The sequence below is a fragment of the Paraglaciecola hydrolytica genome, assembly GCF_001565895.1.
In the GTDB taxonomy this organism is placed as follows: Bacteria; Pseudomonadota; Gammaproteobacteria; order Enterobacterales; family Alteromonadaceae; genus Paraglaciecola; species Paraglaciecola hydrolytica.
Genome location: NZ_LSNE01000005.1, coordinates 232,368 through 276,305 on the forward strand (window position 1 = coordinate 232,368; position 43,938 = coordinate 276,305).

At 41.6% G+C, this 43,938-nt stretch carries 40 protein-coding genes and 1 tRNA gene; 22 read left to right on the forward strand and 19 right to left on the reverse strand.

All coding sequences use genetic code 11. The features are described from left to right. The 8 genes from AX660_RS08925 to AX660_RS08960 form a co-directional block, all read left to right on the forward strand. On the forward strand, nt 1-567 hold a 567-nt coding region (locus AX660_RS08925), incomplete at its 5' end, for a FadR/GntR family transcriptional regulator (RefSeq protein WP_068375726.1). 46 nt (nt 568-613) lie between these two features. Continuing rightward, the gene (locus tag AX660_RS08930; protein WP_327082847.1) at nt 614-2,035 is read left to right on the forward strand and encodes a sulfatase-like hydrolase/transferase; all 1,422 of its coding nucleotides are present in this window, start codon (nt 614-616) and stop codon (nt 2,033-2,035) included. A 232-nt stretch (nt 2,036-2,267) separates the two neighbouring features. Then, nucleotides 2,268-3,713 (forward strand): NAD-dependent succinate-semialdehyde dehydrogenase, encoded by a 1,446-nt coding sequence (locus AX660_RS08935; protein WP_068375728.1) that lies wholly within the window; start codon nt 2,268-2,270, stop codon nt 3,711-3,713. Continuing rightward, nucleotides 3,710-4,873 (forward strand): mandelate racemase/muconate lactonizing enzyme family protein, encoded by a 1,164-nt coding sequence (locus AX660_RS08940; protein WP_068375729.1) that lies wholly within the window; start codon nt 3,710-3,712, stop codon nt 4,871-4,873. The genes AX660_RS08935 and AX660_RS08940 overlap by 4 nt, the downstream gene beginning before the upstream one ends. Nucleotides 4,874-4,910: 37 nt before the next feature. Next, a complete protein-coding gene (locus tag AX660_RS08945; RefSeq protein ID WP_068375731.1) occupies nt 4,911-5,888 on the forward strand; it encodes a 2-dehydro-3-deoxygalactonokinase in 978 nt (325 codons plus the stop codon). A 9-nt stretch (nt 5,889-5,897) separates the two neighbouring features. Beyond that, nucleotides 5,898-6,539: a 2-dehydro-3-deoxy-6-phosphogalactonate aldolase gene (locus AX660_RS08950; protein ID WP_068375733.1), complete on the forward strand. Its 642-nt coding sequence runs from the start codon at nt 5,898-5,900 to the stop codon at nt 6,537-6,539. Nucleotides 6,540-6,596: 57 nt separating this feature from the next. Next, entirely contained in the window at nt 6,597-8,168 is a 1,572-nt protein-coding gene (locus AX660_RS08955) for an MFS transporter (protein WP_068375735.1), read from the forward strand. Nucleotides 8,169-8,304: 136 nt separating this feature from the next. Continuing rightward, complete coding sequence (locus AX660_RS08960; RefSeq protein ID WP_068375739.1) at nt 8,305-9,033, forward strand: FadR/GntR family transcriptional regulator; 729 nt, start codon at nt 8,305-8,307, stop codon at nt 9,031-9,033. A 389-nt stretch (nt 9,034-9,422) separates the two neighbouring features. On the opposite strand, the gene AX660_RS08970 is transcribed toward AX660_RS08960, so the two are convergent. From AX660_RS08970 to AX660_RS08995, 6 genes are all read right to left on the reverse strand, one after another. Continuing rightward, nucleotides 9,423-9,499, reverse strand: a tRNA-Val gene (locus AX660_RS08970). A gap of 229 nt (nt 9,500-9,728) precedes the next feature. Continuing rightward, nucleotides 9,729-10,742, reverse strand: coding sequence for a DUF3080 family protein (locus AX660_RS08975; RefSeq protein ID WP_268801371.1), 1,014 nt, complete (start codon nt 10,740-10,742; stop codon nt 9,729-9,731). A 56-nt stretch (nt 10,743-10,798) separates the two neighbouring features. Next, on the reverse strand, nt 10,799-10,999 hold the full coding sequence (locus AX660_RS08980; RefSeq protein WP_068375745.1) for a CPXCG motif-containing cysteine-rich protein: 201 nt from the start codon (nt 10,997-10,999) through the stop codon (nt 10,799-10,801). Between the two features lie 18 nt (nt 11,000-11,017). Continuing rightward, a complete protein-coding gene (locus AX660_RS08985) occupies nt 11,018-11,761 on the reverse strand; it encodes a pteridine reductase (protein ID WP_068375747.1) in 744 nt (247 codons plus the stop codon). A 65-nt stretch (nt 11,762-11,826) separates the two neighbouring features. Next, nucleotides 11,827-12,690, reverse strand: coding sequence for a fructosamine kinase family protein (locus AX660_RS08990; RefSeq protein WP_106404053.1), 864 nt, complete (start codon nt 12,688-12,690; stop codon nt 11,827-11,829). Between the two features lie 92 nt (nt 12,691-12,782). After that, a complete protein-coding gene (locus AX660_RS08995) occupies nt 12,783-13,439 on the reverse strand; it encodes an START domain-containing protein (RefSeq protein ID WP_068375752.1) in 657 nt (218 codons plus the stop codon). A gap of 173 nt (nt 13,440-13,612) precedes the next feature. Here AX660_RS08995 and thrS point away from each other — a divergent pair, with 173 nt between their 5' ends. From thrS to ihfA, 8 genes are all read left to right on the forward strand, one after another. After that, nucleotides 13,613-15,529 carry a threonine--tRNA ligase gene (gene thrS / locus AX660_RS09000; protein WP_068375753.1) on the forward strand — a complete coding sequence of 639 codons (1,917 nt, stop codon included), beginning with the start codon at nt 13,613-13,615 and terminating at the stop codon, nt 15,527-15,529. A gap of 35 nt (nt 15,530-15,564) precedes the next feature. Next, nucleotides 15,565-16,092, forward strand: a complete 528-nt coding sequence (gene infC, locus AX660_RS09005; protein WP_082768823.1) for a translation initiation factor IF-3 — start codon at nt 15,565-15,567, stop codon at nt 16,090-16,092. Between the two features lie 114 nt (nt 16,093-16,206). Continuing rightward, the gene (rpmI, locus tag AX660_RS09010; protein WP_068375755.1) at nt 16,207-16,404 is read left to right on the forward strand and encodes a 50S ribosomal protein L35; all 198 of its coding nucleotides are present in this window, start codon (nt 16,207-16,209) and stop codon (nt 16,402-16,404) included. Between the two features lie 16 nt (nt 16,405-16,420). Beyond that, a complete protein-coding gene (gene rplT / locus AX660_RS09015; protein ID WP_068375759.1) occupies nt 16,421-16,777 on the forward strand; it encodes a 50S ribosomal protein L20 in 357 nt (118 codons plus the stop codon). Between the two features lie 247 nt (nt 16,778-17,024). After that, on the forward strand, nt 17,025-17,993 hold the full coding sequence (locus AX660_RS09020) for a bifunctional helix-turn-helix transcriptional regulator/GNAT family N-acetyltransferase (protein ID WP_068375760.1): 969 nt from the start codon (nt 17,025-17,027) through the stop codon (nt 17,991-17,993). A gap of 220 nt (nt 17,994-18,213) precedes the next feature. Further along, a complete protein-coding gene (pheS, locus tag AX660_RS09025; protein ID WP_068375763.1) occupies nt 18,214-19,194 on the forward strand; it encodes a phenylalanine--tRNA ligase subunit alpha in 981 nt (326 codons plus the stop codon). Between the two features lie 14 nt (nt 19,195-19,208). Continuing rightward, entirely contained in the window at nt 19,209-21,593 is a 2,385-nt protein-coding gene (gene pheT, locus AX660_RS09030) for a phenylalanine--tRNA ligase subunit beta (RefSeq protein WP_068375765.1), read from the forward strand. Nucleotides 21,594-21,597: 4 nt separating this feature from the next. Continuing rightward, a complete protein-coding gene (ihfA, locus tag AX660_RS09035) occupies nt 21,598-21,894 on the forward strand; it encodes an integration host factor subunit alpha (RefSeq protein WP_068375767.1) in 297 nt (98 codons plus the stop codon). 55 nt (nt 21,895-21,949) lie between these two features. On the opposite strand, the gene AX660_RS09040 is transcribed toward ihfA, so the two are convergent. The 4 genes from AX660_RS09040 to AX660_RS09055 all read right to left on the reverse strand — a co-directional run bounded on the left by AX660_RS09040 (nt 21,950) and on the right by AX660_RS09055 (nt 26,201). After that, nucleotides 21,950-23,140, reverse strand: coding sequence for an amino acid aminotransferase (locus AX660_RS09040; protein WP_068375769.1), 1,191 nt, complete (start codon nt 23,138-23,140; stop codon nt 21,950-21,952). An 86-nt stretch (nt 23,141-23,226) separates the two neighbouring features. Next, nucleotides 23,227-23,988, reverse strand: a complete 762-nt coding sequence (locus AX660_RS09045; RefSeq protein WP_068375771.1) for an NRDE family protein — start codon at nt 23,986-23,988, stop codon at nt 23,227-23,229. 9 nt (nt 23,989-23,997) lie between these two features. Further along, entirely contained in the window at nt 23,998-24,954 is a 957-nt protein-coding gene (locus AX660_RS09050) for an FHA domain-containing protein (protein ID WP_068375774.1), read from the reverse strand. Next, nucleotides 24,945-26,201: a S1 family peptidase gene (locus AX660_RS09055; protein ID WP_068375776.1), complete on the reverse strand. Its 1,257-nt coding sequence runs from the start codon at nt 26,199-26,201 to the stop codon at nt 24,945-24,947. The genes AX660_RS09050 and AX660_RS09055 overlap by 10 nt, the downstream gene beginning before the upstream one ends. Before the next feature lie 133 nt (nt 26,202-26,334). Between AX660_RS09055 and AX660_RS09060 the strand changes: the two genes are divergently transcribed. Next, nucleotides 26,335-26,967: a lysophospholipid acyltransferase family protein gene (locus AX660_RS09060; protein WP_068375778.1), complete on the forward strand. Its 633-nt coding sequence runs from the start codon at nt 26,335-26,337 to the stop codon at nt 26,965-26,967. Next, nucleotides 26,964-28,202 carry a cystathionine gamma-synthase family protein gene (locus AX660_RS09065; protein ID WP_068375781.1) on the forward strand — a complete coding sequence of 413 codons (1,239 nt, stop codon included), beginning with the start codon at nt 26,964-26,966 and terminating at the stop codon, nt 28,200-28,202. The genes AX660_RS09060 and AX660_RS09065 overlap by 4 nt, the downstream gene beginning before the upstream one ends. Nucleotides 28,203-28,339: 137 nt before the next feature. Here the strand turns inward: AX660_RS09065 and AX660_RS09070 are convergent, their stop codons facing one another. Together AX660_RS09070 and AX660_RS09075 are read right to left on the reverse strand one after the other, a co-directional pair. Next, entirely contained in the window at nt 28,340-28,732 is a 393-nt protein-coding gene (locus AX660_RS09070) for an OsmC family protein (protein ID WP_068375783.1), read from the reverse strand. Between the two features lie 9 nt (nt 28,733-28,741). Beyond that, nucleotides 28,742-29,584, reverse strand: a complete 843-nt coding sequence (locus AX660_RS09075; protein WP_068375785.1) for a CvfB family protein — start codon at nt 29,582-29,584, stop codon at nt 28,742-28,744. Nucleotides 29,585-29,748: 164 nt separating this feature from the next. Here AX660_RS09075 and AX660_RS09080 point away from each other — a divergent pair, with 164 nt between their 5' ends. Further along, on the forward strand, nt 29,749-30,606 hold the full coding sequence (locus tag AX660_RS09080) for a D-amino acid aminotransferase (protein ID WP_068375788.1): 858 nt from the start codon (nt 29,749-29,751) through the stop codon (nt 30,604-30,606). A gap of 4 nt (nt 30,607-30,610) precedes the next feature. Here the strand turns inward: AX660_RS09080 and cmoB are convergent, their stop codons facing one another. Both cmoB and cmoA read right to left on the reverse strand, forming a co-directional pair. Further along, nucleotides 30,611-31,582, reverse strand: coding sequence for a tRNA 5-methoxyuridine(34)/uridine 5-oxyacetic acid(34) synthase CmoB (cmoB, locus tag AX660_RS09085; RefSeq protein WP_068375791.1), 972 nt, complete (start codon nt 31,580-31,582; stop codon nt 30,611-30,613). A gap of 12 nt (nt 31,583-31,594) precedes the next feature. Next, nucleotides 31,595-32,323 carry a carboxy-S-adenosyl-L-methionine synthase CmoA gene (cmoA, locus tag AX660_RS09090; RefSeq protein WP_068377001.1) on the reverse strand — a complete coding sequence of 243 codons (729 nt, stop codon included), beginning with the start codon at nt 32,321-32,323 and terminating at the stop codon, nt 31,595-31,597. Between the two features lie 219 nt (nt 32,324-32,542). On the opposite strand from cmoA, the gene acs reads away from it, so the two are divergent. Continuing rightward, complete coding sequence (gene acs, locus AX660_RS09095) at nt 32,543-34,486, forward strand: acetate--CoA ligase (protein WP_068375793.1); 1,944 nt, start codon at nt 32,543-32,545, stop codon at nt 34,484-34,486. A gap of 82 nt (nt 34,487-34,568) precedes the next feature. On the opposite strand, the gene fadE is transcribed toward acs, so the two are convergent. From fadE to purM, 4 genes are all read right to left on the reverse strand, one after another. Beyond that, entirely contained in the window at nt 34,569-37,184 is a 2,616-nt protein-coding gene (gene fadE / locus AX660_RS09100; RefSeq protein ID WP_082768824.1) for an acyl-CoA dehydrogenase FadE, read from the reverse strand. 307 nt (nt 37,185-37,491) lie between these two features. Next, nucleotides 37,492-38,277, reverse strand: coding sequence for a DUF3108 domain-containing protein (locus tag AX660_RS09105; RefSeq protein WP_235594703.1), 786 nt, complete (start codon nt 38,275-38,277; stop codon nt 37,492-37,494). Continuing rightward, nucleotides 38,249-38,905, reverse strand: coding sequence for a phosphoribosylglycinamide formyltransferase (purN, locus tag AX660_RS09110; RefSeq protein WP_068375795.1), 657 nt, complete (start codon nt 38,903-38,905; stop codon nt 38,249-38,251). The genes AX660_RS09105 and purN overlap by 29 nt, the downstream gene beginning before the upstream one ends. Further along, entirely contained in the window at nt 38,906-39,943 is a 1,038-nt protein-coding gene (gene purM / locus AX660_RS09115) for a phosphoribosylformylglycinamidine cyclo-ligase (RefSeq protein ID WP_068375797.1), read from the reverse strand. Between the two features lie 334 nt (nt 39,944-40,277). On the opposite strand from purM, the gene AX660_RS09120 reads away from it, so the two are divergent. Further along, the gene (locus tag AX660_RS09120; protein ID WP_068375799.1) at nt 40,278-41,366 is read left to right on the forward strand and encodes a DUF2066 domain-containing protein; all 1,089 of its coding nucleotides are present in this window, start codon (nt 40,278-40,280) and stop codon (nt 41,364-41,366) included. Continuing rightward, on the forward strand, nt 41,354-42,076 hold the full coding sequence (hda, locus tag AX660_RS09125) for a DnaA regulatory inactivator Hda (RefSeq protein WP_235594704.1): 723 nt from the start codon (nt 41,354-41,356) through the stop codon (nt 42,074-42,076). The genes AX660_RS09120 and hda overlap by 13 nt, the downstream gene beginning before the upstream one ends. Nucleotides 42,077-42,079: 3 nt before the next feature. Here the strand turns inward: hda and AX660_RS09130 are convergent. Next, the coding region (locus tag AX660_RS09130; RefSeq protein WP_068375801.1) for a hypothetical protein at nt 42,080-43,938 on the reverse strand (1,859 nt) is incomplete at its 5' end.

Below are 43,938 nucleotides of genomic sequence, written 5' to 3' on the forward strand. Positions count from 1 at the left end.
GCAGTAAAGATTTTAGTAGGCAAAGGTTTGCTAGAAGTCAGACGTGGTATTGGCACTAAGGTGCGTGAGCGAGATCAGTGGTTGTTGCTTGATGACGACGTATTAGCCTGGCATTTATCGGCGCCGCCAGCGCCAGAATTTTTAGCGCAATTAATGGAAATTCGTTTGGCCTTTGAACCCAAAGCGGCGCGTTGGGCAGCCGAAAGGGCAACAGAGCAAGATATGCAAGAAATTCATTTGGCATATCAAGAGATGGTTAAATATGAATATGCTGAAGCCAACGAATTTTCGGTTACGCGCTTTATAAAGGCCGATGCAAAATTTCATCGTGCCATCCTATTGGCGGCCAATAATGAGTTTCTGAAGGCAATGGAGGGGGTGATCTATTCTGCTTTGTTGGTGAGTATCCATATTACTAACAAAGATCCTTTACAGAATGGCACTTCGCTACCCTTTCATTACGACGTTTATAAAGCGATAACTGAACGTAACGGCACCTTAGCGGAGCAACTTACCGACAAACTGTTACGTGATGCCTGTTCTCGTTTACAAAGTCAGTCCAGTTAGTTCAGCCAATATTAATCTGTGTTTCCCTTTTTATGAGGACAAAATCTTGAAAAACTTCCTTGTTAAACCTTTTATAGCTGGTGTGTTGTTGTGCATTACTCACAGCGTGAGTGCCGCATCACAACAGCCGAATATTGTATTTTTGTTTTCAGATGACGCTGGTTACGCTGATTTTGGTTTTCAGGGCAGTAAAACCATGCAAACACCTAACCTAGATCAACTTGCCAACGAAGGCGTGCGCTTTACTCAAGGTTATGTGACAGATTCTACTTGCGGGCCGTCTCGCGCAGGGATCATGACAGGTCGTTATCAGCAAAAGTTTGGTTATGAAGAGATTAACGTGCCCGGTTATATGAGTAAAAACTCAGCCATCGACGGGGCCGAAATGGGTATTCCTTTAAGCGAAGTCACTATGGGTGACTACATGAAATCCTTGGGTTACCGCACCGCGTTTTTCGGTAAGTGGCACTTAGGTGGGACTGATGAATTGCATCCTACCAAGCGTGGTTTTGATGAATTTTATGGTTTTCGAGGTGGTGATCGTAGTTATTGGGCTTATGAAGTAAATGATCCTGAACGCAAATCGGCCATGTTTTATGATAAAAAACTTGAGCAAGGTATGGGGCAATTTGCAGAACATAAAGGTTACTTAACCGACGTATTAGCAGAAAAAGCTAATGAATTTATAGAAAAAGCCCCAGATAAACCGTTTTTTATCTTTTTGTCTTTTAATGCTGTGCATACCCCAATGGAAGCCACACCAGAAGATCTCGCTCAATTTCCGCAATTAAGCGGTAAGCGTAAAGAAGTCGCTGCTATGACGCTAGCACTTGATAGAGCAAGTGGCGCAGTAATGCATAAGCTCAAAGCACTAGGCCTTGAAGAAAACACTATTGTGGTATTTAGCAATGATAATGGCGGCCCTACGGATAAAAATGCCTCGTCTAACTATCCGTTAGCGGGTACCAAGTCTAACTTTTTAGAAGGCGGTATTCGTGTACCTTATTTAATTAAATGGCCGGCTAAATTAAGCCCAGGTACTACTTATGATAAAGCGGTTAGCACCCTCGATTTATTGCCTACTTTCTTTCATGCTGGTGGCGGTAAAAAGACCTTATCTGCCCTAGATGGTGTTGATCTTATTCCTTATTTAACGGGTAAAAACAACAACGATCCTCATGCGAGTATGTATTGGAAAAAAGAAACCCGCGCAGCCATTCGTCAAGGCGATTGGAAGTTATTACGTTATCCCGACCGACCAGCAGAGTTGTATAACTTAGCAAACGATATTGGTGAACAGCATGATCTTGCGGCTGAGCAGCCTGAGCGAGTCAGAAAAATGTTTAAAGACTTTTTTGCTTGGGAAATGACCTTAGAACGCCCTTTGTGGTTACTGAAGCGACAGTATGAAGTTTACGATTTAGACCGTATGGATAAATATCGTGTGCCAAGCAAGCTCGAAAATTAGCTAATTCTAGTTAGCCTAAGGCGCATATTGGGCTGATAGCTCCATGTGCTTTAGGCGACTGTCTGACTCTATATTTGATCCAACAAAGGTCACAAAGTCCACTAAGGTAAATTAGTTAAAATTTACAAATATTTAACCTTTCAAACATATTGTAATATTAAACATCATATGTTTAAATGATTTTACAAATTGCAATATGTTAACAACTCTCCACAGATTAAAAGGGCCGATAATGAATGTTTCAAAACCCATGTATTTTGGTGGTCAACTACATGATGGTGTTGCCCAGCATGAAGTGATCAATCCTGCAACGGGTGAGGTCGCTGGCATTGTTGCGGTGGCTGATGCTGAGTTAGCCGTTAATGCGTTAGAACAGGCACAATTGGCTTTAGATACTTGGTCTACCACCACAGTAACTGAACGGGTTCAGTGGATGAATAAACTCAGGCAAGCCATTATTGCTCACGAACTTCCCTTGCGTGAATGTATCCATCAAGAAATGGGTAAAGCTTGGGCGAGTACCCAAGGCGACTATCAAATGTTAGTTGATAGTTTGGCCTTTTATGCTGAGGAAATAAGTCAGCGCCAAAGTCATAAAATTGACGATATCGAGGGCACTCATAGCCACGAGATTGTGCATGAGCCTGTAGGTGTGGTTGCGGCCTTTTTAGCCTGGAATTTTCCGCTGTTAAATCTCGCTTATAAGTTAGCACCAGCCATGGCAGCAGGCTGTCCTATTGTAGTTAAACCATCGCTAAAAACGCCACTATCGGCCTTGTTAGTAGGTGAGCTTTGCGCGCAAATAGGTTTGCCTGCCGGCGCGGTGAATATCATTTGTGGGCCAGACCAGCTCATTGGTGATGCTATGTCTGCGTCTACTATTCCTGCCTTAATTACCTTAATAGGTTCCACTGAAACCGGTAAACATGTAATGCGGGTAGGAGCCACGTCGATAAAACGTTATTCCATGGAATTGGGTGGTAATGCCCCGGTTTTAGTTTTTGCCGATGCAGATTTAGACCTAGCTGCGAGTGTGGTGTGTGGGCTTAAATTTGAAAATGCCGGACAAATTTGTGTGGCACCTAATCGGGTGTTTGTAGAGCAGTCAGTGGCAGCAGATTTTCTTGCCTTAGTTAAGCAAAAGACTCAAGCGGTCAAGGTAGGTTTTGATAAAAATCAAGCTATCGGCATGGGGCCGGTGATTGATCAAGGCGCTTGGCAACGCATTGATCAGATGGTGCAAGATGCTGTAGCGGATGGCGCCAAATTAGAGATGGGAGGTGCCCGCCCTGCTGAGCTCACCGAGGGCTCTTTTTACTCACCTACCGTTTTAACCAATGTTAAACCTACATCTAGGATTTGTCGGGACGAAGTGTTTGGACCCGTGATCAGCATATTGAATTTTACCGACGAAGCAGAGGTATTAGCTCAGGCTAACGACACTGAAGCCGGTTTATCGTCATTTATTTTTACTCAAAATATAGAAAAAGCACAAAGTATCGCGAACAAATTACGTTTTGGTGAAGTACATATTAATGGCGTTAAATACGCGATTAATTTGCCCCACTGTGGTGTTAAACAATCAGGGGTAGGCGTGGATTGCTCGTCCTATGCACTGGATGAATATTTCACTATAAAACGTGTTTCTCGCGCCTTGTTAACGGAGCGTGCACAATGAAAATTACCGAAATAATCAGTCACGTACTGCAATACGATCTTGAAGAAGAGTTAGGTTACTCACAACAATACTATGCTAAACGCACAGCTCACATCGTTGAAGTACGCACCGACATTGGTATTACGGGCTGGGGAGAATGTTTTGGTGGTGGCAATGTCGCGCTAGCCAACAAAGTGATAGTTGAAAAAGTCATACAACCCATGATTTTGGGCATGAATCCGCTGGATCGTGAAGTGATTTGGCATAAGGTATATAACCTACTGCGCGATCATGGCCAAAAAGGCATGCCCATTCAATCCTTATCAGGTGTGGATATTGCCCTGTGGGATATCGCCGGGAAAATTCATAATGTACCGGTTTATCAATTGTTAGGTGGCGCCTTTAGAGAGCGCATTCCGGTTTATGGTTACGGCATGATGTTGCAACGTGTACCTGATTTAGAAGAACGATTTGAACGGGAAAGTGCCACCATTTTAAGCATGGGCTTTAAAGCCATGAAGATGAAAATCGGTTTAGGTGTAGAAGAAGACATCAGGTTGGTTGAAGCGGTGCGTCGTGGTATTGGCCCCAAAGTACCTTTAATGGTGGATGCTAATCATGCATACACCACTCGTGAAGCCATCCCTCTGGGACGGGAATTAGAGCGTTTAGGCGTGACCTGGTTTGAAGAGCCAGTGGCGCCTGAAGATCATCAAGGTTACCGCGAATTGTGTGAAGCACTCGATCTGTGTATAGCCGGTGGCGAGGCAGAATTTACCGTATGGGGTTTCCGTGACCTCATCAAAAACCGCTGTGTTGATTTATTGCAACCTGAGGTTTGTGCCTTAGGGGGTATTACTCAGTATCAAAAAGTGCTGGCGCTGGCGCAAGCTCACTTTGTGCCTGTCGTTAATCATGTGTGGGGGTCGGCGGTGGCGGTTGGTACTAATCTACATTTATTAGCTGCCTTACCTGACTTTCCTGGTGCTGCTCATCCGGTTCAACCTATGTTGGAATATGACACTACACCTAATTTATTCCGTGAAGAAATATTGCTTGATTCTTTGTGTATTAATGAACAGGTAAAAGCCAATAATGGCACAGTTGCTCTGCCCAAAGGTCCTGGTTTAGGCATTGAACCTGATCGGAAGTTTTTAAAGAAATTTGCGGTTGACTGCTAAGTCAGCTCAGTAACGAATTAAGAGTGACATAAATAAAATGACCAATGCTGCTAAGCCTAGCCTTATATGTGTCGATTGGGGCGGAAGCAATTTTCGCGCTTTTTTACTTGATGATGCAGGTAAGCCCATCGATGTGATCCGCTCAAATCAAGGCATGCTGAGTTTAAGTAAAGAGCAATTTGAGCCTGCTTTATTGACTCAACTGCAACCTTGGTTAACAGAACATTCATTACCCATTGTTATGGCGGGCATGGTGGGCAGTGCACAAGGTTGGCAGGATGCGGGATATGTACCATGTCCAGCGAACTTGAGCAATTTAACGGCCGATATGACTTTTGTGGCGAATGCCAGAGGCTTAAAGATAGCCATTGTGCCGGGTGTTAAAGGTTTATCACACATAGGCCAGATCGAGGTAATGCGCGGTGAAGAAGTGCAAATCATCGGCGCTATTTCACTGTTGCAACAGCAAGCACAAGCCTGTGTCGCTGCGGACAAAACAAGCCTGCTGATGTGTTTACCTGGTACTCATTCTAAATGGGCAAATGTGAACATTGAGCGAGAGCCAAGTATTGTCAGTTTTAGTACTTATATGACGGGTGAATTATTCAATGTACTAGAAGAATTCAGTCTGTTGGGTAAACCCTATAGAGAGCATAAACAAGCAGTTGACAGCCACCTTAGCGCCTTTGATTTAGGCGTGAAAAGTGCTTTCACTCATGCATCCTTATCTCACACCTTATTTAGTGCCAGAACCAATATGTTGAGTGGTAAAATCTCAGCGATCGAAGTTAGAAGCTATTTGTCTGGTTTATTAATCGGCGCCGAAATTGCTGATATGCAAAGACATACGCCCAATCTAAGCGATGTGTGTTTAGTGGGTAGTCAATCCTTATGTGAGCTGTACCAAAGAGCGTGCCACTCGCTAGCCATAAAGGTAAGCATTATCGACAGTGATAGTGCGTCCTGTAGTGGTATGTTGAGTATTGTTAATCAGGCTGGCTTGTGTGTTAACTAGGACGGATAGATGAAAAAACTAAGCTTTAAAAGTTCAATGTCAGCCTTACCTTTAGTGGCCATTTTACGTGGTGTACAAGCCTATGAAGTTATTGCTATTGCTCAGGTGCTCAAGGACGCTGGTTTCAAAATTATAGAAGTGCCGCTTAACTCCCCGAATCCCTATGCCAGCATTAAGTTATTAAATGAGCATTTTGGTGATGAACTTATTATAGGTGCTGGCACCGTGCTCAGTTGTGAGCAAGTCGACTTAGTCAAACAGGCGGGTGGCGAGATTATTATCGCGCCCAATGTGGATACTCAGGTTATTCGTTACGCCAAACAGCTAGGTTTGTATTGTGTGCCTGGCTTTTATACACCCAGTGAAGCTTTTTCGGCTCTGGCTGCTGGAGCTGACGCCATTAAGATGTTTCCCGCTGATACGCTTGGTGCGAAAGGGCTAAAAGCGATGATGGCGGTTATTCCTAAAGATACTCTAGTATTGCCAGTTGGCGGTGTGTCGGCGCAAACAATGGGCGACTTTTTAGCCGCTGGGGCACAAGGTTTTGGTTTAGGTTCAGGTTTATATCAAGCAGGCATGCACAAAGATGAGGTCGCGACACGGGCTAAGGGCTATGTTGAGGCTTATCAAAACGCAATGGAACATGCGTAAATATCGTTACTTGGCAAAGCGCTGAGTTGAATTTATTGGCAGTAACAAGGCACAAAAATGACAACGAATATAAGCAATAAAAATGTCACCTTCTACTCACTCATCGCAGCGTTTGGAGGCTTTGTTTTTGGCCTAGATGCTGCAAATATTTCAGGCGCAATTCGATTTATCAGTTCGCAGTTTGAATTAACTAATACACAAACAGGTACGGTAGCGGGTATCGCCCTTATTGGGGTGATTTGCGCGCTTTTTGTTACCGGAACTTTGTGTGAGAAATTTGGCCGTAAAAAGGTATTAATTGCCATTGCTTTGGCCTATTCATTGTCTTCATTGATTTCTGCCTTTGCCTTAAGTTACGAAATGCTGGTGTTTGGACGTTTTATTGGTGGCGTGGCCTTTGCCTCCATAACGGTTTCAGCCATGTACATTGGAGAAATCGCTCCAGCAGACAAACGTGGTAAATTTGTTTCAGTTAACCAATTGATGATTGCCATTGGTTTATTGCTGGCGTTTATCATTAATTATTTTTTGATCAAGAGCATGGACAGTATCGCTTGGCTAAATAATGAAAACGTGTGGCGTTTTATGTTGGGCGCTGAGCTCGTCGCCAATGCAGTGTGGTTGAGTTTGTTGTTTTTGGTACCGGAATCACCCCGTTGGTTAGTGATGAAAGGTAAAGAGTCAGAAGCAAAATTGGTGTTTAAAAAAATCACCAACGAGGCAAATATCGAACCAACCATCAACGCCATACAAGATAGCCTAATACGTGATGTAAAAGTTAGCTTAGGGTCACAATTAAAAATGCTGTTTAGTCGAAAACTCAGCTTTGTGCTTTGGTTAGCCGTTATTTATGCCATTGTGCAAGGTGCAACGGGTATGAACGCTGTATTGTTTTTTGCCCCTATGGTATTTGAACAAGTCGGTATGAGTGTGCAAGACACCTTTATGCAAACCATAATTATGGGTTTGGTGGGGGTAGTATCAACGGTAATCGCCATCACGTTTGTGGAAAAGTTAGGCCGGCGTTTTTTAACCCTAGGTGGTTTGTTATTGGTGGTTGCGGCTCATGGTGCTACGTGGTGGGGATTTAAACATGCCCATTATGTATTTGATCAAAATGCCATGGTTAACATAGAGCAAAAATTAACGGCACTGCAGATCGACACCACTAAATTACAGCCCCTAACTGGTATTACTTTTGATAGTGACGTTGAACTCAAACGAGAGTTAGCCACCATATTCGACAAAAAAGAATTACCCTTAGTCAGTGGCTTTATTATTACCGAAAGTATTCGAGATATTAATGCCACCTTAGTTTTGTTTGGTATCTTTGCCTTTTTAGCTGCTTTTAATATGTCGATTGGACCCATAATGTGGGTGATTTTCTCAGAGGTATTTCCCAACAAAGTACGCAGTGTAGCTCTTCCTTTTGCTGCATTAGTACAAACGATTTCGTCCTATAGTATCAGTGAGTTTTTCCCTTGGCAGTTGGATAACCTTGGGGTTGCTAATATCTTTTTTATGTACGGTGTTTTAGGTCTAATTGGACTGGTGATAATGGCTAAAATACTACCAGAGACAAAAGGCAAAACCATTGAAGATTTAGAACGACAACTCGTCAGGGTTTAAATTTATCTTTAACACAGCTGTCATTTAATATTTGGCTTGAGATTTGTGCCAGCTTATTGGCTTAATCATATTGTAAATCAGTTATTTAGTAGTATGATAAATCTCATGCTTAACATCCTATGATTGGATTACTGATATGAGTGAATTAGTCTATTACGACTTAAAACGTACTGCCACCATGACACCGAGTATGCCGGTGCAAGTGGCTCGAGAATTAGGTCGACGGATAGTGGCTGGTAGCTATGAGCCAGGTACCTTAATCGACGAAGAAAATACTCTTGCTCAGCGTTATCAGGTGAGTAGGGTGGTTATTCGCGATGCAGTAAAAATATTAGTGGGCAAAGGGTTATTAGACGTGCGCCGTGGTATTGGCACAAAAATCCGCCCCAGAAACCAGTGGTCTATGTTAGATGATGACGTGCTAGCTTGGCATTTATCAGCGCCACCCAATCCAGATTTTTTGAAACAACTAATGGATATTCGTTTAGCCTTTGAACCCAAAGCCGCTCGTTGGGCCGCTGAACGTGCGACAGCAGAAGATATTGTTGAAATAGAACGAGCTTGTGCAGCAATGGAATCCGAAGAAGGTACGGTAGAAAATTTCGTGATTGCTGATGCCGAGTTTCACCGCTCAGTATTACGCGCTGCCCACAATGAATTTCTAAAAGCCATGGAAGGAGTGATTTATTCCGCCTTAATGGTCAGTATCCGTTTGACTAACAAAGATCCTCGTGACAACAAAACATCAGTCCCTTTTCATCGAGCAGTATGTGATGCAATAGTGGCCAGAAACGGTGATCTCGCTGAAGAGTTAACCGCTAATCTATTAAACGATGCGAATAAAAGATTGGAAGGAAAAGTCTAATCTAAATCACACCTTAACTGTTAAATCCATTGGCATTGACCGATTTAAGCGTGAATGCCAATTAAACCTTATTTTAACTTGTTACTTAAAATTTATGCAAGATCTCGCCGTGGCTACAAATCAAAAAAAGTTACTGGAAGCTTACTTTACAAAATTTAGATGTCGCATTGAAGCAGAAAAAGTGAATGTTTTTTAAAGTAATCATACTTGCTCTGTGAGATTAAACTTCATTGTGACGAGTCGTATGGTGGTCATTGTGAGTCACTGCAAAATTACAATGTAATGAAGATATGGTCACACAATGGTCACAAATCTAAATTAATGGCTAAATTAACTTATTTTGAATGAATGAAGAATTGTGTAAGTTGTTGAATCTGAAGAGTAATAGTTGGTACAACCGAGTGGACTCGAACCACCGACCCCTACCATGTCAAGGTAGTGCTCTAACCAACTGAGCTACGGTTGTATTTTGGAAGTTGCCTTAGGAGTAATCCCCCTTAAGCGGCGCGTATAATAACGACGAGCTTAGTTCTCTGCAAGGGCTTTTTAGCTAGATATGGTTTAGTTGCTGAGCAAATAGACGATATTGCCAAATTTACTGGCTTTAGCGCCACTATCTTTCCCAAAAAACAAAAATTGCATGTTTAATAATGGCTGGTTTTAACAGTAAAAACGATTTGTCAAAACTTCTCATGCTATTTATTGGTGTTAATGTGCGCTGAAAGTCCAGGTGCAAGATGGCAGTTTTTAAATATGAGTTGCCATAACTCAATGTGCTGTTGCATGGCGAGTTGATAATTTGCAAAACCTTGTTGATGTTGCTGACTTAGGTAACGTTTAAAAGCCGGTGTCAAGTTTGGATGCTTAAGCAGCAATTCAAAGATGGGTGATAACTTATAGTGGTAATGGTTAACTTGTGAAGCAATGCCTTGAATTTTTTCAATGAAAAACAATTGAAATACATTGCTTAAATATTCTATTTCTTTTTTGCTGTTATTTGTTGGTTTAACGCCACAAAAATCTGCCGCACCATGTTGTTTTAACCATACGGTTGTTTGATTGAGATTTTCAGTTAATAAATTTTGGCTACGCCATAAACGAGCGGGTAGGGCAAACTGCTCTAGTTTATGGAGGTGTTGTTCTAATTCTTTATGGTCAATAATGTCTTGTTGCTGGCTGGCTATTAAAAAGTTAAATGCAGCCAGTGTTTCATGCAAACCATCCTGTGGACCTCCTGCTATCAAACCTTGATTGGTTGACAGTGCTTGCCGAATTTCAGTGCTTTTTTGCAACATATCCGCCCAGATGAGTGGTAGATTTTGTTGTTTAATCTGCAACCATACTTGTAGCTGAGCTTTTAGTTCTGGCTCGTTGGTTTGCTTAATACATTCTTGTAAGCCTTGTATCAGCTGTTTTTCGTAGTGATAACGAATTGAAGGGAGTTGTAGTTTTCCTAGTGAGGTATTGCGTTCAGCAATTAAACTAGCGAAGTGGCAATGTTGCAGTTGATAAAATTCTGTTAGCTTAATGCTGGTTTGCATTGCTATATTGCTTAATTCATTTAATGACGGGTAGGCGGGTAAATAACTGCTGATAAATGGAGGACTGTCGTGTTTTAATACACGAGCCATTCGCTGCTGATAGTCTTGCAGGTCATTGTTTAATGAGCTTAATGGCTGGCAAGCCGCAAGCCAGACAATGTTTAGCACAGCAACCAGATACTGGATTATTTTTTTTATAACAGGGTCTCTTAAAAAACTATATTTTAATATAGTTGCTCGTCGTCGGCACTGACTGACAGTTCTAGTTTGTGAGCTAATACATTAATGTGCATGTTTAAGTGGATTGATTCGCAGCAATTCGCACATTCATCGTAATAATCTTGATCGCCGCCGCTGAAATCAAGCTCTACATGCATAGAATGACCACAATGTGGGCAACTAATAGTGGTATGTTTAATATTCATTTTTCACCTCATATTAATTTACGCTTTAACATTAGAAGCGATGCTTCTACCTCCATCTACCGTGATAACTTGGCCTGTAACGTAATGTGCATTAAGCAAATATTCAATTGCTTGGGCGATGTCTTGCATCGAACCTAATCTTTGCAATGGAATATGTTCTAGTACTTTAGTTTTGTCCTCATCACTTATGGTATTTTCAGGCCATAAAATAGCGCCAGGGGCTATACCATTGACTCTTACATTGGGCGCAAGTTCCTGCGCCAATGACTTGGTCATCATCACTAAGGCTGATTTAGCCATGCAATACAAAGTATGGTTGCTAAGTGGCTGCGCTGCATGAATATCTACCATATTAATGATTACCCCATTGTGTTGCTGCAATGTGGGGTTGCAATACTGGGCTAAAAAAAGTGGAGCTTGCATGTTGCTGCCGACTAAACTGGTCCAGTCATCTTGGGTGATTGAGCCTATGGGGGTAGGGTAAAAAGATGAGGCATTATTGAGCAGTGCATTGAGTTTTCCAAATGCCTTAATGGCCTGCTCAGCGACGTTTTCTATTTCTTTTACGGTATTCAGCGACCCTTGTACTAACTTGACTGAGTCAGCTCGGGCGGCATTCATTTGCTTGGCAAGCTCGCTGGCTTGTTGCTCTGATTGGTTATAGTGCAATACGATATTCCAACCGAGTTGGTGTAAGTATCTGGCGGTAAAAGCGCCAATTCTTTTAGCACTGCCAGTAAGTAAGATGACTTTGGGACTCATAATTAAACTACTTTTGCGTTGTATGTGTTAAGCATATAGCGACCTAGCACTATAAAAAAGGCATTTTATATTTCCATATTTTTTAAAGTAGAACGTGCCGAATCTAAATAACTGCCACCAAATAACAGTGCGTGATTGAGCACATGGTAGAGTTGATAGACAGGTTTACGAAATTCATAAGCATCGTTTAAGGGCCAAGTTTCTTGATAACCTTGGTAAAATTGATCAGGCAAACGATTGAATAACTCTGTCATTGCGAGATCTGTTTCACGATCACCATAGTAAAAAGCCGGATCAAATAATGCAGGTTTGTCTTTGTGAAATCCGCTATTGCCCGACCACAGATCACCATGCAACATACTGGATGGTGGATTATGCCCTGCTAGTAAACGATTAACAGACTCCACAACTTGATCGATGTTATTACTGAGTACATGGCCTTTTTCAGCTAATAGTTGCAGCATAAAACCGATGCGTTGCTCTGCAAAAAAAGTATGCCATTTTTTATGCCATTGATTAACTTGTGGTGACAGGCCGATAAAATTATCTTCCTGCCAACCATACATATCCTGAGTATGGTTTTTGTGTTGATTGGCTAGAGCCTGACCAAATTCATACCAATTGTTATTATTACCAGGCTGTAGTGTAAGAAATTCCAATACTAAAAAGGATTTATCGCTCACAACACCTGAGCAGATTACCTTGGGAACTTTGAATAAGTTGGTTTTTTGCAGATGTTCGAGGCCTTCGATTTCAGCCTTAAAATGTCCAAGATGGGCTATCTCATTTACTTTGACAAAAAAACGCAAGCGGCCATCTGTTATCTTAAAAGCTTTATGGCTTTGTCCTGATGTAATTTCGCGAATGTCATCACAGATAAATTCGCGCTCAATACTTTTTGCAATTTCATCACTAATAAAATGCCACATAAGCACCATCACCTAAAACGTGTTTTCCCTTATTATGGTTGAGCAAATAATTTTGTATGTTCGATTACGTTATTTCAAAGCGACTTATTAGATTAATGAGTAATTTCAGAATGCTGATACATTTCTTCTGTAATAATGCTGCTTAAATTTTTGAAAGTAATAAAGGTCGAGTCTATTAGGACTTTATTTGCTAGCCAAATAGGAATATTGCCTGCGGGGTTACCAGTGCCTTGATAACGTATTTCAATATTACCTTCAGTCATAGGCGTTATCGTCCAGCGTCCTTGGATATCTGTCATACGTACCGTGTTTTTTTCAGTTGGCAAGGTATCACCGGCATCCGTAATATCAATGACGATTTGTTGGTCTTGGAAATGAGTGATTGATTTGGTCAGCATATCTCGCTTGTGCAAAGGCCAAGGGGCAGAAAAAGTACTTTGCACTAGTTTTGTTTGTGGTTCAGGATTGGCGATAATTTTTACTTCTATACAATTGTCTATCCACTGGGGTGCACGTTTTATATCGTTTAACACATTAAGTAGTGCCACAGGAGAAGCTTTGACAGTAGTGACGGCTAAAATTTCTTTATACAGTGATTTTTTTTGTGGATTGCTAATGTCTCGGCTGAAAACTTGTATAGGTTTTTGTGACTTTTCAAGTTGCCACTCTTCACTAAAAGCAAAGGGAGTCGTTAGGTAAGACGTAAGTAAAATGACGATATTGCCCACAATGGTCATTGTGCGTTGCATAGCTTGCCTTATTATTTGTATAATCGCCCACAGGCTCTGATGATAACAGAGCACTTAATTTTAACACCCGATCTGGGTGTTTTTTTATGATGTGCAAAAGAGTTTTTTATTCTTAAAGCATTTTAACTTGCAAGTGGCGCTTGGTAGGCGTCACCACTGCGTAAGGAAATTACATGCCCATAATTACACTTCCCGACGGTAGTCAACGTCAATTCGACAATGCTGTATCTACACTTGATGTTGCCATGGATATAGGTCCAGGTTTAGCCAAAGCAACCATTGCTGGCAAAGTAAACGGCTCATTAGTTGATGCTTGCGATTTAATTACTCAAGACGCCACTCTACAAATTATTACGGCGAAAGATCAAGAAGGCTTGGAGATTATCCGCCATTCTTGCGCACATTTAATTGGGCATGCAATCAAACAACTTTATCCTGATGTGAAAATGGCCATCGGACCTGTCATTGATAATGGCTTTTATTACGACATTGATATGGAACATGCACTCAACGATGCGGATTTAGTCAAAATTGAAAAGCGTATGTTGGAATTGGCGAAGACCAATTACGACGTAGTGAAAAAAGTGGTTAGCTGGCAAGAAGCTCGCGATACCTTCGCTGAACGTGGTGAATTATATAAAATCCAAATATTGGATGAAAATATCCCTAAAGACAGCACACCTGGTTTGTACCACCACGAAGAATATATCGACATGTGTCGTGGTCCACATGTACCTAATATGCGTTTTTGTCAGAACTTCAAATTAATGAAAGTGGCTGGTGCTTATTGGCGTGGTAACAGTGACAACAAAATGTTGCAACGTGTTTACGGTACCGCTTGGGCAGACAAAAAACAGCTGGCCGCTTATTTACAACGTTTAGAAGAAGCAGAAAAACGTGATCACCGTAAAATAGGCAAAGCCTTAGATTTGTTCCATTGGCAAGAAGAAGCACCCGGTATGGTGTTTTGGCACAATGATGGCTGGACTATTTATACTCAGTTAGAAAAGTTTGTGCGAGAAAAACTGGGTAATTACGATTATGACGAAGTAAAGGGTCCATTAATGATGGATCGTTCGTTGTGGGAACGTTCTGGTCACTGGGATAAATATGCTGATGCCATGTTTACTACCACATCAGAAAAACGTGAATACGCTATAAAACCAATGAACTGTCCTGGTCACGTGCAAATATTTAATCAAGGTTTGAAATCTTATCGTGATTTACCCTTGCGTATGGCTGAATTTGGTTGCTGTCATCGTAACGAGCCTTCAGGTGCTTTGCATGGTTTAATGCGAGTCCGTGGTTTTACTCAAGATGATGCCCACATTTTCTGTACGGAAGAACAAGTATTGGCGGAAGTCGGTGCTTGTATCGATATGATCTACGACACTTACAAAACTTTCGGTTTTGAACAAATCGTGGTTAAGTTATCCACACGCCCAGAAAATCGTGTAGGTAGTGAAGAAACGTGGGACAAATCTGAGTTAGCATTAGCCAACGCTTTAAAGAGTAAAAACATCGATTTTAGCTATTTACCAGGCGAAGGTGCCTTTTATGGTCCTAAAATTGAATTTACTTTACATGATTGTTTAGATAGAGCGTGGCAATGTGGTACAGTACAGCTCGATTTTTCTATGCCCGGTCGTTTAGGCTCAACTTATGTAGCTGAAAACGGTGAAAGAAAGGTTCCTGTGATGATTCACAGAGCGGTTTTAGGTTCAATTGAACGTTTCATAGGCATTTTGATCGAAGAATATGCTGGTTTATTTCCGCTCTGGTTGGCACCAACTCAGGCGGTTGTAATGAATATTACTGACAATCAGGCAGAATATTCGCAAAATGTAGTTAAAAAGCTGAAAGAAAGTGGATTTAGAGCAAAGTCTGACTTGAGAAATGAGAAGATTGGCTTTAAAATCCGCGAGCACACGCTTAGGCGTGTCCCATATTTGTTAGTAGTCGGCGATAAAGAAATGGAAGCCGGTGAAATAGCTGTAAGATCACGCAAAGGCGATGACCTTGGCAAAATGTCAATTGAGGCATTTATTCAGCACGCAAGTGCTGAGATCGAAAGCAAACAAATCCGATAAATTACGTGGAGGAATGACATATTAAAGGCGCTAACATTAAGGCTAAAGATCCGAATAAAGCTCGGATCAACGAAGAAATAACGGTAAAAGAAGTCCGTTTGGTTGGTAAAGATGGTGAGCAAATTGGTGTTGTATCAATTAGTGAAGCTATTCAAACTGCTGAGCAATCAAGTTTAGACTTGGTTGAGATTAGCCCTAATGCAGAGCCGCCCGTATGTAAAGTAATGGATTACGGGAAGTTCCTCTTCGAAAAAAGCAAGTCTCTGAAAGAGCAAAAGAAAAAACAGAAGCAAATTCAGGTCAAGGAGATTAAATTTCGCCCTGGCACTGATGAAGGCGATTACCAGGTAAAACTGCGCAACCTGCGTCGCTTTCTAGAAGCGGGTGACAAGGCCAAAGTAACGATCCGTTTCCGCGGACGAGAAATGGCTCACCAAGAGATAGGTATTGATCAACTAACTCGAGTTAAAACCGATTTAGCTGACATTGCCAACTGCGAATCTTTCCCCAATAGGGTAGAGGGTCGTCAGATGATCATGGTGCTTGCCCCAATTAAGAAGTAGTTAAGGTCTACAAGTAATCAGGATTCTGCCCCCTGACTCACCTTACTACATTGTAATCACAAGACTTTGCGTTTCTGCAAAACAATAAGTCATTAACAATGCGGAGTTTTAGCAATGCCTAAAATGAAATCCAACCGTGGAGCTGCCAAGCGTTTCAGAAAAACCGCTTCTGGCCGTTTCAAAAGTAAACAGTCTCACTTGCGTCACATTTTGACCAAGAAGAGTTCTAAACGTAAACGTCACTTACGTGGCAAAAAATTAGTTCATACGTCGGATACAGCACTTATCCAACGCATGTTACCTTACGTTTAAGATAGGAGACTGAATAATGGCAAGAGTAAAACGTGGTGTTGTAGCACGTGCCCGTCACAAAAAGGTACTGAAGCAAGCCAAAGGTTATTACGGAGCTCGTAGTCGAGTTTATCGTGTTGCTGTCCAGGCAGTAACTAAAGCTGGTCAATATGCATATCGCGACCGTCGTCAGAAAAAACGTCAATTCCGTCAATTGTGGATTGCACGTATTAACGCTGCCGCACGTCAAAATGGTCTGTCTTACAGCCGTTTCATCAATGGCTTGAAAAAAGCTTCTGTTGAAATCGATCGTAAGATTTTGGCCGATATCGCGGTACATGACAAAAACGCATTTAGCGCATTAGTTAATGCTGCTAAAGGTGCATTAGCTTAATATTAAACATTAAGTTTAAGTTCTTTCGGAAAACGGCGAGCAGGATGCTCGCCGTTTTTCGTTTTAAATCCCTAAATCTTCAAGTTAATTCACCATTGTTTTTTATTACATGTTTACGATTCTTTAAACTCTTTTTGTATCTTTTCATTCGATATATATCTATCCAATTCAAGCAGTTAAAAATGATGGCGCATTTCATGTGTTTACGTATAGTGTACTATATAAGTAATTATGTAATGGTGAGCTTATGGATTTTTTAGACGAATTAGAAGAATTGGCCTTAGGTACTAGATTAAAGCGTTTAAGCGAAAGAATGCTGACAGACGCTGGCAAGGTTTATAAAGCCTTTAATATCGAAGTACAGCCAAAATGGTTTTCCTTGCTGGCTTTAATTGATAAAAGACAAAAAATAAATGTTGTTGAAGCTTCCCAGTTATTAGGATTAAGCCAGCCCGCAATCAGTCAGTTTTGTCGTCAACTCGAGAAAGAAGGTTTGATTGTCAGCATAATTTGTGAAAATGACAGTCGCCGCAGAGTGTTAACCTTAACGGATGTTGGACAACAGCAAGTCGCTAAAATGAAACCAATGTGGTCTGCGGTTACTCAAGCGGCTCAAGAATTAAGTCGGGAGTTAGATAATGATATTTACCAGGCTATCCGTAAATGTGAACAAGCTTTAACACGTAAATCTTTATTGGATCGTACTTTAGATATTTATCATGAAACAAGTGATGATCTAGAGTTTGTTAGCTTTGAGCCTAAGTACACTGATGTATTCAGGCAGATAAATGAAGAGTGGATTAATAGCATGTTTGTGCTCGAAGACAGTGATAAAAACGTTCTCGCGGATCCGGTCAAATATATCATTTCTAAAGGTGGTAAAATTTGGTTAGCAAAACATAAACAACTGGGATTTGTAGGTTGTTGCGCGCTGGCGAAGAAAAAAGAATTAACCTTTGAGTTAACTAAGATGGCGGTACTTGATTCTGCACGAGGTCTAAAAATAGGTGAGAAATTACTGCGTTTCACCTTACATGAAGCAGCAAAAATGCCAATGAAACGTTTGTTTTTACTCACCAATAAAAAGTGTCAATCCGCTATTCATTTGTATGAAAAAAATGGTTTTGTACATGACAGGCATGTCATGGAAGAATTTGGCAGTAATTATGCGCGTTGTGATGTGGCCATGAAATATCTAGCTATTTGGCATAATTAATTAGCTAAGCCATACAGCTACTTTTGGAATAGTTGATTTGTTGCGTCAACCCATAAAATATAGGTGTATAAATTTAACTAACAGTCTGTTTTAAACTGTTTTTTTAGCTTTTTACCTAGCCCCATATTATCTTTTTCGTGTAGAATTGCCGGTCATTTTTAGGGTTGTGGTTTATGTAGGCCACACACTGTCACAATATACTATCCAAATCGGGGATGCTATGGACTTAGATGCCATAATAGTACAAGCAGAAACACGAGTTAACGAAGCGCAAGATGCCAATGCCTTAGATGAAGTTCGTGTAGATTTTATGGGTAAAAAGGGCTTGTTAACTGAGCAGCTTAAAAGCCTAGGTAGATTATCGGCAGAAGAACGTCCTGCTGCAGGGCAATTGATTAATGATGCCAAACAAAAAGTTCAGCAGTTAATTCAGGTTCGTGGTGACATATTACGTAGCGCTGAATTAGAGCAAAAATTAGCTAATGAAAAAATTGATGTTACTTTGCCCGGCAGAGGCCTTGGTTTAGGTGGCTTGCACCCTGTTACCCGCACTATTAGCCGTATTGAAAGTTTTTTTGCGGAGCTTGGGTTTCAAGTAAAGACGGGTCCAGAGGTTGAAGATGGTTTTCACAATTTTGATGCCTTAAATATTCCAGCTAATCACCCAGCCAGGGCCGATCACGACACTTTTTATTTTAATCCTGATGTGATGCTTAGAACCCAAACCTCTGGTGTGCAAATTCGTACTATGGAAGTTGAAAAACCACCTCTGCGGATCATCTCGCCAGGCCGGGTTTATCGTAATGATTATGATCAAACCCATACACCGATGTTTCATCAGGTTGAAGGTTTGATGGTGGATAAAAATGTCAGTTTTGCCGAATTGAAAGGCATATTACACGACTTTTTAAATAACTTTTTTGAAGCTGATTTACAGGTGCGTTTTCGTCCTTCTTATTTTCCTTTTACCGAGCCCTCAGCTGAAGTGGACGTAATGGGGAAAAACGGAAAATGGCTCGAAGTATTAGGCTGCGGTATGGTGCATCCCAATGTATTACGAGCGGTAAATATTGATCCAGAAGTTTATACAGGATTTGCCTTTGGCATGGGCGTTGAGCGCTTAACGATGTTGCGATACGAAGTAAATGATTTAAGAGCGTTTTTTGAAAATGATTTACGTTTCCTTAAGCAATTTAATTAAGTCGGATAAAGAACATGAAATTCAGTGAAAAATGGTTAAGGGAATGGGTAAGTCCTAATATTACTACAGCGCAACTATCTGAACAGCTAAGTATGGCTGGCCTTGAGGTTGACGGTGTTGAGGCTGTAGCGGGCGAGTTTAGTGGCGTAGTCGTTGGCGAAGTTGTCGAATGTGCTCAGCATCCTGATGCCGATAAATTACGCGTGACTAAAGTCAATGTTGGCGAAGCTGAACTACTTGATATCGTCTGTGGTGCGCCTAATTGCCGTCAAGGTTTAAAAGTCATGGTGGCTAAAGTCGGCGCAGTATTACCAGGTGATTTTAAAATCAAAAAAGCCAAATTACGCGGTCAGGCATCTAACGGTATGTTATGTAGCTTTTCAGAGCTTGGCATTTCAAGTGAGCAAGAAGGCATAGTTGAATTACCTGCCGATGCTGTCATTGGCGCTGATATTCGCGATTATTTGCAATTAGATGATGTCACAATTGAGGTTGATTTAACTCCTAACCGTGCAGATTGTTTAGGTCTAAAAGGTCTGGCTCGTGAAGTGGGTGTCTTAAATTCTCTTGCTGTGAATGAGTTTGTCGTTAATCCCGCTGCAGTGACTATTAAAGAAACTCGTGGGATTACTTTACAAGCTCCAGCAGATTGCCCTAGGTACTTGGGACGTATAATCAAAAACATCAATTTGAATAGCACTACACCCTTGTGGATGGTTGAAAAACTGCGTCGTTCAGGCATACGAAGCATTGATCCTGTAGTTGATGTGACTAACTTTGTATTGTTGGAACTTGGTCATCCTATGCACGCCTTTGATAACGATAAGTTACAGGGTGACATTAATGTACGTTTGGCTAACAAAGGCGAAAAACTGACCTTGTTGGACGAAAACGAAGTCGAGTTAAACGCAGAAACCTTAGTAATCGCTGACCAAGATAAAGCCTTAGCCATGGCCGGTATTTTTGGTGGTTTAGATTCTGGTGTTAGTGAAGTTACCAAAGATATATTTTTAGAAAGCGCGTTTTTTGCGCCAGATATGATCCGCGGTAAAGCACGTCGTTATGGCTTACATACTGATGCATCTCATCGTTATGAGCGTGGTGTCGATCCACAATTACAACGCACAGCTATGGAACGCGCCACCGGTTTATTACTTGAGATTGTGGGGGGGCAAGCTGGCCCTATCGTGGAAGCGGTAAGTGAAGAGCATATTCCACAAGCTAAACAAGTTAGCCTGCGCCAAACACGTTTAACTAAAGTCTTAGGTTTGGCTATCTCTGCCGACAAGGTCACGGATATTCTCAAACGTTTAGGTTTTGAAGTGAGCTTTAAGGATGCAATCTGGACGGCTTTAGTGCCTGCCTATCGTTTTGATATCAGTATTGAAGAAGATCTGATCGAAGAAATTGCGCGGGTGTTTGGTTATAACTCCATCCCTAACATCGCGCCTGTTGCTAGTTTGCAGATGTCAAAACACCAAGAGCAAAAAATTCAAATAAGTGAATTAAAACGTTGTTTGGTGAATAACGACTATCAGGAAGCAATTACCTATTCTTTTGTCGATCCTAAAGTGCAGACGCTGTTGTTCCCGGATGTGCAACCCTTAGTGTTGCCCCATCCGATTTCAGTTGAAATGTCGTCTATGCGGGTCAGTTTATGGCCAGGTTTGTTACAAGCGGTATCTTACAATCAAAAACGTCAGCAAGGCCGAGTCAGATTATTTGAATCAGGTTTACGTTTTATTCCTGACAGTAGTGAAAAAACCGGCGTAAACCAACAAGCAGTGATTGGTGGTGTAGTAACAGGTTTAGTCAGTGATGAACATTGGGGGCAAGCAACTCGTCCCGTTGACTTTTTTGACCTTAAAGCCGATGTTGAACGTTTGCTCGCGATGACAGGACGTAATGATTTTCGTTTTGAACAGTGTAGCCATAGTGCCTTACATTCTGGGCAGTCTGCGGCGATTTATAGTCAACAACAGTGCATTGGTTTTATTGGCGCTATTCATCCACAATTTGAGAAAAAATTGGGTTTAAGTGGTCGAACTTTTGTATTTGAGTTGGAAATTTCCTTGTTAGGGCTAAAAAAATTGCCTCAAGCGAAAGAAATTTCAAAATTTCCAGCAAATCGACGTGACATTGCAATCGTTGTAGACGATGATAAAGTTGTTGGCGAAATATTGAGTTGTATAGAAAAATTTGGCGCAAATCAACTAGTTGGCCTAAACTTGTTCGACGTGTATCGAGGGAAGGGAATTGCTCCCGGCTATAAGAGTCTGGCGATATCGCTAACTTTACAAGATAAAACCAGAACACTTGAAGAACACGAAATTCAAACAATAGTTGATGGCATTCTGACAGAGTTGTCAGAAAAATTTGGGGCATCTTTGAGGGATTGACGAAATGGCGTTAACCAAAGCCGAAATGGCAGAACACTTATTTGAAAAATTAGGTATTAATAAGCGCGATGCTAAAGAACTCGTTGAAACGTTTTTTGAGCAAGTTCGTGAGGCTTTAGAATCTGGTGAGCAAGTGAAATTATCAGGATTTGGTAATTTTGATTTGCGCCAGAAAAATGAAAGACCTGGTCGTAACCCAAAAACGGGTGAAGATATTCCGATTAAAGCGCGTCGTGTAGTCACTTTTAGACCTGGGCAAAAACTAAAAAGCCGGGTTGAGAATACTAAACCTATCGAGTAATTTATCCTGTGTACAAAAAAACCGGCTTTAGCCGGTTTTTTTATATTACGCAAATTTAGAGCACAGAAACTAAAGATTTAGCTAGGCTATCAACATTTTTAAGGCTGATACCTGCAATGTTTACGCGGCTCGATTCAACAAAATAAACGCTGTGTTTGTCACGCATGGCGATAACTTGCTCAGGTGAAATACACAAATAAGAAAACATGCCTTTTTGTTGTTTAACAAATTCGAAGTCTTGCTGAGCACCATATTCTTTTAGTTTAGAGACTAACAAACCACGTAAGTCCTGCATGCGGCTGCGCATCATTTCAACTTCAGCCATCCACTCAGTACGCAAATCTGGTTGACGCAATACGATGTCTACTAAAGCTCCGCCGTAAGAGGGAGGCATAGAATAAATTGCACGTGCAATCGATTGAATTTGAGTTTGGATAGCATTACGCACAGTGCTGTTAGCTGTGACCATCAGGGCCAAACCGACACGCTCACGGTATAAACCAAAGTTTTTTGAACAAGAGGCAGCAATTATTACTTCAGGCAAATTATTAACTAACAAACGTGTACCGTAAGCATCGTCTTCTAAACTGTCACCAAAACCTAAATAAGCGACATCGATAAAAGGAATAAACCCAGTTTTTTGAGCTAACTCAAGCACGGTTTGCCATTGCTCTTTGGTTAAATCAGCCCCAGTAGGGTTGTGACAGCAACCGTGTAACAATACGATGTCACCCGCTTTGACGTTTTGTAAACACTCAACCATGGCATCAAACTTAATACTGGCTTTGGCTTTGTCGAAGTAAGGGTAGGTCTCAATTTTTAAGCCCGCATTACCGATTAATGGAATGTGGTTGGCCCACGTTGGATCGCTTACCCACACTGTGGTGTCAGGCTTACAACGTTTAATTAACTCAGACAAAATACGCAAAGCACCACATCCACCGGGCGCTTGTACTCCAGCAACGCGATTTTCCAATACTGCTTTGTTACCTTTACCCAGTAATAACTCGGTTAAGCCATCAATAAAACCCTGTACACCCTGTGGCGTGATATAGGTTTTAGACTCTTCGGTATTTAATAAGATCTGTTGAGCTTTAGCGATTGAATTGAGGATAGGTGTACGACCTTCCTCATCCTTATAAACACCTACGCCTAAATCAATTTTTAATGGATTGGGATCGGCTTTAAATGCGGTTGATAAACCTAAAATAGGATCGGCGGGAAGTTGTGGTAATACTTCAAACATAAGGTTCCTCAAAAACAGGCTAAATTAGGAAAGCACAAGGGGCGACATTATGCCATCGACGTGAGAAATTTCGAGAGGAAATACGTCTAATTTATATCGAATTCAAAATTTTGTGCAGAAACGCACAATGCGTCTTGAGAAAATGTTCTTTCACTCCAACTTACACGTTGTTGTGTATCAATTTTTAAGATAGTGGATGAGCGTGTGCCATAGTCTTGGCCATGAATAAATATTGATGAAAGTTTACGCTCCCATTCAAGTGGAACACCGGTTTGCGGAAGTTCAGCGTCAGTTGCCTTTGTACTATCGAGTAATAAAGCGAATAGTTCATCATCCTCTATGTCTAGTGCTTTTTGACAATAGTGATTTAAGCTTTTAATACCTTTAGTAACCTTTGGCCAAGGAATGTTTACGCTAGCATTGGATAAACCAAAGACACCGCTTCCCAAGTCACTCAGTTGATTGAGTTGATTATTGTATATCTGCAATCTATTCCAGCGACCAAATAACAAGTTGTAACCGTTATATTGATTACGGGCAGTTTGCATGAGGGGAACAGAATAGTCATCTGCTTGTTCGAGATAGTGTTTAACTAACATGCCACGACTAATGACATCGTTTTTTATTGTTTGCGGCGCCCGGATATTAGTGATGGCGGCGATATGGCCTTGAGTATTCACCCCCATCCAAGTACCTCCGGCTTGTTGGTCAAGGCCCGCTAAAATAGTGGGGGAGGAAGACCAAAAATGCGAGGGAGTAGTAGGACGCTTAAAAAATTCATCGCGATTAGCCGCAATAATAAGCGGGTAGTGCTTATGTTGGTTTACCGCGATAAATAGTATGCACATTAACGTTATCTAGTCTTTTTTCATTTTGTCCAGTTTGCTAAAAAGCCTTTGAGAATTATCAATAAACTTCTCAGTTTCAAAGGCTTTGGTAAAGTTATAGGCCGGAGCCAACAAGGTTGCATCGTAGTTTGGACTGCTATCAAATTCACCGGTATTTAAAAAACCGAAGGTAAACAGTGGCGCCAAAATTAAAAAAGATAGACTTAAGGCAATAATATTGCGGCGTTTTGTGGCTTGATGAAAAGCAATAAACAAACTGAGCCAAATAAAACCACTTAGTAATATGCCAAATATGACAAATTCAATAAACGCAAACCAAGCTCCAGGGTTGACATTAAATACCACTATTTTTTGCAACAAGCTAAGCACGTAAAAAACTAACGTAATTAATAAGGTTAGGTTGATCTGATTAACGATATGGCTTTCTTTCTTAACCACTTTAGCTAATATCGCAAAACTGAGAGGCCATAAACTGAACAGGGCTAATTGACCTAACTGCGCAGGTAAAACCGCGATTAACTTAAATTCTTTGACGCTATCAATGTATTCAGATAGCAATAAATAACTGATACATAAAAAGGATAAACACACAGCTAAAAACGCCTTGTTTAACCAATTTAGATTTTCTTCCAATTCACTTAAGGGCATTGCCCGTGGTAGAGGGGCCTTGGTATCAATTATGCGCAGGTGAGTGCGGCCAATTTTGATGACATCATTGGGGCTTAAAGTTGCCTGAGTAACAAATTTATTATTGATTTTTATGCCGTTGGTAGACTGGCAATCATTAACCATCAAAAGACCCGACTCCGGATCGATGGCCACCAACATGTGACTAGGGCAGACGTAGGGATCATCTAATCTTAAATCGTTATTAAAATCTCGACCTACACATACATAATCCTGCTCAAACTTATAGTGTTTAAGTGGGATGTTTTTACGAGATAAAAGCTCTAACACTATTGCCATGCGACTGCATCCATAAATTGTTTAGTAAAACTCAGTGCAGAATCTTTGGCGACACCGGCTAGCGTGAAATGACTAATAAGCCCTTGTTGATCATGATCAAGTGTGGCCCCGATAAATAGCACATCATAAAGTCCGTCAAATTCTTTGTAAGCACGCAGACATAGTATGGTTTTGCTATTTACCTGATGAATATTAATCACTTTGTTATGTTCACATTGATAGTTGGTGACATCAGTTTTGGTGGCCATATTACCAGCACCTGCACCAACTAAACTTTTACTGTATAAGGAATAAAAACGATGTTGGCCGAGTTCTTTGCCGCTTAACCATTCAAATTCCAACTCAATTCCGCCAGTGCGTAAACCTCCATTTAAAAAGATTTGTTCATCTAAGCGGCAACGGTTTTCTACCGACAAAAACAGCGCTTCATTATCATTAGTATTAGAATCGCCCCAACAAGACAAAAACTCGCCAATTTTGGTTGGCACGCTGGCTTCACCCAAAGAGCTTTTTTGCCATGTGGTATTTTGCAATTGTGTAATGATTTCTGCTTGATTTGCCATTAACTGCTGTTGGATATTATTTTTAAATTGATCTATTGCGAGTATTTCATCCTGATGTTTTGCGGCTAAACGCTGCACTTTATTCAGGGGTATAAGAAAGCCAATTTGGTTGCCTGCGGTGGCTACGTTAACTCCAACCACTTCACCAAGTGCGTTTACTACAGGGCCACCGCTCATACCAGGGTTTATCGCGCCGGTAAAATGAATACGCTGATAAAAACTGTTCTTTTTTATACCGTTAAAGGTGCCAGGTACTACTATCATGCCCAGATCATGAGGATTACCAAGGGAGTAGATAGTTTCTCCTTGGCCGGGTAATTCATTGGCGATATTGAAAGTGTCTTCATTTTCAGTCGTGCTGGTTTTACGTACTAGCGCTAGATCATTCACTACATCAAAATTGATTAAGGCTAAGGTGCCATTACTGCCGTCGTTACTCAGATATTCAATCCGGTATTTTTCAGGAGTAAAGACGTATTCAGACACCACATGATAGTTGGTGAGTATATTGCCTTGTTGATCAATCTGAAATCCAGAGCCAATCGAGGATTTATTACCCGATTCTAATTCTATAATTCGAATTTGATAAAGGGCTGATTGATAATGACTAAATAGGTTTTGCGCGGTTTGTTGACTTTGAGCGTGTGCACTAAAAATGAACAACAGAACTAAAAAACGTCTCAATAGGGTTCTTCCTGTAGATAAAATAGTTTGGCAAGTGATGAAACGACTTACACTAAGACTAAGTGGAGTCTCGACAAAACGGGTCAGTTAAGCGAACATTGCGCCAGTTTAAATTGCACAAGCCAAAATTGAAATGGCAAATCCATTAAATACTCCGATTCTATCTGATGATATTCCGCGCATCGGCAATAAATTTAGTTGTTGGTTAGGCACCAGTGTACTTAACCTTATGGGCTGGCGTTATGCCGGTGAGTTTCCGAGTCATGCAAAAATGATTGTGGCAGTGGCACCACATACCTCTAATTGGGATTTTATCATCGGTTTGGCTGTCGCCTTTAATCTGCGTTTGAAAATCACTTTTTTTGGCAAACACAGTTTGTTTATGCCGCCCTTTGGTGCTTTGTTACGTCGCTGTGGAGGATTGCCCGTTGAACGCTCTAAGGCTCATGGCGTAGTAGACCAAATGGCTGATGCCATGAGGAGGGCCGATAAAATGGTGCTGTGTATTGCGCCAGAAGGGACTCGTAGTCGTATCGAGCGTTGGAAAACCGGTTTTTTACATATTGCACACAAAGCTGAAGTGCCAGTATTTTTAGTAGCACTTGATTATAAGAAAAAACAGATTGAATTTGGTCCCTCGCTCAATATCGGTGAAGATATACAATATGAGTTAAATCGCATTTATAGCCATTATCAAACGGTAGAGGCTAAATATCCTGATAGAGTCGCAACTATAGTAGTACCGCAAACCGGAGAACAAGATTGAATAACAAAGGCTTTACCACTCGCCTGATCCACGCTGATCGTATCATTAACCAACCGCAGTTTGGTGCCGTACATCAGGCCACTAATAATTCAGTATTGTTTGAGTACAAACGTGCGCAGGAACTGGTTGATGTTTTTCAAGGTAAACAAGCTGGTCACGTTTATTCCCGTTCATCTTCATCATCAACGGTAGCCTTGCAAAATATCCTGACTCATCTGGAAGGAGGAATTGGGGCGATTACTTTTGCTACTGGGATGGCAGCGATTACTGCCACTATGTTGAGTTTATTTAAGGCCGGTGATCATTTGATCCTAAGTCGGTTTTTATTTGGTAATACTCGCAGTTTAACTGAGACCATGCAGAGCCTCGGTATCACCATCAGCTTTGTTGATGTGACCAATGTTGAAAACGTTAAGCAGGCCAAACAAACTAACACTCGTGCGGTATTTTTAGAGACAATTGCTAATCCAGTGACACAAGTCCCTGATATGGCAGCGATAGGGCAGTGGTGTCAGCAAAATAATATTTTGTTTATGGTTGATACCACCATGACGCCCCCTAATTTATTTGATCCTAAGTCTGTTTTAATTTCGCTCACCATCAGCTCGTTAACTAAATATATTGCTGGTCACGGTAATGTATTGGGTGGGGCAGTAGTGGATACCGGCTTATTTGACTGGTCAAAGTTTGAAAATATTTTGCCACTTTATCGCTGTGGTGATAGCCAAATTTGGGGATTAACCCAAATTCGCAAACGAGGTTTGCGGGATATGGGCGGTACTATGTCACCCGAATCAGCCCATGCTATCTCAGTAGGCTTAGAAACCTTAGTGCTGCGCACTCAACGTACTTGCGACAATGCCGTTAAACTTGCTAACTACCTGCAAAACCATAAACAAGTGGCAGCAGTGTATTACCCCGGATTATCACAACATCCACAGCATCAAAGGGCTAAACAGTTATTCAGTGGTTTTGGTGGCATATTGAGTTTGGACTTAGTAACAGGTATCGATCCTATCGCATTTTTGGATAAGTTGGCCTTGGTTATTTGTGCCACACATTTAGGTGATACGCGCACTTTAGCCCTGCCGGTTGCTTCGACGATTTATTATGAGTGCAGCGTCGAACAAAGACAGCAAATGGGGGTGGGTGACAACATGATCCGCATGTCGATTGGCATTGAAGATTTTGATGATTTAGTCGCTGATTTTGAACAGGCTTTTGCAGCGTTTTAAAAAAGTAGTTACGAGCGGCGAGCCACGAGTTGCGAGCTAAAACAAAGAGAGTTTTGTTTTAGCTCTAAAGTACAGCAGACTTTTTGCTAGAAACTAGAAACTAGAAACTAGAAACTAGAAACTAGAAACTAGAAACTTTAAGCTATCGCATAGCTCGTGGTGATTTCCACATTGCCAGCCAGCATCAACATTACCGAACAGTATTTTTCTGCCGATAATTGTACCGCTCTGGCCACATGTTTATCGGTGAGTTTGTCTCCGGCAACCACATAATGAGCGTGAATTTTAGTGAATACTCGTGGGGCAGATTCAGCACGTTGTGCTTCAAGTTCACAAAAACAACTATGAACATCCAAGCGAGATTTTTTCAGAATATCTACCACATCAATAGATGAACATGAACCCACTGAAAGTAAAACACTTTCCATGGGAGTGATGGCTTCACCGTTGCCGTCCATGATTATACTTTTACCACTGTCTGTTTCACCTAAAAATGATAGGCCCTGTTGCCAGCTAACTTTTGCTTTCATTCTTTTTATTTAACCTTTGTTTTCGACTAACGTAATTTTATTTTTATCGAGTAAAATTCTTTTTTGTTTGAATAGTCCACCTATGGCTTTTTTATAGGCGGCTTTACTGACATTAAAACGCTGGCTTATTTCTTCGGCCGGGCTTTTATCGGTTAAGGTCGATAAACCACCATGGGCGAGTAAGTCTTCAATAATCTGTTCGGCTAAACTGCCACGGGCTTCTTTATCGTGAAATTGAAAGCACAGATCAATTTTGCCGTCTTCGCGAATACGTTTAATAAACCCCGGTAATTTATAACCAATTTTAATCGGCTTAAATATTTCGTCTTTAAACACTAAACCTAAATAAGAGCCATTCACTACGGCCTTATAACCCATGTCTGTGCGTCCACAGATCAATAAATTGACTGCTTGTTTAGGTTCAAATTCAGTCGCTACTTCAGGTAAAAAGTCCCGTAAGCGGGTAGAGGCTGCAATGCGGTTAGTTTCTTCATCACAAAACAAATAAACCACATAACTCATACCTTCGGCCATGGGGTAATCTTGCTCACTAAAGGGCACCAGCAAGTCTTTTTCTAAGCCCCAATCAAGGAAGGCGCCGACTTTAGTAATACTGATCACTTTTAAGAATGCACATTGGTCTACCTGGGCTTTAGGGTTTTTAGTGGTAGCGATAATGCGATCATCACTATCGTGATAGATAAAAACGTCGAGCATGTCGCCGACTTTACAGCCCTGAGGTACGGTATTAGTGGGAAGTAGAACTTGCCCCATGTCACCTCCATCCAGATAAAAACCAAAGGGCACTTGGTTTACTACTTCGAGATGATTAAATTTTCCAATTTGCAGCATAGTGAGTCGTCAGCTTTATCAATAAACAAGCTGAATTGTACCCGATTATTGGCTGGCACTATACAAGTGAAATAAATAATCTTGCGCGATTAAAAGCTAGCTTAAACTATCGTTTTTCATGGCATAATCAGTCATATAGCTAGGTTATTTTAAGAGTAACAAACATGACAATAGTATTTTTGAATGGTGAGTTTATGCCCATGGCAGAAGCTAAAATATCACCTATGGACCGAGGATTTTTATTTGGTGATGGCATCTACGAAGTTATCCCCAGTTATGCGGGTAGATGTGTTGGCTTTTTACCCCATTTACAACGAATGGAGAGTGGTTTACAGGCGATTGGCATGCCCTTGCCTATGGAGATTGATGCATTCAAATCCTTAGTCGAGCGCCTGATTATTGACAACGGCAGTGGTAATCTTGGGGTGTATATTCATGTAAGTCGTGGCACCGATGTTAAACGTAACCATGCATATCCTATTAATATACCTCAAACTGTATTTGCTTTTACCTTCGAGATCCCAGCAGAGCCGGTAGCGGATAAAACGTTAGCTAAAGCTTATAAAGTCAGTAGTACTCAGGATTTACGCTGGAAACGTTGTCATATTAAATCCACGTCTTTGCTTGGCAATGTGATGCACTTTCAGCAAGGTCAGGATGCAGGTAACAATGAAACCATACTGTATAACCAAGATGGCTACTTAACCGAGGCCAGTGCCTGTAATGTGTTTGTGGTGAAAAATAAGACTATTTTAACTCCGCCACTTGATCATCAGTTACTACCAGGGATCACCCGTATGTTGTTACTCGACATCTTAAAACAACACAGTAGTTTGCAGTTTGCTGAACGTGCCATCCACATGGATGAAGTGCGCAGTGTGGATGAAATTTGGCTGACCAGTTCTTCTAAAGAAATCGCGCCAGTAATCAAACTAGATGGCAAAGCAGTTGGCGATGGTAAGGTGGGCGATATATGGCTGGCCGCACAGAGTTTGTTTTGCCAGCATAAATACAACTATTAAAATTCTAACGTTCAGCGATGAGCACTGCGCGAAGCGGTGCCGGATAACCTTCGATGGTACGGCTGTTATCTTGTGGATCTAAAAAATCTGCCAAGGATTGGCTTTCCATCCACTGTGTTTTTCGTTGTTCATCTAGGGTGGTTGGTGCTACATCCACCACTCTTATATTGCTAAAACCGACACGCTCTAACCATAAAGTTAGGGCTTTAGTTGAGGGCAAATACCATACGTTACGCATTTGTGCATAACGATCCTCAGGCATAAATACAGTCTGTTCGTCGCCTTCAACTACTAAAGTTTCAAGCACCAACTCCCCACCTTTACGTAATTGACTTTTTAGCTGGTATAAAAAATCGATAGGGCTTTTGCGATGGTAAAGTACTCCCATGGAAAACACTGTATCAAAGGCTTGTAGTTCGGGTAGTTGTTCAACCCCTATGGGCAATAAATGGATACGTGGGTCAGGATTAAACTGTTTAATTGCCTGAAACTGCATTAAAAATAATTGTGAAGGGTCTGCACCCACCACTAACTTTGGATCTTCAGCTAACATTCGCCACATATGATAACCACTGCCACAACCTACATCGAGTACATGACGGTTTTTTAGGGAATGGATATGAGGTTTAACTCTGTCCCATTTCCAGTCAGAACGCCATTCGGTATCGATATGAATACCGTGGATAAAAAATGGGCCTTTACGCCACGGCATAAACTGTTTGAACAAACCTACAAGTTGTTTGCTGGTATGTTCGTCAATATCACTGGCAAAGCCAAATTCGACTTTATCTTGTAGTTCAATGTTTGAAACCGACGTTTGCGGAAATAAGCTAAGTAACTTTAACCATTTAGCAAAATCACCATGGAGTTGCGCGCTTTGCCACAGGGCTAGTTGGGCGGGTAACACTTCTAACCAATGACTCAAAGGCGAGTGGGCAATTTGTTGATAAAAGTCTTTAAACCAAGGAAATGACATTAAAAACGCGCCTTATTTAATCGCTACGATTGAAGCAAAGTTGAAACACTTAAACCACATATTTACTTCCACAAAGCCAGCCGAGAGTAAACGCTGCTGATGACTTTCAAAGCTTTCAATGCGCATCACATCTTCTAAGGCGCTGCGTTTTTGGCTGATTTCAAGCTCGCTATAGCCATTACGACGTTTAAATTCGTGATGCAGATCGATTAATAATTCATTGCTAACGGCATCTTTATGTTGCAGTTTTTCAGACAAAATCAATATGCCACCCGGTAATAAACCAGCAAAGATTTTAGCAATAATACTGTTACGTTCTTCAGGTGCTAAAAACTGCAGAGTAAAATTCATAATAACCACACTGGCTTTTTTAATGGCTATATTTTGTATGTCGTCACAAAGGACTTCAATGGGGCAGGCAGATTTAAAAGCCTTAGTATGTAAACGACAACGTTCAACCATAGCGGCCGAATTATCAACGGCAATAATTTTACAATTTGTTTTATTAAGGTTTTTACTGGCCGCTAAACTTGCAGCACCTAAGGAACAACCCAGGTCATAGATATGGCTGTTATCTTGCGCACAACGTCCAACCAACTGGCCGATGGTATCAATTATAGTGGCATAACCTGGCACAGAACGTTGGATCATGTCTGGAAAAACTTCAGCTACCGCCTGATCAAAACGAAAGGGTTCGATAGTCTGTGGATAAGAATAAATAGCGTCTTTGCCTGCTTGCATGGAATTAAAATCTAAGGTCACAAAATAGCTGGTAATTCTAACCGCCTAAGGCTTTTCAGGCAATTTCATTAATGCTTTGCTTAACGTAAAGAACAGTCGAAGGATGTTAATGTAAGGTTAGTTTATTACAAATGGCTATAACGTAGTTGCTTGCCAAATGGGAAGAGCTCTTATACCTTATGCGCCTTTAATTTTGCGTTTTACCTTGGAAATCTTGCTATGTCACAAAGTCTATATCCTGTTTCGGATGCACTCAAAAGCAGTGCTCACGCCAATAAAGAAGAATATCAACGTCTATATCAATGGTCGGTTGAAGATCCCGAAGCTTTTTGGGCTGAACAGGGTAAACGGCTGGATTGGATAGTGCCTTTTAGCCAAGTTAAAAATTGTAGTTTTGCTAAAGATAAAGCCAGTGTTAAGTGGTACGAAGATGGCCAGTTAAACGCCAGTTATAACTGTATCGACCGACATTTGCCTGATAATGCCCAGCGTACAGCGATTATTTGGGAAGGTGATGATCCAACAGCAGATAAACATATCACTTACCGCCAATTACATGACGAAGTGTGTAAGTTAGCAAATGGCTTAAAACAGCGTGGCGTGAATAAGGGTGACAGGGTTATTATTTATATGCCCATGATACCTGAAGCTGCTTATGCGATGTTGGCCTGTGCACGGATCGGGGCAGTACATTCGGTGGTGTTTGGCGGATTTTCACCACATGCCATTGCTGATCGTATTCAAGACTGTGGTGCTAAGGTGATCATTACTGCTAACTTTGGCCGCCGTGGCGGTAATCAGGTTGCGCTTAAAGATAATGTTGACAAAGCCTTGTTAAAAGACACCACAGCCTGTGTAGAAAAAGTCATTGTATTCAAATTTACTGACAGCCCTTGTCATTGGAATGAACAAAAGGATGAGTGGTGGCATGAGCTAACAGCCAATTGTGCTGCGCAGTGTGAGCCCGTCGCGATGAGTGCCGAAGATCCGCTATTTATACTCTATACCTCAGGGTCAACGGGCCAACCTAAAGGTGTGGTACATACTACGGGTGGCTACTTGGTCTATGCCTCAACTACTCATCATTATGTATTTGATAATAAACCTGATGACATATATTGGTGTGCGGCGGATGTAGGCTGGATCACTGGCCATACTTATATCGTATATGGTCCTTTAGCAAACGGCGCGACCACCTTAATGTTTGAAGGTGTACCTACTTACCCTGACGTGCGACGTATGGGGCAGATTGTGGATAAACATCAGGTCTCCATATTGTATACCGCACCCACCGCCATTCGTGCCTTAATGGCAAAAGGTGATGAACCCGTGCAAGGTAGCGTGCGTGATAGTTTACGTTTGCTGGGCAGTGTGGGGGAACCCATCAACCCTGAAGCATGGCAATGGTATTATCAAAAAATTGGTAAATCACAATCACCGATTATGGATACTTGGTGGCAAACTGAAACCGGTGGCATTTTGATTACACCTTTACCCGGTGTGACCGATCTTAAGCCTGGTTCAGCCACCCTGCCATTTTTTGGCGTGACCCCCGCTTTGATGAGCAGTGAAGGTGAAATATTAGAAGGTGAAGCGGAAGGTAATTTGGTAATCACTAGTTCATGGCCAGGACAAGCTCGCACGGTGTGGGGCGATCATGAACGTTATAATCAAACCTATTTTAGTACCTACGAAAATATGTATTTTACCGGTGATGGCGCTAGACGTGACGCCGATGGTTATTATTGGATCACCGGTCGAGTGGATGATGTATTAAATGTATCTGGCCACCGTTTAGGTACCGCTGAAATTGAAAGCTCATTGGTTGCCCATCCCGCTGTAGCTGAGGCAGCAGTGGTTGGTTATCCCCATGATATTAAAGGGCAAGGTATCTACGTATATTTACTGCCCACTGATGGCACAGAAATCACTCCTGAGTTGACCAAAGCGGTACGCACTTGGGTAAGAGAAGATTTAAGCCCTATTGCCAGCCCAGATATGATCCAATGGACGACGGGATTACCTAAAACGCGTTCAGGTAAAATCATGCGCCGCATATTACGTAAGATTGCAGCAAATGAATATGAACAGCTTGGCGACACATCAACTTTGGCTGATCCTTCGGTGGTTGATGAATTAATCAATAATCGCTTAAATCGCTGAGACTAGAGTAAAAAATAGTCATAAAAAAAGCCCTGATTTCAGGGCTTTTTTATAGACTTGATTTTTGGAGAGAAGAATTCTCTTACTCAGTTTTTGGGCTTGTTTTGGGTTTAGCCTTAGCTTTTGGTTTAGGACTTGCAGGTGCTGTTGACTTAGGGGCAACTGGCGCCTTGGGCTTAGGACTAACTGGGGTTTTAGGTTTTGAACTCGTGGTGGCTTTAGGCTTCACCGCTGCTTTGGGTTTAGGGCTAGCGGGTGCTTTTACTGCAGGGCTTTGGGTAGGAGACTGAGCTAAGACACTAGGTTCAAAATCATCTACATTGATGGTTCTGAGTCGACCAGCTTCACAAGCACGTAACAGCTCTGCTTGTGCCTCAGTTAATACATCCAATTCAAGACCAAGATCAGCCACTGCATCTAAGTTAGTAAAGGGTAAACGTTGTTTAGCCGCTTTGCAGACTTTGTTATACAAAGGTTCACAAGCAATCACATTCTCGAGAGTTTGTTCAAGGTCGCCCATTAACATGCCTGATTCGCGAGATAAAAACTGGCCTTTACCTAAACGGGTTCTGGTATCACTAGGTGTTTGTAAAATGCTAGCCACGGCGCTATCTAAGCTATCCGAAGGTTTATTGAAACGTTTGCCAAAGGGCATAATGATCAGCTTGAGGCACGTACCTAGCAACTTATTCGGAAAGTTGTTTAACAACTCTTCAAGTGAGGTTTCCAGTTTAAACATGCAATCCTGCATGGCCCAATGCATTAAGGGTAGATCTTCATTTCTGCGTCCTTCATCATCAAAACGTTTCAGTACACAGGAAGCCAAATATAAGTAGCTAAGTAGGTCACCCAGTCGAGCCGACACTCGTTCGCGACGTTTAAGCTCGCCACCTAATACTCCCATGGCCACATCCGATAAAAATGCCATATTAGCGCTGTATTGTTGCATTGAACGATAATAGACACTGGTTTCATCCATGAATGGTGAGCCAGCTAGTTTAGCGCCTGTCAGTGAAAACCATAGGCTTCTACTTAAGTTACTGATGGCAAAACCAACATGCGCAAACAAGGCGCTATCAAATAGTTTTAATCCTTGTTCTTCATCTGGATGGTTGGCGGCCAGCAATTCACTTAATACAAATGGATGGCAGCGCATGGCACCCTGACCATAGATCATCATATTCCGAGTAAGTATGTTGGCACCTTCAACGGTAATTGCGATTGGCGCACCTTGATAACCACGGCCTAAATAGTTATTTGGCCCAAGCATGACACCTTTACCACCATGAATATCCATAGCGTCATTAACTAATTGGCGCATTTTTTCGGTTAAGTGATACTTACAAATGGCTGAGATGACCGAGGGTTTTTCACCTAAATCAACGCCTTTAGTGGTAAAGGAGGTGACGGCATCCATCAAATAAGTATTGCCACCTATACGGCCCAACATTTCCTCGATGCCTTCCATGCTGCCGACAGGTATTTTGAACTGACGACGAATACGGGCATAAGCACCGGTGGCCAAAGCTAAGCTTTTAGCACCACCTGCGGAGGTAGAGGGCAGGGTAATACAGCGCCCCACCGATAAACACTCCACCAACATGCGCCAACCTTGGCCAGCCATTTTCACGCCACCTATAATGTAATCCAGCGGTACAAAAATATCTTTGCCGCGAATCGGACCATTTTGGAAAGGTACATTTAATGGAAAATGACGATTGCCAATATCTAAGCCATCAGTATCTCTTGGGATCAACGCACAAGTAATACCATAATCTTTTGCTTCCCCTAATAGTCCATCGGGATCGGACATTTTAAAGGCTAATCCTATCACCGTCGCAACCGGTGCTAAGGTGATATAACGTTTATCAAAGGTCAGTTTAAGACCGATAATTTCTTTGCCTTGCCACTTGCCTTTACAAACGATGCCTGTGTCAGGTAATGAACCTGCGTCTGAGCCCGCTTCAGGGCCGGTTAAAGCGAAACAAGGAATTTCTGCGCCTGTAGCGAGTCGCGGCAAATAGTGTTTTTGTTGTTCTGGCGTGCCGTAGTGTTGCAGTAATTCACCTGGCCCCAGTGAGTTTGGAACACCAACAGTGGTCGATAATACGGCACTGACGCCAGACAATTTTTGCAATACCCGTGATTGAGCAAAAGCAGAAAAGTCCAAGCCGCCATATTCTTTTTTAATGATCATGGCAAAAAATTTGTTATCTTTTAGATACTGCCAAACCTCGGGGGATAAATCTGCTCGGGTATGGGTAATATCCCAGTCATTGCACATCTTACAGACTTGTTCGACAGGTCCGTCTAAAAACGCTTGTTCCTCTACGGTTAATCTTGCCTGCGGAATATTGTGCAACATTTGCCAATTGGGATTGCCACTGAATATTTCGCCATCCCACCACACAGTGCCTGCGTCTATGGCATCTTTTTCAGTGCTAGACATTTCAGGCATGATTTTTTTGTAGATTTTAAGGATAGGTGTGGTGAAATATTTCACACGAATAGATTCGATGTTTAATGGTAAGGCAATCGCCAAGTAAAATAACCACGTAAACTCACCTACGATACCGGCAAAGCTACCCAGTAATAACGCGCAAAACATTGCCACAGTTGCATCGAATAACTTCATACGATGATAACTAACAGCTCCAAAAGCCAATAAAATGAGTAAAAACCACATTAACAATTGCATAACAACTCCCTAAGTGTCGAGGTCAGACCACGCTGCAAATTATAACCAAGGTAACGTAAAATCAATAGCTTAGTATAGTAATTTTAATTTTTTGAAATGACATATACTCATCATCCTTGAAACTGCACGTTTGTTGGCTGCGCTCATTCGCTATGATTTGTGAATAGATAGCTAGTTGAAAATTTAAAAGTTCACTAAGCGACAACTCGTTAACGTCGTCGCTTAGATAGTATAGAAAGGAAAGTGCTTATGACTACTTTATTGTTTGAATAGATGCTGATTTGTTTAAATCATTAAGGTGCAGGAATTATTCGCCACTTGTCTCATATTGACTAAGTTGAATATCACCTTGCTCATCGCCGTCTTTAAACTGTTGCAAGCGTACTAACTGGAAGTTAAGCGCTGGGGAAAACCAGGCGTAAGTCTGACGGGTGGAGTTTTCTCGGACAAATCCCACTTTAATTGCTTCTAATTCACCATAGGGTAGGCTGAGATTTTCTGTTGCCACTACACTTAATTGATAGTGTTTTAATTCACCGCGGTAATTAATTACTTCATAACTAAATTCCGTTTCACCCTTAGCCAGTTTGGCTTGTAGATCTAAACGATAAAGTTGGTTATCCAATTGCAATTCAAGGGGAAAGCTAGGACGGTCGTTGACAACAATCTTGTTTTTTTGATGATTAAATTCGACTCTTACATGTTTGTCAGAGCCAGTGCCGGTTCGTATAAATACGTAACTTTGAGGCACAATTGTTTGATCCTGAAGAGTAAATAAACTGGTTTCTTTACGTTTATCAGATAAGAAAAAAATGGATACGCTGGAGCTGTAATCGAGGCGGTATTGATTATCTTCCATTTTACTTAACGCTAATGTGGCATAACCTAATTCTCTGCCATAACGAAAAGCAGAGAATCGGGCACTGAAATTAGCAAAAGGATCGATTAAGGGGAGTTCTTGAGGCACTTCAAGGCTGGTGGGATCTGGCTCAACTAAGGCGGCATCGACCGCGTTAGCAGGTTGAGCAACTACCAGCAAACAGCAAAACAGGTATAAGAAACAGTTAATCTGCTGCGTAACCTTGTACTTCAAGTTCATTACCATCTAAAAATGCCTTATTATTTTTCATTAGCAGTCTCCCCTGACAGAACCATTTAATTACCAGAGGATACATTTGGCGTTCTTGTACTTGTACTCGTTGAGCTAGTTCTTCTGGATCTTGCTCAGCAAATACCGGTACTTTTGATTGTAAAATCACCGGACCATCGTCAAGTGCTGCTGTGACAAAATGGACCGATACCCCGTGTTCTGTATCACCCGCGTCAATAGCCCGCTGGTGGGTATGTAAACCTTTGTACTTGGGCAACAAAGAAGGGTGAATGTTCAACATCTTACCTTCAAAATGTGCCACAAAGTCAGGGCTCAATATACGCATAAAGCCAGCTAATACAATAAGGTCAGGTGAGAACGTCGAAATTTCAGCCAACAATTGCCGATCATAGTCTTCGCGACTCGTAAAAGTACTGTGATCTAAAAACACCGCAGGTATATTGGCATTTTTAGCGCGCTGCAAACCATAAGCATCGGCTTTATTGGATATTACAGCACTTACATTGGCCGGCAGTTTTTGTTGGGCACAAGCATCGATAATGGCTTGTAAATTTGAGCCATTACCCGACACTAAAACCACAATTGATTTTTTTTGTTGGCTATCTGGCACTTAGTTAATCTCTACCTGTTGGTCGCCATTGCGGGTTGCAATGGAGCCAATTTGCCAGGCTGTTTCACCTAGTTCATTTAAAATGCTCAGTGCCTTTGTCACGTTTTCAGCTTTAAGGGCAATGATTAAACCTACACCACAATTAAAGGTGCGATACATTTCGTGAGTGGTCACGTTACCTTTTTGCTGTAACCAGTTAAATATGGCTGGCCACTGCCAGCTACTACCATCGATGACGGCTTTAGCATCATCGGGTAATACTCGTGGAATGTTTTCCCAAAAGCCACCACCGGTAATATGGGAAATAGCATGGACTTCTACTTGCTCTAACAGGGTCAATACGTTTTTAACGTAGATGCGTGTTGGTTCAAGTAGTACATCACCTATAGTGCTGCCTTCGAATTTTTCGTCGGTTGAGCTACCAGAGACTTCAATGATTTTGCGGATCAGTGAATAGCCATTAGAGTGTGGACCAGATGACGCCAGTGCAATGAGTGCATCGCCAGCTTGTACTTTTGAACCATCGATTACATCATCCGCTTCAACCACACCAACACAAAAACCTGCTACGTCATAGTCTTCACCATGATACATGCCAGGCATTTCAGCGGTTTCGCCTCCCACTAAAGCACAGCCAGCCAATTCACAACCCTGACCAATGCCGGTGACTACTTCTGCGGCCGTATCAACATTTAGTTTTCCGGTGGCATAATAATCAAGGAAAAACAACGGCTCAGCGCCTTGTACTATCAAGTCATTTACACACATGGCGACTAAATCAATACCTATGCCTTGGTGTTTTTTAAGATCCATGGCGAGGCGTAATTTAGTGCCTACACCATCAGTGCCGGATACTAGAAGCGGTTTACGATACTTTTCAGGTAAAGCGCAAAGTGCTCCAAAACCACCCAAACCGCCCCTAACTTCTGGACGTTGAGTTTTTTTAGCAACCGATTTGATCCGTTCTACGAGTTGGTTACCCGCATCAATATCGACACCTGCGTCTTTGTAACTTAATGATGATTTGCTATCGCTCACGTCTTTACCTCAAAAGTAACCACAAAAAAAAAGAGCGGGGATTTTAGCAGTTTGCTGGATTAATACCAACGCAATAGAGGATGATTTTTTGTTGTTCTACGCTTCATCCTTGAAACTGCAGGTTTGTTGGCTGCACTCATCCACCGTGATTTGTAAATTAGTGATACTTAGTGAACAAAATGATAGGGGACTCATTCATTTACCGTTGCCGTGCAATTCCAATGATAAGAAGTAAATATAAAAACCTGAATAAACAAAAGATGAATTTTTAAGGTAAATGCAGGACAATGCTCGGCAATATTATTTGTACTGTAGTTTGGAAGGTAGATAGTTGATGTCATCATTTAAATGCTCATGGCTGATTGTGATGAGCTTTGTGTTATTGGCGCTAATAAGTAACAGAGTCAGTGCCGCGATTATTGAAGATTTGTATGATGCCAAGGTTGCGGTTGTCGATCAGTCTGAAGCCAGCCAAAATGCAGCAATCAAACAAGGTCTTAAACAAGTTTTTGTTAAAGTCAGTGGTTCGCAAGACTTACTTAAACATACTCACATCACTAAAAGTCTAACAAAAGCCTCGACCTTAATTCGTTTATATACCTATGAAAAAGTTCAGAATCAACTCTATATGGTGGTCAACTTTGATCAGGAAAAAGTTCAGAATGCTATTATGACCGCCGGTTTTCCTGTGTGGGACAAACGTCGGCCAGAGACCATTTTATGGTTGGCGATAGAGCCAATGCAGCAAGATAAACAATTATTGAATCAAGAAACTCAGCCAGATTTGGTTAAACGTATGCGCGAGCAGGCGCAAAAACGTGGCATTAAAGTGGTCTTGCCGGTATGGGATTTAAATGATGTGCAGGCGGTAGATGTCTACGATATTTGGGGGGGATTTATCCAACAAATGTTGCTGGCCAGTGAACGCTACGATATTAACAGTGCATTGTCTGCTCGAATTTATCGTGCACCTTCAGACGGTACACAAGTTGAACCAGGCAAAAGATGGTTAGCTGACTGGACTTTAATTGACAATGGACAAGTTAATTCTGGGCAATTACAGATGTCTGAACCTGAGCAAATTGTAGATGCTATTATTGATGCGTTAGCGACGCAATTGGCAGAAAAATACGCCATTAGTCAACAGAATCGTCTATTGAATGCAGTTAAAACCCAAATCACTATCAATAATGTTGATTCTATTGCCCGTTACAGCGCGATAATGAAATTTCTCAACGGCCTGACGGTAGTCGCCAATGCCACTTTACTTGAACAGCAAGGCACAAGAGCAACTTTTGAACTTGATTTGTTGGGAAATAATGATGATTTACTGAATAGCTTCAGATTGGATAATAGAATGCAGCCACGTGCAACTCGCTTGGGAGAGAGCTCGGCTGAGATGGAATTTATGTGGCTCAATTAATAGACATGCAGCTTTCATTACCGGTTTTATTAAAAGATCGCCTCAGTTTTGACAACTTTGTTGTTGGTGATAATCAACAATTAGTTGATCACCTGATTGCTGTTGCCAGCGCAGTAGAGCAGTCACCAGCCTTAGTGTGGTTGACTTATTGTTTTGCAGAAAGCGGTTTGGGTAAAAGTCATTTATTGTTTGCCAGTTCTTATTTGGCTGAGCAAAGTCAACAAAGCTGTGTTTATCTGAGTTTTCGCGACAAAAGCCAACTGTCATTAGAGATGTTGGAAGGTTTAGAAGCCTATTCATTAATCTGCCTAGATGATATTGAATGCATTGAAGATGATCTGGCTTGGCAAGTTGCCTTGTTTGATCTGATTAACCGAATAAAAGAGCAGGGGCAAAGTCGTTTAATTTTATGTGCTCGTTTCCCCCTGCAAGCCTTACCCTTACAACTACCTGATCTTTTATCACGTTTAAGTTGGGGGGTGAGTTTTCGAATAGTGCCCTTGAATGACAACGAACGTTGCAAAGCCTTGATCTTACGGGCAGAACAACGTGGTTTAGTCATGTCGCTCGAAGTGGCCAAATATTTGTTAAATCACTTACAACGAGACTTACCGGCCTTGATTGCCTGTTTGGATAAGCTGGACGAATTATCCTTGCAGCAACAACGTAAATTAACTATCCCTTTTGTTAAGTCTACTCTAGACCTCTAATCCTTACTGCTCTGGTGTTCTAGGCTGCACAGGAAATGCCAACCAGTAATCCGCAGGATCCACAGGTTGATATGCTGCCTTTTTAGCTTGAATATTGGCGGAGGTAGGTGAGGGACTTAAATCCACATTACTAAACCAATCTACGCCAACTTTCATCAACTCAGGTTTAGGCAAGTTGGCTTGAATTTGGGCAACATTAAGTTGCGGAAAAATATCATTTACCACAGCTCTGACTCTGGGCTGAATGTCAGAAGAATTGACTCGGTTACGTTGTCCCCATGTAACGTTAAGTTCATCGTTATCCACTGAACTGATAATGGCTACATCGGCACTTACTCCCAAACGATATGCCATCATAAAATGACCAAACAGTGTGGCATAATTTTCTCGTTCGGTGGAGTAACAATAATAGTCAGGGGCGCGGTCTGGTGTAAAAAAACTTACTACATCAGTGGCTTGTAAACTTTTTTGATAGCTGCTGGCACTTTTGCCAGCAAAGCTCACTTGAGCTAATGCCTGCATTTCGTCGGACATCAGAGGATAGGTTTGACTGAAGCCGGTTGATGAGGGGTCAGCTTGATTAGAATAACTTAAAGGGCTAGATGAGGACGACAAGCTAGACCAACTGTTCGGTGGGAAAAAGTCATTGGCGTGGCCTAATTCGTGGTACATCAACCAACTCGCGCTGCCTTCAAGTGCTGAAAATGAGCGAGTTAATCTGTCAGCAACTGGATAATCACTGTTGCGGATATAATATTGGTTATTTTTTACATAGCGCCAAGGCAGGGTAAAGCGCAGTTCTTTGCCAAACTCACTGCGATAGTCAGGCTGATCATTAAGGGTATCGCGCTCTTGCGGACTGACCCAAAAATTAGCCGCATCTAGATAAATGGCGCCAGTGGCTGACCAATAAAATGACGGACGTACATCGTAGGCAATTACAATTGCTGTCGTCGCACGTAGCAACTTGAGCATGTCGTCAGAGGTAGCGGATTGTTCAAGAAATTGTTTAAACCTTTCGCCCATCCACTGATGTGAAACCACTAAGCGATCTAATACGTCGTTTATACTGGGGTTGATATGTTCTTTACCTAATAAAGGTAATTTTCCAAAAGAACAACTAGATGATATTTGGTTGTTATAAACACAGTCAACCAGCGCAGCGGCATACTTACCTTGTGGATTAAAGGCGAAGACATCTGGGCTGACAATGCGTTCAGCATATTTAGGAAAATAGCCTTCACTATTGATATTGGCATTTTTAACTAAGACAAAACTACTGTCAGAACCGGTACTACTGTCGCTAAAATTAATCTTTGCAGTAAATTCCAGCAGCGTATCTTGTGTCACATTGGGTGCAGTAAAAAATAAATAATGTTCATTTGTGCTTAGTTCAACGGCTGCAGGACCAGCGGTTTGTTGCCAACTTATTGAAGAGATGGTTTTGTTCGACGCTTGTGCTGAACTATCAACTCGTAGTGAGACTTTAGCTTGTTCCACTGCCGTATGATCAAGTCTGACACTAACCAGCGCGTTGGGGCTTTCTACTGCGCTAAAGCTCAGGCTTTTAGTAATAGTGATATTGGCTTGGGTAAGTACTCTTAACTCAAGGTTGTAAGTACCTGCAGCAGGAATATCGAAACTGATAAGCTGGCTGTTAGCCGCTAAAAAATTCAATTGTGGGCCACTACTTTGTTGCCATGTAACAGATTTAAGGGAATTGTTACCCGCAGTGATGGCAAAACTGACGGGCTGATTTACTTGAAATACATCTGGGTAAAAGATATTGATGCCATCTTCGCTGATTTTCGGGCTTAACGATATTGTATTGCCAGGCCCGCCGTTACCAGGCGGTGTGGGAC

Excerpts from the sequence above, each read along its gene's own strand:
- AX660_RS08935 (WP_068375728.1), top strand. The coding sequence starts at position 2,268 with ATGAATGTTTCAAAACCCATGTATTTTGGTGGTCAACTACATGATGGT.
- AX660_RS08940 (WP_068375729.1), top strand. The coding sequence starts at position 3,710 with ATGAAAATTACCGAAATAATCAGTCACGTACTGCAATACGATCTTGAA.
- AX660_RS08945 (WP_068375731.1), top strand. The coding sequence starts at position 4,911 with ATGACCAATGCTGCTAAGCCTAGCCTTATATGTGTCGATTGGGGCGGA.
- AX660_RS08950 (WP_068375733.1), top strand. The coding sequence starts at position 5,898 with ATGAAAAAACTAAGCTTTAAAAGTTCAATGTCAGCCTTACCTTTAGTG.
- AX660_RS08955 (WP_068375735.1), top strand. The coding sequence starts at position 6,597 with ATGACAACGAATATAAGCAATAAAAATGTCACCTTCTACTCACTCATC.
- AX660_RS08960 (WP_068375739.1), top strand. The coding sequence starts at position 8,305 with ATGAGTGAATTAGTCTATTACGACTTAAAACGTACTGCCACCATGACA.
- AX660_RS08980 (WP_068375745.1), bottom strand. The coding sequence starts at position 10,999 with ATGAATATTAAACATACCACTATTAGTTGCCCACATTGTGGTCATTCT.
- AX660_RS08985 (WP_068375747.1), bottom strand. The coding sequence starts at position 11,761 with ATGAGTCCCAAAGTCATCTTACTTACTGGCAGTGCTAAAAGAATTGGC.
- AX660_RS08990 (WP_106404053.1), bottom strand. The coding sequence starts at position 12,690 with ATGTGGCATTTTATTAGTGATGAAATTGCAAAAAGTATTGAGCGCGAA.
- AX660_RS08995 (WP_068375752.1), bottom strand. The coding sequence starts at position 13,439 with ATGCAACGCACAATGACCATTGTGGGCAATATCGTCATTTTACTTACG.
- thrS (WP_068375753.1), top strand. The coding sequence starts at position 13,613 with ATGCCCATAATTACACTTCCCGACGGTAGTCAACGTCAATTCGACAAT.
- rpmI (WP_068375755.1), top strand. The coding sequence starts at position 16,207 with ATGCCTAAAATGAAATCCAACCGTGGAGCTGCCAAGCGTTTCAGAAAA.
- rplT (WP_068375759.1), top strand. The coding sequence starts at position 16,421 with ATGGCAAGAGTAAAACGTGGTGTTGTAGCACGTGCCCGTCACAAAAAG.
- AX660_RS09020 (WP_068375760.1), top strand. The coding sequence starts at position 17,025 with ATGGATTTTTTAGACGAATTAGAAGAATTGGCCTTAGGTACTAGATTA.
- pheS (WP_068375763.1), top strand. The coding sequence starts at position 18,214 with ATGGACTTAGATGCCATAATAGTACAAGCAGAAACACGAGTTAACGAA.
- pheT (WP_068375765.1), top strand. The coding sequence starts at position 19,209 with ATGAAATTCAGTGAAAAATGGTTAAGGGAATGGGTAAGTCCTAATATT.
- ihfA (WP_068375767.1), top strand. The coding sequence starts at position 21,598 with ATGGCGTTAACCAAAGCCGAAATGGCAGAACACTTATTTGAAAAATTA.
- AX660_RS09040 (WP_068375769.1), bottom strand. The coding sequence starts at position 23,140 with ATGTTTGAAGTATTACCACAACTTCCCGCCGATCCTATTTTAGGTTTA.
- AX660_RS09045 (WP_068375771.1), bottom strand. The coding sequence starts at position 23,988 with ATGTGCATACTATTTATCGCGGTAAACCAACATAAGCACTACCCGCTT.
- AX660_RS09050 (WP_068375774.1), bottom strand. The coding sequence starts at position 24,954 with ATGGCAATAGTGTTAGAGCTTTTATCTCGTAAAAACATCCCACTTAAA.
- AX660_RS09060 (WP_068375778.1), top strand. The coding sequence starts at position 26,335 with ATGGCAAATCCATTAAATACTCCGATTCTATCTGATGATATTCCGCGC.
- AX660_RS09070 (WP_068375783.1), bottom strand. The coding sequence starts at position 28,732 with ATGAAAGCAAAAGTTAGCTGGCAACAGGGCCTATCATTTTTAGGTGAA.
- AX660_RS09075 (WP_068375785.1), bottom strand. The coding sequence starts at position 29,584 with ATGCTGCAAATTGGAAAATTTAATCATCTCGAAGTAGTAAACCAAGTG.
- AX660_RS09080 (WP_068375788.1), top strand. The coding sequence starts at position 29,749 with ATGACAATAGTATTTTTGAATGGTGAGTTTATGCCCATGGCAGAAGCT.
- cmoB (WP_068375791.1), bottom strand. The coding sequence starts at position 31,582 with ATGTCATTTCCTTGGTTTAAAGACTTTTATCAACAAATTGCCCACTCG.
- cmoA (WP_068377001.1), bottom strand. The coding sequence starts at position 32,323 with ATGCAAGCAGGCAAAGACGCTATTTATTCTTATCCACAGACTATCGAA.
- acs (WP_068375793.1), top strand. The coding sequence starts at position 32,543 with ATGTCACAAAGTCTATATCCTGTTTCGGATGCACTCAAAAGCAGTGCT.
- fadE (WP_082768824.1), bottom strand. The coding sequence starts at position 37,184 with ATGCAATTGTTAATGTGGTTTTTACTCATTTTATTGGCTTTTGGAGCT.
- AX660_RS09120 (WP_068375799.1), top strand. The coding sequence starts at position 40,278 with ATGTCATCATTTAAATGCTCATGGCTGATTGTGATGAGCTTTGTGTTA.